Source organism: Piscibacillus salipiscarius (assembly GCF_042685285.1).
Taxonomy (GTDB): Bacteria; Bacillota; Bacilli; order Bacillales; family Alkalibacillaceae; genus Piscibacillus; species Piscibacillus salipiscarius.
Map to the genome: position 1 here is coordinate 1 of NZ_JBHUMZ010000024.1, position 57671 is coordinate 57671.

Here is a 57671-nt window from a genome sequence, read left to right on the forward strand (position 1 = left end):
AACGAATTAAATTAAAATTGGCTGGTTCAAGTCCAGTTCAATACCGAACTCAAACCAGCCAATCAGCTGTATAATTAAAACTCTAACTTTTGGGGGTCACCACCGTTAGGGACTTTTTTTAATTAGTCCACTAACTGGGGTTTAGTTCAATATCAGACTTCAGCATTTTTTGTTTATTCGTTTAATAACTGTTCAAATTCATTTAGTTTTTCTTCAAATACGTCAAGTGCTGCTAAAATAGGGGCTTTAGTTGTCATATCCACTCCAGCTTTTTTAAGAACATCAATTGGATCTTCACTGCTACCCGCTTTTAAGTAGTTCTTATAGCGTTCAACCGCAGAGTCGCCTTCTTCAAGGATTTTATGTGCTAATGCTGTTGCTGCTGAATAGCCCGTAGCATATTGATACACATAATACCCCATGTAGAAGTGAGGGATTCTAGCCCATTCTAATCCAATAGCTTCATCAACTTCGACACCTTCACCGAAGTATTTTTTGTTTAAATCATAATAAATTGATGTTAGTTTATCAGCTGTTAATGCTTCACCATTTTGATCACGTTTATGAATATCATGCTCAAACTCGGCAAACATCGTTTGACGATAAACCGTTGCACGGAAACCTTCTAAGAAATTATTTAAAAGATATAACTTTTTCTTTTTATCATCTAACGTCTTTAGCAAGTAATCATTTAATAATGCCTCATTCGCTGTTGAAGCAACCTCAGCAACAAAAATCGAGTAATCACCATAGCGAGGTGATTGGTTCTCGCGTGTATAATAACTGTGAAGTGAATGGCCTAACTCGTGAGCAAGCGTAAACATGTTATCAACGTTGTCTTGCCAATTCATTAAAATATAAGGATTTGTTAAATAGCTACCTGACGAATACGCGCCACTTCTTTTCCCTTTCGTTTCTAACCAGTCAATCCAACGCTCCTTATAAGCTTTCTGCAAAATGCCTGTGTAATCATCACCTAATGGAGCTAAACCTTTTAATACATAATCTTTAGCTTCATCAATACTTACAGAAATTTTCTCATCTACAAGCGGTGTATAGATATCATACATATGAAGTTCATCTAAGTCTAAAGCTTTCTTTTTAACCTCCATATAGCGATGTAAAACAGGAAGTCGTTCGTTGATTGCTTCAACTAAGTTGTCATAAACCTTTTCAGGAATATTGTTTTGATCTAATGCCGCTTCTCTAGCTGAATTATAATTTCTCGCCTTAGCAACAAAGTTATCTTTCTTTATCTGTCCAGATAGTGTAGCAGCAAATGTATTTCGGAACTGCCCAAACGTGTCATACATGGCATTAAACGCATTTTTACGCACGTTTTGGTCTTTAGAATCTAAGAAATCACGGTACCGACCATGTGACAACTGAACGTCTTTACCATCTTCATCTTTAATAGTTGGAAACTCAATATCCGCATTATTTAGCATACCGAATGCATTTGATGGTGCTGAAGTGACTTCCGAAACCTCCGCTAATAATGCCTCTTCTTTATCACTTAAAACATGTGGTCGAGATTTCATGATGTCACGTAATGTTTTTTCATAATGCGTTAATTCATTGTTTTGATTTAAAAAACCTTCAATTTCATCATCTGTCATTGATAAAATTTCTGGAGTCACAAAGCTAAAGGCGCTCAACATATGTGTTGCCAAACTTTGCGCTCTAGCATTTTGATCTTGATATTTACTGTTTGCCGTATCTTGATCTGAACGCATGTGAGCGTATACAAACAATTTTTCAAGACGAATTCGAATGTCATCCTCGAATTTTAATACGTTTAATAAGTTCTCAGGTGATTCTGCAATCTTCCCTTTATATTGTTCGATTTTAGGAAAATCTAACTTAAGCGCTTCAAATTCTTTCTCCCAATCATCATCCGTAGGGAAAATAGCTTCTAAATCCCAAGTTAATTCTTTAGGTACTTCATCTCTCGTTTTTAAACCTGTAGCCGTTTCTGTCACGGTATGTAACCTCCCCAATTAATTAGTCTTTCATATACATTCTATATAAAAATAACGATTCTGTAAAAATAAATGAAAAATATTATAAAAATTTAAATAACTTGTGTAATAATTCTTTATCACCTTCTAATGCACGATCTAACGATTGATAAAAAGTAAAACCTCTAATCTTTTCATACTTACTAGCTGAGTGTTTCTTCAAATACCCCAATTGACATAATAGGCTTAGATACTCGATTAAAGGATGCATACTTCTGCCTGGATAGATTGAAGTAACTGTGTTACCGAAATAAGGTTTAACTAAACGTAATAAGTGATCAATCAAAACTGTTTGAGTTACTTTTATTTGATTTAAATATAAAATGATTTGAGATTGCCAAACATAATCTGGAAGCAATAAACGATAAGAATTTTGAACTGGTAAATAAACACATGAAGGTAAATTTTGTGGGTGTAAACCTAAAAGATACAGCTGTTTCATAAATGGTTCATCGTATTTAGAAAGATAACGAGTGGGTCCGATTCTAAAATTCCGCTTTTCTTTAATCCATTTTTGAAGATAGTATGACTTTTGTATTTGAACGGGTTCAAATAGCATGTGCCAGGTTAACGAATTAAGCGGTAGATGTTTAAGTGAAGATACTGCTTTTCCTTTGGCATTAAATAAATGCGTTGCTACTGTCATTCGATTAGTTTTTGGGTCAAAGAAGAATAATTGATGTTGATTGGTATTTTGATGATACATAACTGCAGATCTTAAAGTGGTATTCCAATACAGGTCATATTTATGATCACCTAAATATTTTGGCCCAAAAATCCAAAATGGATAAACATTTCTTGAGGCTAAACCTAACGTACGGTCTAATAGATCCGTTGTTGAAATGGGTGAGCATTGAAATTCGATAGCCGCCCATTTGCCTCCTAGCTTAACAAGCACATCAACCCGCTGATCAATTGAAGGTATGATATGTTCTAGTTTTGCATACAGCCCTTGTTTAATACACCAGTTATAAAGTTTTATTTTTCCTTCTAAATGAGTCTGGGATTCTCCCTGATGAGAGCACTGTACTCGCTTGATATGAGCAAAATGAGGAATAACGACTTGCCCTGCTTTAAGTACCACTTTCTGTTGACACTCCGGGCAGTAGTGAGGATGCTGACGTATAACATTCAGTTCCTGTTTACTCTTGTTATACGCCAGTATTTCCTGTCCATTTGAATTTAATGCTTTTAACATAAACTTCGTCCCCTAACTTATTAGAGTAACGGGGAAAGTAATCTAAATAAGGATTCCATCATACGTAAGAAAATGGAGCGCTTTTCGAACTTCTCAGGGTCTAATTCTCTTGATTTCATAAAATCTTCTTTAAAATCAGCCACTAACTTATTTGTACTTTCTGTTCTAAATAGAAATGCGTTGACTTCAAAGTTTAAATGAAAACTTCTCATGTCCATGTTAGACGTTCCAATTGATGCCAACTCATGATCAATCACAACTACTTTACTGTGCATAAAACCTGCTTCATATTCAAAAATTCGAATTCCAGCGTCCATTAATTCGGGAAAATATGAACGAGATGCATGAAACACAATTCGTTTATCGGGTCGTCTTGGCACAAGTAGTCTAACATCTACCCCACTTAAACTTGCGACTTTCATAGCTGTTAAAATATCGTCATCAGGAATAAAGTATGGTGATGCTATCCATATTGATTTTTTAGCAGATATAATCATAGAGAAATATAGCTTTTTTATTGTTTCCCACTGATTATCCGGACCACTCGTAATCATTTGCACACCGCCAAAACGGCCGTCTAATATCTCAGGTGATAAATATTCCGATTTTAGCAAGTGTTCATCCGTTTCGTATTTCCAATCTTGCAAGAAGATTGTTTGTAGGCTTCTAACCGCTTCACCTCGTACGTAAAGGTGTGTATCACGCCAATCACCAAACTGAGGAACTTTACCTAAATATTCATCCCCAATATTTAAACCACCTACAAAACCAACCTTTCCATCGATGACAATGATCTTTCGGTGGTTTCGAAAGTTTATTCGGTTTCCTATAAATGGTAATTTGACAGGAGAAAAGGAACCAATTTGGACACCGGCTTTTCTTAATTCTTCTTTATATGACTCAGATAATTTCCAGCTTCCTACTGCATCATATAAGAACCTAATCTCAACGCCATCTTTTGCTTTTCGAATTAACACATCTTTAATTTGATTACCAATTTCATCGTGCCTTACAATATAATATTCTAAGTGGATATGGTGTTCAGCTTTTTCTAGCTCTTCTAAAATAGCCGGAAAGGTCTCGCGCCCGTTCGTTAATACTTTAGTTTCCGTATTAAACGAAATCGGAGAGTTCCCTAAGTGTTGGGCTAAACGAAACAGCATTTTTTGATGGTCGCCCATTTGATTTAGTTCTTGATCACTAATAACCCGTTGACCTTCTACTCTATTAAAAGCGACTTCATCAGCTGCTTGTTTTTCTTTAAAACGTTTCTTTTTTTGGTAGTTGCGACCAAATAATAAGTAGAAGAAAAACCCTAATACAGGAAATAACGCAAAGACTAAAAGCCAATTTAACGTTTCAGATGGATCGCGATTTTCAATAAAAATAATAAATCCCATTAAAACAGCAGAGATCGTTACAAAAATAGAAAAAGTCGTAATTAAACGACCTTCCCAAATGTTGTAGGACAAATAAAATACTGCTGATACGATGACTAGAAAAATCACGACTTGGATCCATTTCAGCATGCTGTTTCATCCTTTTCTACAATTCGACCTAAAGACCTAAATTAAAGATACAGAATTTTTTACCACTTTGCAACTGAGATTAGCTGATTTCATGCATTAAATATAAAATGAGCACTGCGATGTCACAGTGCTCAATCATTAGTTAAGACTAAATTTAGATTTAAGTTGTTTTAAAGCTTTAGCTTCAAAAACCTCTTGCCCGTATTCGATTAAAAAGTGAACCGACATATTGGACTCTTCACCAAACTCTAAGATGCGACTAATATAGTTTTCTTGTTCATCTTCACTTAGATAACCTTCTGGAAACGCAACATATAGATAATATCGATTCTCATAAGCATATAAACGATCATCGATGAATCGACTGTCAGTTAGTGAATGACTTAATGAAATAACCTCTTCAATATCATTAAAAGTCACCATAAGATCTAACTTGTCATCTTCTTGCTCCTCTGTCGTATTATGCTGCGGTTTATAAGTTTTTTTAGTACGACGTCTTTTGGATGGACTTTGTTCCATTAGCGATTCTAACTTTTCTTCTAAGTTATGCTGAATCGGATTACCTTCTTCGTTTTGAAATTCAAGCTTCTCACCGTCTTTAGAAACTTGAGCTTTCGTGACTACAATTTCTAACCCTTTATCCAGTGCTTGAACTTGAATCCATAATGGGCCATCTATATTAAAATCTTGTTCATCGTTTACTTCATCCATCATTTCCCAGAAAAGTTGTTCACCTTTTTCACGGTTATACCAGATGTCTTCACGATTAAAACCACGTTCTTCAATGTCATTATAAGAAATATAAAATTTTAATGTGTTCTCATTAATACGTTCTATTTCCATTTTCTTTCCTCTCCCTTCATTAAGTAATCGTGCTGGGAAAGATTACAAATTATACATGATTGTTATATAATGTTTACCCGTTTTTAACTTTTATCAATCATTTTCATAAGCTGACCTTCTTAATCATATTTTATGATAGGTAGTCAAAAAATGAAAATGCTTTTGACAACTAAAAAACGAAATCCATATTTGCCCTAATCATGAATATAGTTAGAGTATATTACACGTAAAAATAATGGACAAATTTTCTGCTTTAATTTTGTTTAGTCTATGATTTTAAACTAAAAATTAGAATTTGTCACTACTTATTTTGGAGGTTTTTTATGGAATTATTATTCATTGATCTAAATTGGGATTTATTAAAAGCTGTATTAATCATAATTGGGTTAGATCTTATTCTTGGTGGTGATAATGCTGTAGTCATTGCAATGGCAAGCCGAAATTTACCTAAACATCATCAAAACAAGGCGATTGTACTAGGGACAAGCTTAGCAATTCTAATTAGAGTTTCTTTAGCTGGTATCGCAATTTATTTGTTAACCATCCCCTATGTACAATTAATCGGCGGATTATTATTATTATACATTGCAGTTAAATTATTAACTCAGAATGACGATCATGTTGAAGTGGAATCGTCCAGTACGTTAATAGGTGCGGTTAAAACGATTGTCATAGCCGATTTGATTATGAGCTTTGATAATGTTCTTGCAATTGCAGCAGCATCGAATCAAAATGTCGTGTTAATCATTTTTGGACTTGCTGTATCTGTTCCAATTATTATATTTGGCAGTAAAATCATTTTAATGATAATGAACAAATATCCTGTCATTGTATATGCTGGAGCATCACTCATTGCTTACACAAGTGCTGAATTGATTTTGAAAGAAGAAAGGCTTGAATCTACCTTCAAATTAATTCCTAACGAACACTTCATATTACCATTAGTTTTTGTCATGCTCGTTTGCCTTTTAGGACTTTCGTACAACTTAAATAGACTAAAAAAACCGAACCATTAAGATTCGGTTTTTTTCGTTTATATTAGTTTACTAAACGTTGAGCTTCTTTAAGTTGAAATGAACGCACTTTTCTAGGTAAGAAACGGCGTATTTCATCTTCATTATAGCCTACTTGTAGTCGTTTATCATCTAAGATAATTGGACGTCTAAGCAAGCCAGGATTTTGTTGAATTAGACTAATCAAATCTTTAAGTGGCATTTGATCTAGACTAACGTCTAATGATTGAAAAACTTTAGAACGAGTTGATATAATCTCATCAGTTCCGTCTTCAGTCATTCTTAAGATTTCCTTAATTTCATCTTCTGAAAGACTATCTGAGAAAATATTTCGTTCCTTATAAGGAATTTCATGTTCCTCTAGCCATGCTCGGGCTTTTCTACAAGATGTACAGCTTGGTGATGTAAATAACGTTACCATGCCATTCACCCTCCTTTGGAAAGGTATCTATAATTAAATGATTTTAACTATTATTAATTTATAATAAATCTAAATTACCTTTCATCCTAATTATACATGAATGTCAAGTATTTCGATAGGAGATGAATTTAATTGTAATAAAATATTCACAATTGATTCCTCTCATTAAAATAAGTATATTTATGTTTTACCCTACTTTAAAAATAATAAACCGTTTTAAATGAAAAAACTATAAAAAAATCCAAATTTTTTTATGAATAATGCATTATATTCCGGAAAAAAAGAAATGCCCACATTAATTAGGGCATTTCTTTACATGTCATATATTTCTATACACCTTTTGGCTTTTTCAATTCCTCAAACAAATCAACATCACGACTTTTATCAATAGTTAAAACTTCTTCTACCGGCTGATAAGCTTCACCATAAATCTCTTCATCTTTATAAGTATGAATTTTTTCATACATTTCTTTCATTTTTTCATAAATAATTTCCTCAGATTCTTGATCAGGCGCCCAGTATAAAATTTCAAGCGTGTTTAATTCTTGTGTTGCTATTGACTTTCTAGTATAACCAATCGACTGTGCATGTTTGAAGCCTTCTCTATGATAGAAGTGTAAACGTTTTTCCGTGTCTGTATCATCGTAATCAACAGGCTCTACTTCTAAAATAATCGGCTTGCCTTTCGCTTTCAGTTTTTCCATTAATTTGCTACCAATACCTTGACCCCTTGACTGAGGAGAAACATATACATAATCAATAAAGATAAAGGAATCAAATTCTGCGTACATCATAACATGATATTCACCTTCATCTTTATGATAGACATCACCTTTCTCTTTTAACAAAGTCTCAAAATGTTTCTTCGACTTCATCTCCTCTACAGGAAAATACTGATTCAGCTTCTCATACCAATTCATTGATCTACTCCTTCATGACTAATATTAGTCTTATCGTGCGGCATAAATTTAATTTTATGCCATTTGCTATAACCATTATTAATTATAACGAACTCATACACATGGGTTAAATGTGATATAACAGGTATGCTACGGATAAAGTATCATTATTCATGTTATGTATAACCTCTCACTTAAATCCCTTTTTATTATTCTTACATCCGCATAGATTCTCTAAAATATTCGAAAATAGTTAACACTTTAACAGGTTAAGGAGATAAAGATTTAAATATGGAATTTAGTAACTTGTCAATAATTGTTGAAAAGTATGTAAACTCTCCACAAAATAATCTGATTATTTGTACCTTACTTTTCGTTAACTATTTCATTAAAAAATAAAAGCCGCCATTAAGGCGACTTCTGTTTTTATTAATTACGAGGATCATAGTCAACACCTTCTGTATAGGTATTGCCTGCATCCCATAGTAAAAATTCGTATATACCATTGTCATATAAAGCATCAATTTGATCTTGAACTTGTTTAGGTCCGTAAGTAAATGTGCTACCTCCTGCATATAACCATGACGCGGTGAAGTCTTGAATCCATGGTCTAGATATTGGTGCTTTATCTAATTTAGAAAGAACCTTTTTTTCCTCTTTGGCATACTCATTTACTAATTTGTATGGCTTTTTATCCGGAAAAGGTATGTCAAAGTAACCTGGTCCCCAATGACTTGGATAAATCATAGAAGATATAACATCTACGTTACTAGAAATTTTAGAGAAGTTCTGACCAATACCAGGTGCTTCTTTAATCGTTGCAGAATAACCGAATATATCAACAGATACATCAACCCCAAAAGGTTCTAACTCTTTTTTAGCATAAGCGACAAATTCCGTAACGGCTTTAACACGCTCTTGTACGTTATCTAAACCTGCCTCATCATAGTCCCCACGACTGTATTTTAACTCCACGTCACGTTTTTCGAATCCTTCAGGAAAGCGAACGTAATCAAATTGGATTTCTTGAAATCCTAATTTAGCTGCTTCTTTTGCTATTTCAACATTATACTTCCAGACATCTTTAATAAATGGATTAACGAATGCATCACCTTTACCGTTTTTCCATACTTTTCCGTTTTCTTTAAATGACCACTCCGGTTTTTTCTCAGCTAAATGTGTATCTTTAAAAACAACCACACGAGCAATCGGATAGATTTGTTCTTTTTCTAAGCGCTTTAACATAGCTTTTGGATCACTAATATAATTTTGAGATGCATCGTAGTACGGCGAATCCTTTGGCAACTTATATGTAATATAACCATTATCTTCTTTTATATCGATAACCATTGCATTCAATTCCGTTTGATTAACATGTTTAATTAAGTTTTTAAATCTAAAATTCCCAGCAGAATGACCAGTTAAGTAAATTCCTCTTACTGCATCTGGATATTCAAATTTTAACCCTGAATCATATGTAAAACGTGGTACTGGTTTCGGTAGCTTTTTCTCTGAAAGCTTCGTTTCAAATTTTCCATGAAAAGCTACGTTTTTCACCTGTTCTTTCCCTTTTTCTCCCTCATCTGCTAACACAACACTTGCCAACCCTACACTCATAACTAGTGACAACAATAAAATGAAGCTTCTCCTCAAGTCTTTTTCCCCCAGTTGTTTATCTTTAATTACATTATATTATATTTCTCGAAAAAAAGAGTACCTAAAAATGAATTTATAAAAAAATTTCTTAGATTTTGATTTAAACATATACTTCTATTTGAAAAAGATCATAAAATAGTTTATATTTATTTCTTAGATAAGGTAATAATATATGATAATAACTAAACAGTGATGAAGGTAAGTATGTCTCTACCTCTCTTAACAGTGAGTCTGGATAGTGGAAACAGATAAGTATGTAGAGTCAGAAATTGGGCCTTTGGAGTTTATACGGTTCGCAAACCGATATCCTGCTAAATGAAGTGACCTTTTAATGAGGTAATTAGGGTGGCACCGCGGTTCCATTCGTCCCTAGCATATTTAGGGATGAATGGGACTTTTTTGTACATTAATTGAAAGGGGATTATGACGATGACACAAACTATTTTCTCTGGCATACAGCCTTCAGGGACACTTACAATCGGAAACTATTTAGGGGCTATGAAGCAGTTCCCAGAACTTCAAGATGAATACAACAGTTACTTTTGTATTGTTGATTATCACGCAATAACCGTTCCACAAGATCGTTTAAAGCTTCGTGATCAAACGCGCTCATTAGCTGCTATGTATCTCGCTAGCGGAATTAACCCAGAAAAATCAACACTATTTATCCAATCAGAAGTACCAGCACATGCCGAATTAGCTTGGATGCTACAATGTGTTGCAACGGTTGGAGAATTAGAACGAATGACACAATATAAGGATAAATCTGAAGGGAAGGAATCTGTGACTGCAGGTCTATTAACTTACCCACCACTTATGGCCGCTGATATCTTACTTTATGGAACTGACATCGTACCTGTCGGTGATGACCAAAAACAGCATATTGAGCTGACACGTAACATAGCTGAGCGATTTAACAAGCGTTATAATGATATATTTACGATTCCTGATATAAAAATTCAAAAAGTCGGGGCTCGCATTATGTCATTACAGAATCCAACTAAGAAAATGAGTAAATCAGATGAGAATCATAAAGCAACGATTTTCTTACTAGATGAGCCTAAACAGATTGAGAAGAAAATAAAGAGTGCTGTAACAGACTCTGAAGGTATTATTGAATTTGACAAGGAAAACAAACCTGGTATCTCAAACCTGTTAAATATCTATGCAGGTTTCACTGAAAAATCGGTTGATGAGATTGTTAAAGATTATGCAGGAAAAGGGTACGGGGATTTTAAATCAGACTTAGCTCAAATCGTTTCTGAAAAAATTTCAAAAATCCAAGAGCGTTATTATGAGTTGTATGAGTCAGAGGAGTTAGATGAGATTTTAGATCAAGGACAAGAGAAAGCAGAATTGGCTGCTTCAAAAATGCTTAAGAAGGCTAAAAAAGCAATGGGAATTGGCCGAGTACATTTGAAAAGGTAAAAATCAAAGGACACTTCTTCATATATGAGGAAGTGTCCTTATTAATTACCCTTTTAACACATTCTTCTTTCGTTGTTCCATTTCCCATAACCTCTCAAAGAATGGTTGGCCTTTAGCCATTTTCTCACAGAGATCTTCATGTTTATTACTCCAACCCACTTTGATTTCGGATAAGAGTAAATCGTACCCTTCATTAAATGTCATTCCTTGAATTTTAGGATACCACTCTGGTTTCCACTCGGTTAACCAGTAACGTAACTCATCAATTCGTTGACTTTGATTCAATTGATCAACCATAAGCATCAGAAGGTGTTTCAATTGTCTTTCTTTTCTAGTTAACCCAACCATATAAATGGGTTCTAACGATAATAAATGATGCTCTTTAAGACGTCGTGGTCTCTTAAATGAATAAGTAAATGGCTCTTTTTGTTTCACTAAATCCAATACTAGTCTTTCTTGTCTTGGAATTAATCTGCTTTTACGAACTGGAATATCGTACCCTAACGTATCCACTACAATTGCATGAGCACCATCCGTTACCACAAACGCATAATCTAAGGGGATTCTCTTATGATGTTTTTTCAAATAAGCTCGCTGATATACTTGTTCTAGCAATGGTTTCGGGATGTCCTGCATATTGTTTTCTATGTAGTCATAGAGACTGTCTTCAACTAGGACTACTGGAATCTGGTCTAAAAGTTCAATTGAATCATCTTTACGCCATTCATGAAATTGGCAGACATTATATCCGTTTTCTTCGCCTTCAAACCAATTCACCCAAATATCGTGTACATATAACATCATAATCCCTCACTTTTCATAATCCTCCATTTATGCTCATTATGACCAAGTGACTTATTTTTATTCTTAAATTTTATGAATCAAAAGGCTTAATATACATGGAGAGAAAAATTAAAAAAAGTCCGCCTGGAAGCATATAACATTCTGGACGATGATATATAAATAAAATAAAATCGTATGCATTCATCCCTGCTGGCAAATAATTTAAATAACCAATGATTGAAACACCACCAACACACGTAAAACCAAAACCAATTAGAAATAAAATAAATTGTCCCATTTTTACAACCTCCAGGCTTGTCCAATCGTCTTAATAAATGTATATGTTAAGATGTAAAAAATATTTAATAGAATCTATCTTTACATCTATATTATTTAGGTGTACATTTGAGACTGGTGAACATTGAGAGAGGGGAACATTATGGTAAGCCGAAGACAAGAGAGAAAACGCATAAAACGTAAAAAAAGAAGAAAAACAATATTCTCTATATTCATTCTGTTTTTAATCGGTATCGCTTCATTTTTTATTTATGAATACCAAGCAGGCAAAAATGCTGCTGAGCAAGCTATGGGAGAAAACGGCGGAAATAGTCAGTTTGAAAAAGAGTTTAATGGTGCTGAAGAGCTAGAAGATGACAAAATAAACGTATTATTGCTTGGATCTGACCTTGATTCGAACGGAACATCGAGAACAGATACTATAATGATTGGTCAATATGACGTTGAACATGAGCGGGCTAAATTAGTGTCCATTATGAGAGACACCTATGTTCAAATACCAGGTCACGGGTACAACAAAATCAATGCCGCTTTCGCACTTGGTGGTCCAGAACTACTCAGAAAGACCATTAAACACAACTTCGGCATTGAACTAAATTATTATGCTATTGTAAATTTCAAAGGCTTTGAAAATATTGTTGATACCATTGCACCCGATGGAATTGAAATTGATGTCGAGAAAAGAATGAGATACTCAGCTAAAGATGTTAACATTGATCTATATCCAGGGATTCAAACTTTAAATGGTGAACAATTACTTGATTATGCTCGTTTTAGAAATGATGCAGAGAGTGACTTTGGACGCGTAAGAAGACAGCAACAGGTCATGAGTGCACTAAAAGAAGAAGTCTTATCGTTTACAAGTCTCATGAAATTACCAAGAGCCATCGGTACTTTACAGCCTTATATTGATACAAATATGGAAACGAGTAAGGTATTATCAGTTGCATCAGAGTTCTTCTTAAATACACCTAACAAAATAGAAACCATGAGAATTCCACTAGATGATACTTGGACTGATCCAACTTATTCTGGCGTTGGCACAATTTTAAAAATAAATTTAGAGGAAAATAAAGCAGCATTAAATGAGTTCCTAACTAGTCAACCAAGGTCAGAAGATTATACACAAAGCGAAGAAACAGACGAAGAAACAAATACGAAAACAGATCAACAAAATGATGATTACTAATATAAAAAGGAGGATTGATTTGCTAAACGGCAATCAGTCCTCCTTTTTCATACATATTCAATTCGAAACATTATTGTTTACACAAACTTTTTAAACACTAACGATGCATTATGCCCACCAAAGCCTAATGAATTTGTCATAGCAACGTTTAGTTCTTTCTCGCGTGCCTCATTTACTACGTAATCTAAGTCACATTCTTCATCAGGAGTTTCATAGTTAACCGTTGGAGGCATTACGTTGTGTTTTAAACTGAGTGCAGTAATAATAGCCTCAACACCACCAGCGGCTCCTAATAAGTGACCAGTCATTGATTTAGTTGAACTCATTGCTAAGTTATAAGCGTGATCTTTAAATACTGTTTTGACAGCCGTTGTTTCATATTTATCATTGTATTCAGTACTTGTACCGTGCGCATTTATATAGTCCATTTCTTCCACATTAACCTCAGCATCATCTAATGCTTGTTGCATCGCACGCGCAGCACCTTCGCCTTCTGGAGCTGGTGCAGTAATATGATAAGCATCACCTGTTGAACCATACCCAATAATTTCAGCATATATATTTGCGCCTCGCTTTTGAGCAGATTCTAGTGATTCAATGACAAGTACACCAGATCCTTCACCCATTACAAAGCCATCACGGTTTTTATCAAACGGGCGACTCGCTGATTTAGCATCAGGGTTAGTAGATAAGGCACCCATAGATGAGAACCCAGCAATCGCCATATGGTTAAATGGTGCTTCAGCTCCTCCGGTAATCATAGCGTCTGCGTCACCACGTTCAATAACTTTAAACGCATCACCAATAGAATTCGTGCCTGAAGCACATGCCGTTACAGAGCAAGAGTTAATCCCTTTAGCGCCTAAAATAATCGACACTTGACCAGATGCCATGTCCGGAATAATCATCGGGATGAAGAATGGACTCACTCGGCCTTTATCCAAATATTTACGAAAACTTTCTTCATAAGTGGTCATACCACCAATACCAGAACCAATCCACACGCCAACTCGATCAGCATTCTCTTCAGTAATTTCTAACCCTGAGTCTGCCACAGCTATTTTAGAAGCCGCAACGGCATATTGAGTAAATAAGTCCATTTTACGAGCTTCACGCTTTTCCATATGTTCCTTAGCGTCAAAATCTTTAACTTCTCCAGCTATTTTAACCGAAAAATCTTCTTGATTTAATTTAGTTAACTCACCAATTCCAACATAACCTGACGTAATATGATCCCACATCGTATTGACATCATTTCCGACTGGTGAAACAACACCTAGTCCAGTTATAACGACTCTTCTTTTCGTCATAATTTTTGTAACCTCCTCTTATTTTCCCCAGCGTAAGGCAACAGCACCCCAAGTAAGCCCGCCGCCAAATCCAACTAATATAACTAAGTCATCTTCCTTAATCTTACCTTCTTTAACATCTTCAGACAACGCAATTGGTATCGATGCTGCAGATGTATTTCCATATTTATGAACAGATTTGGACATCTTTTCAACAGGGATCTCTAATTTCTGTCTAGCCGCTTCCATAATACGAATATTGGCTTGATGCGGAATTAAATAATCCACATCATCTTTCGTTAGACCGATCTTTTCAACAACATTTAATGCAGAGTCTCCCATTTGTCTAACTGCAAATTTAAACACTTCTCTGCCGTTCATATGGATGTAATCTCCATCTTGATGTAAGTGCGGAATTCCAGTTCCATCTGCGCCTAATTCGAATGATAAAATTCCTCTATCATCAGAAACAGGTCCAATAATTGCAGCTCCTGCACCATCTCCAAATAGAACACTCGTATTACGGTCTTCCCAATCCGTAATTTTTGATAACTTTTCAACACCTACGACTAAAATATTCTTGTAAGTGTTTGATTCAATAAATTGTTTTGCTGTAACCATTCCATACATAAAACCAGCACATGCCGCACTTAAATCCATAGCAGATGCCTTAAATGCACCTAGCCTTTCCTGAATTTGACACGCTACTGAAGGAAAACCCATATCTGAGGTAACTGTAGCGACTAAAATCATATCAAGATCGTCACTAGTTACCCCTGCTTCTTCCATTGCGTTTACTGCTGCTTCATATGCCATATGTGAAGTATTCATATCATCTGATGCGATTCGACGTTCGGATATTCCCGTGCGAGTTTGAATCCATTCATCTGACGTATCCACCATTTTCTCCAAATCCTTATTTGTTAAAACACGCTCTGGGACATAATGTCCTGTACCTAGAATACCTGCTTTCATTTTGGTCATCTCCTCATTACAAACTATTATAATCATATATTATGACCTGGTTATAATTTTATCAAAAAAAAGACCGAAAGAAAAGACTATTTCTTTAATCTTCCGGTCTCTAAATAACGCTCAATTAACTCGTCCATTTCCCGCTTCACACGATCACTGACGGCTTCTCCATACTTACCAAGATATATGTATTCATCGTCAAATCCGTAATGTATAACCCCAGATGGAAGTTCTCCTTCATCATACTGATTCGCAATATCGACGTAAATTTTTTCAATATCTTGTACAGTACTTGTTAAAACTGTCCCAGGAGCTACTTCGTATTGGTCGCTGACATAACCTATAGCATAAATATCTTGTTTTTTTGCTTCTAATATAATAGGGATATTAAATCCGTCTCCTGCTGGATATACAATATCAATATTTTCTTTAAGTAAATCATTAAATAATAACATCGCACGCTGCTGATCGTACCAATCAAATACAGACCTTATGTGAACTTTAATATTTGAGTTAGTATCTTTGACACCTTCGAAAAAGCCTTGCACTTCAGGTTGACTTTGAAAGGCTGATACGATTCCAATTTCATTCGTTTTTGTGACTTTAGCTGATAGAACACCAGCAAAATATCCCATCTCATAACCGTCAAAATGAATACTTGTAATATTCCGATCAAATGTATTGCCATTAAAGTAAACAAAATGTAATCCAGGGTACGTCTCATTAATATCATTAAAATGGGTCCCGAAATCAGATCCGTGTCCGAATACTAAATTAACACCTTGGCGCTTCATATCTTTCACTTGTTCTTCTGTTTCTCGGCTAGTTGTCACATTTTCTCTCGTTAAAATGCTAACGTTTTGTTCTTCCTTAATTTCCAACGCACCAAGGTAAGCACCTTTTCCCCATGTTTCATCATGAATCGTTCCATCCAAAAGTAGTCCAACATTATTCAATTGTCCTGTATTAAAAACCTGTCCACAACTAACCAATAAAAAACTAGTGGCTAGTAATATGAATATGAGTAGTTTTTTCAAAACGAGCACTCCGATATCTACTTGAACTCTTACTTATATTTTGTAACTTTTCTGAATGTATCGCAACAATAACGTTTAAAAATTTACGTTTTTTTAATAAAATGAATGCTCTCATCTTCTTCACCATTAATATAAATTGCTTTAGGTAACGTAGAGAAATGTTGGAGGCTTGCTAGCCAATCTGCTACTTCTTCAGGTAATAAATCTTCTCGTTGATCTAAGTAAATTTTAGTTTGAATTGAATTTTCTTGATAAGTGCATAACTCGTTTTCGGTTGTAAAATCATATATATTGTTAAAATCATACTGCTTCTCTTTCTCTTTTAGATGAAAAGATGCGTGCCGCCCAATCATGGCATAACGATCCATTTTTTCTTCATCTTCAACATCATCATAGCCGTAAACCTCAAAATCTTGATCAACAAGTTTTTGAATGAGCAAATAGGCGATTTTATGAAAACAGCCATTGATAAATACTTTCATTCTAGACTCCACCTTTTTTGTATTTGCATAAAAACGTCACATATTCTGTATTTATTTTTTTCTTAACCTTTGGTAAACTGTAATTTGGAATGTATAGAAAAATGAGGTGACATACTATGCGTTTAGTTTGGACAGTCATATGGGGTTTCCTTTTAAGCTTAATGGTTGTTTATGTCATTACAAGTATGACAGGAGACACATTTAGCTTCCCACTCGCAATTGTATTAACTGTACTCTTCACTTTATCCTCTGTGGTTCTGGGTGAAGGAGTCATAAGAGACGACTCGACGCAGTAATAGAAGAGGTTGACTCAAAACATGTTGCACCTGAGTCAACCTCTTTTTTTAATACCAAGGTAAAAGGCTTAATGCCGCCACTGCCGTTAATGGTAATATTAGCCTTCTTAAACCGAAATTCTGTGGGTAAGGGTAATAGCCGTAGCCAGGGCCATAGAAAGGATAACCATAACTACTGTACCCATAAGGATTTCGCTGTGGTTCGTGCATAACTGGTGTGATTAAATAAACATTGTCGTCGTCCATATCGACAATGACACCTTGAATTTGTTCACCTTGGTTTGTCTCAATTAACACGTACTGTTTTAAATGACTCTTACATAAATTATAAATATGATCCTTTGAATAAGTATTCACAGAATCTTACCTCCCTTTTCAAGATTAACTTATTCAAATTAACTAGGTTATGTGCACAATTTAGGAGGTTAAATCATGCAAGAAATCTTCGAGTTACTGAAGTATTTATTTTTAGGTGTATTCCAAGGTTTCACAGAACCAATTCCTATTTCATCAAGTGGCCATTTAATGATTGTAAGACACCTGATGGAAATTAAATTACCAATTACTTTTGAAGGATTTATTAATTTTGGTTCGCTTATAGCTGTGCTTATTGTTTTTAGACAAGATATAGCTCGGTTAACAATCAATGGTTTAAAGTTTATTCAAACTAGAAACCACGAATTCCGTTCTGATTTTAATTATATACTGTTATTAGTGATTGCTACTATACCAGCTGGCGTAATTGGTATACTTATAGAAGACTATATTGATAGTATTTTAGGTGAACAAATTAAACTAGTCGGTATTACTCTTTTGTTAACTGGATTGGCTTTATGGATTATCCGAAACCTCAAAGGGTTTAAAACGGATGATGAAATTACGATTAAAGATGCCATTATTGTTGGCCTCGCTCAGGCCATTGCGTTAATTCCTGGCATAAGTCGATCTGGAGCTACGATCGTTGGAGCCATGTTAGTCGGGTTTAATCGTTCAGCAGCTTTAAGATTTTCTTTTCTGATGTACATCCCTGTAAGCTTAGGAACGATGGTTTTCTCTGTTGGTGATGTGGTTGGTAATGAAGCATTTTCAGGTCAGATTATATTATTATTGGTGGCATTCATCGGAGCGATTATTGCAACTTATTTTGCCTTGATTTGGTTCATTGACATTATGAAATCAGGTAACCTTAAATACTTTGCTTTTTATTGCTTTATCGTTGGTGCTGCAGTGTTCTTCTTTCTATAGTAATACAGAAAAAAGATGACCCGTTACAAATATAACGGGTCATCTTTTTCATAAATTAATCAGGTATACCAAGTGCAATTTTCGCATAGCGTGACATGCGCTCTTTTGTCCATGGTGGATTCCATACAATATTAACTTCAGTACGCTCTACTTCAGGAATATCAGAAAGTGCACGTTTGACGTCCTGTTCAATTGTTCCAGCTAATGGGCATCCCATTGCCGTTAACGTCATTGTCACTGTAGCAGTTCCTTCTTCATCTAAGTCAACGCCATATACTAAACCTAAGTTGACGATATCGATCCCAAGCTCAGGGTCAATAACATTCTCAAGCGCCCCCCAAAGGTTTTCCTCTAACGCTTTATCCATTAGTCAGTCCTCCTTAAAGATTCTCTATTCTATTATAAACATGTTTTAGTTAATTTTTAAAGAACAATGACTAGAATGGGGCTACTTTTCATGGCGAACTGATGGAGCGACATAACTTAATGTGTTTCGATTTAAAAAATCTAGTAGTTTCCACTCTAATTCAGCATGTTTATTAAACACGATGGTTAAATGATTTTCTTTAGTTTTAACGACTTCAATTTGTAATAGTCTTTTCTCAAGTTTTTTATACTGTGATTCATAGTAAAAGGGTCTTTTGCCTAAGGTTCCATTCGCTTGTATTAACATAACTGGACAATCTACTTGTTCTGCTAGATGTTCCAAATCAAATTGAAATAAGCTAAGAAAATCTTTTTTTATGATGTTATGATTTGATTTATGTACCCAATAATCGTTTGACTTCTCAATTTCGTAATTAACAATTCGATTCATGTGCTCAGACCATCTAACACCATGTTTTTCATAAGTGTTTCTGATTAGATTAATATAATCGAGCCTAGATAAATACGATTGTTCTAAACGTATTAAAGATGGCAAAATTAATTCCTTTTGCCCTTGATCCACTTCGCCTGCTCCATCTATTAAAATAAGTGCTTCCACATCTATAAGTGTTGCAGCTTTAAGGCATATATTGGCCCCAATTGAATAACCCATTAGTATTGGACGGTCTATTTTTAATACTTTGATTAATTCAATAAGCTCTTGAACATGTTGATCAATATTTGAATTATTATCAGCGTTTGAACTCTTTCCACGACCATTTAGATCATAGGTAATCATGCGATATTGTTTCTCTAGAGCTTTTTGAAAATGACCTAACTGCATATGGTGACCTGTGAGTCCGTGAACACCGATTACCGTACCTTTTTCCCCAGGGGTCTCATGAATAAATAACTGTTTCCCACCTGTAAGTGCTTTTTTACGCCACATTTTTAGCATTGTCCATTCACCAACCGTATTTTAATTGTATAGACTTTAAAAAATTAACCATTTAGAGCTATACTTTAATTCTATGAAGTATACTCCTGTAAATATGATTGTTTAAGAAAGTACAACATGAACTATGACTAAATTTTTATGTCTTTCATAACAAAATTAAACGAAGCCTCTTTAATACCATTTTTATCACTGATTTGTGTGATGAGTGATGACGGGATCCCTTCATACAATCGATTTTTTCTTTCAAAAAACACTTGAGTAATTAATGTTTCATAACCTTTTCGTTTCAGGATGATATTGAGGTGAGCCGGTATAGTGGTGTTCTGTCCCACTGCGTGAAGTAATTCTGCTAAAGGTCCGTTTTCAGAAATGGTATATGGTGACGGGACAATGGTCTCAACTTCAAAAAAGCCATTCTCATCCGTATAAAATCGACCTCTAAGATTATATGGAGGCGCGGCAGATTCATGGGAAGAATAATGTCCATCTGCATCCACGTGCCACATGTCTATTAATGCACGTTTTAAAGGATTACCATTTAGATCTCTTACATAGCCAGAAAATTTGAACTTCTCACCTATTTCTTTTACTCTCATAGGTAACTTATATGGCTTAGCAAGTATAGGGGCTCCCTCCACATAATGAACATCCAAAAATGTAGATGGTGTTTGAGCATCCCCGGTAATCTGATGGTCTATTAAAACTGGAGAAACAAAGGCATTTATAAAAGTAGAGATTTCTCTGTCATGTCCAATCTGATCTGCCCACCGAATAAATCCATTAAACTCAGCATTGCTTGGCTGGGCTTCTATCAAAAAATTTTTTACATGTTTCTGAAATAATTGTAGGACTTCTTGAACGCGCTCTTCACTCTCAATTGAACTCACCATTTCACCCTCCTCAAAACTTAGATTAGTCAGCAATTTCATCTTCTGATACTATGTTTATTAATAGATTCTAGTAATATGATGAATTTCATAAGACACATTTTGATGAGGTGATTAAATGAAATCGATAAATCCAAAAGAGCTTAGTAAGAAAGATAATTATAAGTTATTAAGTGGAAGTGTAATCCCCAGACCTATCGCATTTGTAACATCAATGAATGAACACGGAACTTTAAATGCCGCACCATTTAGCTTTTTTAACATGGTTGCCGGGACTCCGCCTTTAATTGTATTATCAGTTGGTCGAATTCGAGGTGAGATAGCCAAACATACAGGAAAGAATATTCTACAAAATAAAGAATTCGTTGTTCATATTTTGGATATGGACTTACTTAAAAAAATGAACCAAACATCTGCACCTTATGAAGAAAATATAAGTGAGATTGACAGAGTTGGGTTCAGCCCTATTGAAAGCTCAGACATAAAAGTGCCAGGTGTAAAAGAAGCAAAAATCAGATTAGAATGTAAACTCTTCCAGCACGTTCCTTTAGAGGAAGAAGGTAAATGTTATAATGACCTTTTCATTGGGAAAGTGGTTCGATATCACATAGATGAATCAATCTACGATGATGGCAGGGTTCTCGCGGAACAACTGAATCCAATTGCTCGATTAGCAGGGCCAAATTATGCAGGATTAAGTGAAAACATTTATCTAGAACGTCCGACAGATACTGAATAATATAAAAAGGGCTGAGGAAAAATCAATACCATTTTCCCCAGCCTTATATTTTAATCCTGTACAATTTTTGAGAACTTACCGCCATAATACCCTAAAGGTTCTCCATTTTCATAATTAAAATTGATTACTTTCCCTAGGAATAAGACATGATCTCCTCCATCGTATTCAGCCCAAGGCTCACATTCTATATATGCTAGTGAATGTTTAATACGATGACCATAGTCCGTTTTTTCCCAGTTAAACGGTAACGTCTCATAAGGTTTCCCTGCAAAATGAAGTGCTATGTCTTCTTGATTAGCCGCTAATATATTAACGATAAACCGATTATCTTTTAATTTATGATAAGCTTTTGTATTTCGATCTATTGATACTAATACTAATGGTGGTTCTAGAGAGACAGATGTAAAGGAATTAGCTGTTAAGCCATGGCAGTCATCCCCTTCATTACACGTAACAACCGTTACACCTGTTGCAAACCGACCCATACAGTTTCGAAATTCTTTTAAGTCCAAAAATCTTCCCCCTCACCTCTTTTATTACATATTTTATCGTATAACAATCTGTACCATTACTAAAACATATGAAAATCACTACTAGATTGTGTGAGAAATTTTCTAGTTTAATAGTTTTTAAACTTACAGATGTTTGACAAAAAATTCTGTTAATGCGTATTTTGCTTCCCTGCTCACTTTATGATCACGATTTGGTTCTGATATAAACTGAAAACGATCTTTAGGATAACCACTAGTTTTGAGTTGTTCAACAAACGACATAGAATGTTGGTATGGTACAACCTGGTCGTGCTCACCATGCCATATAAAAATTGGTCGATCTGCCAATTTATCCAATTGGCGCGATAAATCAATAGGTTCTAAAGAAGTTAGCTGCTGATTAATCTCTTGTTGGGTAAGTGGCAAATCAACCCCTTGTTTTCTAATAGACTCCAATAAGTAACTTGCCATATCACTAATTCTTGCAGACCCCATCATGATTCCCGCAGCCTTAATCCAAGGATAGCGAGTTAAAGCAGCAGATACTGTAATTCCGCCCATACTCGTTCCGGCGATACCAATTCGGTCATCCTTTGCTAATTCATGTTGTTTAATATATAAATATAATTCATTTAAGTCTTCTAAATTTTTAATCACAATTTTCCAGAAATCACTTTGAATTTTATTTGGATCTGACTCTTTTTGTCTATCTCCGTGGTGCATACTGTCAGGAAGTAACACTCGGTAACCTCTTTCAGCCATCAAATATGCTTGAGGCAAATCTTGTTCTTTAGAACTAGTAAAACCGTGAAAATAAATCATAACTGGGAGTGATTGGTTAATCTTTTCATGATCTACAACTTCAAGTACAGGTATATCTCTAACATCATATTGATCGATGACAATCATGTATGGTCTCCTCTCAAATCACTTTATTACTATAATAATAAATGATACTAGAGTGCCTTTCAATCGTTACAAACATTCACATTACGCAGGAAATGTGATAAAATATTTTAATTAGATATTTACAGGGGAGAATATGGGGTGACATGATGGAAAAACATCTAATAGCATTGGACTTAGATGGCACACTATTAAATGACGATAAAATTATTTCTGCAAGAACCATTCAAACATTAAAAACAGCTAAAGAGCAAGGTCATGTTGTCATGATTGCAACTGGTAGACCTTATCGTGTGAGTAAACAATTTTATCAACAATTAGGTTTAGATACACCTATTGTCAATATGAACGGGGCATATGTTCACCATCCGCTAAATAAAAATTGGGATCATATGCATTCGCCTTTACCTAAAAATGTTGCACTAGATATTGTGGATACATCTACTCAATATGGCGTACAAAATATTATGGCTGAAATTATGGACCAAGTATTTATTAATCAAGAATCTGAACATATTTTTAATCAATTTTTCTTAGAAGGATTAGAAAAACCAGCTAAAATTGGGCATTTGCGAGAAACGCTTGACGGAGACCCGTCTTCATTATTAGTACACCCAAATGAAGATAGTGTTAAGCCGATTAGACAAATTTTAGATGATCAGCACGCATCAGTAATTGATCACCGTAAATGGGGAGCACCTTTTCATGTCATTGAAATTATTCGTTCAGGCCTTCATAAAGCTATTGGCGTTAAAAAGGTAGCTGAAGAATATGGTATTCCTCAAAATCGAATTATCGCATTCGGCGATGAAGATAATGATTTAGAAATGATTGATTATGCTGGCGTCGGTGTAGCTATGAATAACGGCATTTATGAGCTTAAAAATATAGCTAAAGAAATAACCTTAACTAATCATGAAGATGGCGTAGCTCAATTCATTGAAGAATATTTAAATATTACTACACCAATTATAACCCAAGATTAACTATTTATATTTTCCTTCATATTGCACAAAATATACCTGAACACAGTTAAAGCTGTGTTCAGGTTTTTCTTTTAGTTAGAGATGGGAGGATTTTAATTGAAATCGCAACCGATCTACAAACGAAAAAGAAAAAATAAAACAGCTTCAATCAAACAGGAAAGATTTACAGATAAAGCACGTAAAAAAGCAGAAGCCGACCGACACACTCGAGGAGGATTCTAAATGGAAAATAACTTTATGAAACAGGCAAAACAAACTATGCAAAATTTGACAAATAAAGCCAAAAATGGCCGTCAAAATCTCCAAAAATCAGAAGAATCCATTCAAAGTGTTCAACAAAGCATTCAATCAGCTTATGAACAAGGAGCACCAGATCAAAAAGAGCAGCAAGAATTAAAACAATTCGAACAAAAAATTAACAATAAACTAAAATAACATTTTTTGCGACACAGGTCGACCCTGTGTCGCTTTTTTTGTAAAAAACAGTGTAAAAGTATGTATTTTTTCGAAAATTATGTTGTACTAATGGACTACATTCATTTATAATTAAATTGTTTTAATCAATACTAAGGGGGAGTTAAAGTGAAAAAGGTTTTAACACTTATTTTTGCTGCTTCATTACTATTTTTAGCAGCTTGTGGTTCTAGTAGTGGCAAAGAACCGAATCCAGACAAGCTTGTAATGGGATTTGTTCCATCACAAGACTCTGACAAAATTGCGGAAACTGCTGATCCACTTGCAGAAGAACTTGGAAATATTTTAGACAAAGAAGTAGAAGCTGAGACAATGACAAGTTATAGTGCTCTTGTTGAAGCATTAGGTTCTGGAACCGTACATATCGGTTTCATCCCTGCTTTCGGTTTCGTATTAGCTGATAGTCAGTATGATGTTGAACCTATTCTAAAGTCTGAGCGTCATGGTAGCGCAACTTATGTTGCTCAGTATCTTGTGCGTGCAGATTCACCTGTTAATAGTTTAGAAGATTTAGAGGAACATGCTGGTGAAATGACTTGGGCTTACGGTGATGCGTCATCAACTTCAGGTTACTTATTCCCAGCGGCTCAAATGATGGAAATGTTCGATATTGAATCAACGACTCAATTACAAGAAGAATTCTTCGGTGCAACAACAAGCACAGGTGGCCACGATGCTTCTGCAGTTGCTGTATTAGAAGGACAAGCAGATATCGCAACAACATTTGATGATGTTCGTGACACAATGGAAGAAGATTACCCTAACATAAAAGATGATCTTAAGAAGATCGGAGAAACTAAGCCTATCCCGAACGACACAATTACTGTTCCTAGCTTCTTAGATGATGAATTAACTAAAGAAATTAAAGAAGCATTCCTAAGCTTCAACGAAAATGAAGAAATGATTAAAATCATGAATGAAGTATATAACTGGGATGCAATTATTGAAGCTGACAAATCAGACTTCGATGTTGTAAAAGAAACTTACGAGAAATTAGAACTTGATGAAAGTGTACTTGACGAAGAATAAATAAATTTCATATTTTAGATTAAATTTTAATAGGGGGAGAATAACCACTCTCCCTATTTTTTAAGTAAAGAAAGGAAGTCCTCGATGATTACTTTTAAAGATCTTTCATTAGTATATCCAAACGGAACACCTGGGTTAAAAAATGTTAATGTGACGATTAACGAAGGTGAATTCGTTGTAATTGTAGGTTTGTCAGGAGCAGGTAAATCTACTTTTATTAGAAGTATTAATAGAATGGTTACACCAACAGATGGTGAACTTTATGTTGAAGATGAAAACATTCTAAATTTAAAAGGTAAAGACCTTAGAAGATTACGGACAAAAGTCGGTATGATCTTTCAAAACTATAATCTAGTTAACCGTTCTAGCGTTTTTAAGAACACAATAAGTGGTCGTTTAGGTCATACAGGTACATTTAGAAGTATTTTCAACTTATATCCTAAAGAAGATAAACTAAAAGCATATGAAAATTTAAAACGTGTCAATATCGAAAAATACATATACCAGCGTGCCGACCAACTAAGTGGTGGGCAGCAGCAACGTGTTAGTATCGCTCGTGTTTTAACACAAGACCCTAAACTTATTTTAGCTGACGAACCTGTAGCAAGCCTTGACCCGCCTACTTCTCATCAGGTTATGCAGTACTTAAAACGTATTAATAAAGAAGATAATATTACAACGATCGTTAATCTACACTTTATTGATATGGCTATGGAATATGCTGATCGAATTATTGGTATGCGAGATGGAGAGGTCGTTTTTGATGGTCCAGTGAGTGAAGTTTCAGAGAAAACATTTGAAGAAATCTATAATCGTCCGATTCGCGAAGATGATTTAAGAGGAAGTGACTCTGATGACGGAGAAGAATAATAAGCAAAACTCAAATGTTTACTCACTCTACCCTCGAAAACTTAAGATGCAAATTTCTGCCATCTTTATCTTAATTATATTATTCTACTTCTATAGTTTAAGTAAAACCGGATCAGATTTTCTATTATTGTTACTAGATTTCCCAACCATTTTTAATAAACTAGTATCCATGTTCCCTCCAAATTGGGATTATATACCATTGGCTATTGATCCGTTAATTGAAACAATTCAAGTCGCTGTCGTCGCAACGACTTTTTCTATTTTAATTTGTATTCCAGCAAGTCTTTTAGCTGCGAATACTGTTACGACAAATAAATTTGTCTATCAAGCAACTCGTACAATTCTTAACATTTTACGTACTATTCCAGATATTTTACTTGCGACCATTTTCGTTAGTTTATTTGGTATTGGTATTATTCCAGGTATTTTAGCATTAACAATTTTCTCATTAGGATTACTAGCAAAATTATTAAGTGAGTCTATTGAGACAATTGATTCAAAACAGTTAGATGCTATTAGTTCAACTGGTGCTAATAAGATTCAGGTTATTTGGTATGGAGTGGTACCACAAGTGTTACCTCAGTTTATTTCTTATGGTTTATATGTATTTGAACTAAACGTAAGAGCTTCATTAGTATTAGGTTTCGTTGGTGCTGGTGGTATTGGAACGATTATCGATACACAATTAAACTTCTTAAAGTATCAAAACGTCATGGCCATACTAATTGTTTTACTTGTTGCTGTGATCATCATTGAAACAATTAGTAACATGCTGAGAAGGAGAGTTGTATAATGAGTCAAATACTACCACCAAAACCACACCAGAAGAAGAAAAGATTACGAAATTGGTTAATTTTCATCATATTAGGTATCATTTATGTATGGGCCTTTAAAGGGATTTATGAACGTGCAGATTGGTCTGTATTTGACAACCTAGGCGAAAAGTTCAATCGTGTTATTCCAAAACTCTTTAACCCAGATTGGGCTGAAACTGAAAAAGTTTGGGAATATTTAGTTGAAACAGTATTTATCGCTTATGCAGGTACATTAATTGCAGCAATTTTAGCAGTACCATTTGGTTTCTGGGCTGCCAAAAATATGGTTAAATCACCAATTTGGAACACATTAGGTAAATGGATTTTAATTTTAGATCGTACATTCCCTGAGCTAATTTTAGCTATCTTATTTGTGATTACCGTAGGTCCAGGACCATTCGCAGGTGTTCTAACAATTGGCTTAACAGCTTTTGGTATGTTAGGTAAACTATACGCTGAGATTATTGAGAGTATTGATATGAAAGTTGTAGAGGCAATGGAAGCAAATGGCGCTAATAAAATGCAAATCTTGTTTTACGCCATCTTCCCTCAAGTGTTACCAGAATTTTTATCGTTTGCCCTTTACCGCTTCGAAATAGACATACGTGCATCCACTATTTTAGGTTTAGTTGGTGCAGGTGGTATTGGTACATTAATCGTCATTGCAGCAGCTAACCGTAACTGGGAGCAATTAGGTTTAATTCTATTAGGAATTATCATAGTTGTGTCACTGATTGATTTTGTCTCAACTAAAATTAGAAAACGTTTAGTATAATTAATGAGAGTTGTCTCTTTTTAGAGCAACTCTTTTTTTATTTACATATTCTTTAATTAAGTATACTATTTGTAATAACAGCTATTGAGAGGGTGACTGAATTGTTTGTTTTATTAAATAATGATTTTGTGAACCGAAATGAGTGTTTAATTGATATTGAGGACCGCGCTAATCAATTTGGTGACGGAGTTTATGAGGTAATTCGAATTTATGACGGAGAATTTTTCTTACTGGAAGACCACCTAAAACGCTTAATTTACAGCTTAAATGAAGCGAAAATAAATTATGATATTCACAAACATAAATTAGCGGATCAATTACAAAAATTAGTTGAGAAGAATGCATTTCAAGATGGAGGTATTTACTTACAAATATCACGCGGAGCTTCACCGAGATCTCATCCATTTCCGAAAAATACAGAACCTACTTTAATTGCTTACCCAATTCCTGTATCAAAACCAGCCGAATCACAAGAACATGGCATAAAAGTTATTTTACAAAATGATTTTCGCTGGCTTAGATGTGACATTAAAAGTCTAAATTTGCTTGGAAATGTGATGGCTAAGCAAAGTGCACTTGACGCTGGCGCTAAAGAAGCAATTCTTTATAGAGATGAGGAACATGTCACCGAAGGTAGTTCGACAAATGTTTTTATTATAAAGGATGGTGTTATTAAAACTCATCCAGCTAATAACTATATTCTGAACGGTATTACAAGGCTTTATATTTTCTTTTTAGCTAAACAGCTAGACCTTACGATTAAAGAGGAAGTATTTTCAGTCAAAGAACTTAAACAGGCAGATGAGGTATTTATTTCTTCCACGACTTCAGAAGTGATTCCTGTCGTTCAAATTGATGAAGATCAAGTTAATGATGGTAAACCTGGGCCCATAGCTAAGCAACTACTAAATGCATTTTCTGAACATAAACATATTAAACAAATACAATAATTGACTGATTTCAACACTTTTCTTTTTTAAAGAGAAAATTCGTGCTAATATTAGTAGAGAATATACTAGGGAGGGATTTTGAATGAGCGTCATTGCAGAAGCGACTCCTAACCCAAATGCAATGAAATTCACCGTTGATAAAGTAATTTTTGAAGGTGACGACAGCATCTCAGTTATGCAAGGTGAAACTAGTGAACATGACATTTTAAATGATTTAATGAAATTAGAAGGTGTTGATAACGTTTTTGGATACCATAATTTCATAACCGTAAACAAAACATTTGATGCCGAATGGGATCAACTCATCCCAAAAGTAGAAAGTGTATTTGAGGGTTACGGTTACTAAATCAAAAAAAGAGCATTCCTGACCAGCCACTTTAAGGCTGATTGGGAATGCTTCTTTTTCATGGATTGAAATTTTCTAAAGTCACAAAGTGTTGCCCTTTTGGCTCACCAGTTTTCGGCCCATCTACATACAAAATCAAAGTTAGCACACCTGATTTAGGCAAATCCTCTTCTTTTACACTTACATCGAAACTAAATGGCCCCCACCCTGGTTCGCCGTTCGTATTTACAGTCTCTTCTTTTATTAAGATGTTATGACCATCCTCTACATTGTAACGAAAAGAGCCATTGAATACTCTGGCTTCACCTTTTACTTGATACTGCCCACCTTCTCCTTCAACTTGAACTTTACGAAAATGAAAATTTTCATCTTTTTGAGCCTGCTCACCATTATTGCTTGGAACCGTAATTGTTTGCTCTTGAGTAAACAGTCCTGCTTTAGGCTTCTCATTATCAATAGTCATTGGTAGTAATTCTATAGTTACCTGATACTCTTTCGCTTCCACTCGCTTACCATTTTGTTTATAATCCCACGTTTGTTCCCAAGTTAAAGATTCGCCAGGTTCAAGTTCTTTTTCTTCAATGGCTTGAGTGAACATCATTCCTTCTGAAAATTTATATACCTGTTCTCCTGATTCAGGGTCAGACACCACAATTTCATATTTTTGTCCTGAGCTAAAGGATAATTTAACAGTATTCTCTGTATGGTTTGTTAATTCCATTTTAAAGAGTACCTCATTGGACTTTGGCTCAACTTCTGATGTGAATTCTAACTCATCATGTACCATTTCTGAGTCATTTGAATTTGATCCATCATTCATCTGCTCTTCCTCCTCATTTGGTTCTCCTCCTGATTCTGGATTACCTTGAGTTGTCCCACAAGCCATTAGCACCATTAATAATACAAAAGGTAGTAACCTTTTCATCTTTGCGCCTCCCTAAGAACATCATTTATGACTTAGTCGTATCCATTTTCAGAAAGTTACAATTTTTCGTCATCTTTTCTAAAGAAGCCAAAGATTCCTGTAGTTTGAACGATATTTGTAAATGCATTCGGGTCAACCTCTTTAACAATCTGCTGTAAATCATATAATTCATATCTCGTAATAACCATCATCAACATCTCACGAGGTTCATTAGTGAAAGCCCCTTTCGCAGGTACACTTGTAATGCCTCGAACCATTTTAGAGTGTATGGCTTTCGTTAATTGATTTCCTCTGCCTGTAATTATCATAGCTGTCAGCTTTTCATGTCTTGTATGAATAGCATCAATCACACGTGTCGTCACATATAGAGTGACTAGTGTATACAATGCTTTCTCTGGTTCATATAACCAGCCTGCTAAAAAGATAATGATACTATTTAGAATTAAGAAATAAATACCGATGGGACGATCTTTAATACGAGATAACACCATTGCGACGATATCCATTCCGCCAGTTGAAGCACCCCATTTCAATGTTATACCGACACCAAAACCTGCTAGGATTCCTCCAAAAACTGCGTTTAATAGAATATCTTCCGCCAAATTCATTAATGGAATCGTCTCTAAGAAAAACGTCGTTACAGCTACAGAAATTGCGCTATAAACAGTAAACCCTTTTCCTACTTTTAACCAGCCTAAAATAGCTACTGGTATATTTAATAGGAATAATAAAATACCTGTACTAATATCGATATTAAGAAAATCCTGAAATATACTTGATGTCATCTGAGCCACACCTGTAAAACCACTTGCATAAACATTGGCTTCAATTAAAAATAAGTTTAATGAAATCGCGTTAAAAATTGCTCCAATGATGACAATGACAAATCTTTTTAATTCAAATATAAACATGTTAACCCCCATTAATTAAATCTCATTGACGTTTTGTTCATTCACATTTAAACTAATATAAAGAAAAGCGTTAAAATTATTACAACTATAAACATATAACAACTATAATACATTATTTTAGGAGGAAATCCATGAATGTTCAAATTGTAATTGACTCAGCCTCAGATTTACCTAAAGACATCCAAGAACAATATCATATAGAATCGGTTCCTCTCATCGTTCACTTGGATGATGAAGATTATTTAGATGGTGAAACGATTGAGTCGAAAACGGTTTATCAAGCTATGCGGGACGGCAAAAGTCCAAAAACAGCTCAAGCAACACCTGACTCCTTCCAAAAAGTTTTTAGTAAACATGTAAAAGAAGAAAAAACGATTATTTATCTAGCTTTCTCTTCTGAATTATCTGGTACATACCAAAGTGCTGTCATTGCCAAAGAAGAAGTCTTAGAAGAGCATCCAGATGCAGACATATACGTGATTGATACTAAAGCCGCTTCTATGGGTTGTGGACTTATCGCATATGAAGCAGCAGAACTTGCAAAGCAAGGAGCTGACGTACAAGATATACTAGATCATGCTAACCATTATGTAAATAACATTGAACATATCTTTACTGTTGATGATCTAGAATATTTATACCGCGGCGGCCGAGTCAGTCGAACTCAAGCCTTTGTTGGTAGTTTATTAAAAATCAAACCCCTTTTACATGTTGAAGAAGGAAAACTCGTTCCTTTAGAGAAAATTCGAGGTTCTAAAAAGGTTTTACGCCGTATGGTTGACCTGATGAAAGATCGAGGTCAAGAGTTTGATCAGCAAACTGTTGCCATTACTCATGGTGATGATGATGAAAATGCCCAAAAACTGAAAGAACTCATTGAAGATGAATTAAATCCTAAAAAAGTTATCGTTCACCAGATTGGAGCTGCCATCGGTGCTCATGCTGGCCCAGGGACGATTGCTCTTTTCTTCCTTAATGAAGTGAAAAAATAGAGCTGTATAAAAGGGATACCCTTTTATACAGCTTTTTAGTCTTGTTAAGCTTTATTTTTTCGGTACATCAGTATTGCAAAGATAATAAATATAGCCATTACACCTGCAAATATAAAGATCAATGGCCAATATAAACCAGAATCTTCTCTAACGTTAAATATATTGGAAGACTCTCGATCCACTGCAACAGTATATGTCCCATTATCATTTTGACGCGCTAAGTCATCCTTTAATAAACCTCTTAGTTCTAAACCTTCTTCTAATTCAATATCAACTTTTTGCTGTGTTTGACTCGTATTGATTGCCACAATTGTAGAGTCATTTTGGAAAGTCCTTTTAAATACTAAGTAACTATCGTCTGCGTGTAAGATACTTATTTTCCCTTTTGATAATGATGGAAGATCATCATAAGCATTCGATATTTTTTCCATATGTCTTATTAGTTGATCTTCACCTGCCAAGAAATTCATAAGCTGATGATGACTTAAATCGTCTTTCACACCATCAAGAGGAATTTCAGAACCTTGAAATACCAAAGTGTCATTAGGAATTGTTAATAAATATGTTAGCGCTAACTTCCAATAAGTTATTGGATGGCTCCCCGTTTCCGCAAATTGATGGGTAAATCGATCTGTATCATAAAAATCCATTGATTGAATAATTTGTTCGTTTCGAATGTTTGAAGCATCTAACAAATCTTGTATGGACTTACCAGGCTGTTTGAAATAAGTAGTTAGTTCGTCCTGCGTTGAACGATCGTGGACAAGGTCGAATCCGTTTTCTAAATACTGATCAGCATTTTTATCTGATTCAGCAATTAAAGTGCCTTCAAGTTCGTCACCTGACTTTTTCCAGAAATCATTTGTTTTAGCCTCAGGATTTGAAATGTAATACCCTTCTATTTTTAATTCTTCAGACCAAGTTTGCATATGCTCGAGTAACTTATCATCATTTACATCTTGATCAATTGGAAAATGAAGCGTGACGCTCATTCCTTTTTCATTCAAAGTTTCAATTAATTTCTTAAGGTTTTCCTTTGTTCCAAACGTTTTTTGAATCTGATCGTACGATTCCACTTCTAAACCTGTATAATCCTGAGTGCTAAATATCGGTGACAATATGACATCTGTAACTCCTAATGTATTTAAGTGATCGACACGGTTAAGAATTCCCTGAAAATCACCACCATGGAAGGCTGAAGGATTATCAACGTCTACAAGCTCACCATTTTTTTCACCACTTTCAAAACGATCAATCATAAGATAATAATAAACAGAGTGCCCTTCTTCAGCTTGACTAATCACAGGCAAAAGTCCAACCAATAATAGCATTAAAAGAGATATCTTTAACTTCATATTTGACTCACTCTCTTCCTAAATCTGAGAAAACATGGTTCACAGCCAATTAGTTTCTGTAGTGTTCCATGTTCTCATTTAAACTTATTAATATACAAATAAAAAGCCCCACTAATGGGGACTTTTCAATCCTTATGGTAAAATTCCAAGTGGTAAACGCCCAAAACCGAGCGCTAATACTAAAATGATCGCCAGTGCGAACTGTAGCCAGCCAGCAAAGGTTGACTTGCCTTTTTTAGTAAAACCAATGACCATTTCCATAGCTCCAATTAACCAAATACCAGCTACTGACTTAACAACCGATTCGGTGAATGTTCCTCCACCTGTTCCCATATAGTTGTTAAACCACAATAATGCACCTGTAACGAGAATGAAAATGTAAAAAAGACGTAATACCATTTGAGTTATTTTAGCTGCTTTTTCGTTAGATTTTTTCACAAAATTTAATACGACAAAAAATAGAATAATGCCTATTACCCAAGTGGTAATATGTAAATGAGTATTATAAAACAAAACATCACCCATCATTCATTCCTCCTTTACTTCATATACTACCATTTTTAAACAAGCTTGTGCGAATAAATTGTTGACAACTTTGAAACAAAACATACAAAAGGTTATAATGAATGTTAGCGATTACATATTTATGGAGGGATTTCATGACAACTAAAACTAGTCAATCTATTATTGAACAAACTGATCACTATGGTGCTAGAAATTATAAGCCATTACCAATTGTCGTTTCAAAAGCTGAAGGAATATGGGTTGAGGACCCAGAAGGTAACCGCTATTTAGATATGTTAAGTGCATATTCAGCTGTTAACCAAGGTCACCGTCACCCTAGAATTATTCAAGCTCTTAAAGACCAAGCAGATCGGGTAACGCTAACATCCAGGGCATTTCACAACGACCAATTAGGTCCTTGGTATGAAAAGATATGTAAGTTAACAAATAAAGAAATGGCTCTTCCGATGAATACAGGGGCTGAAGCTGTTGAAACAGCTATTAAAGCAGCTCGTCGTTGGGCTTATGATGTTAAGGGTATTGAAGATGGCAAAGCTGAAATCATTGCATGTGAAGGGAATTTCCACGGCCGTACAATGACAGCAGTTTCTCTTTCATCTGAAGCAGACAACCAACGAGGGTTTGGTCCATTGCTACCAGGAATTAAAGTCATTCCTTACGGTGATGTTGATGCACTTAAAGAAGCCATTACTGAAAACACTGCAGCTTTCTTATTTGAACCTATTCAAGGTGAGGCAGGCATTGTCATGCCACCTGAAGGATTCTTAAAAGAGGCTTATGATGTATGTAAAGAAAATAATGTATTATATATTGCCGATGAGATACAGGCAGGCCTAGCACGTACAGGTAAGATGTTCGCTTGTGATTGGGAAAATGTTGATCCAGATGTATTAATTCTAGGAAAGGCACTCGGAGGCGGAGTCTTCCCTATTTCTTGTGTAGTAGCTAATGAAGATATATTAGGCGTCTTCAATCCAGGATCTCACGGTTCAACGTTCGGTGGTAACCCGTTAGCATGTGCCGTTTCTGTTGCAGCTCTTGAAGTATTAGAAGATGAAAAATTAGCTGAGCGTTCTAAGGAATTAGGCGACTACATGTTAAACGAGTTAAGATCCATTGATAGTGATAAGATTAAAGAAGTTCGTGGAAAAGGTTTATTTATCGGGGTTGAATTAACCGAGCCTGCTCGAAAATATTGTGAAGCACTAAAAGAAAAAGGCTTGCTATGTAAAGAAACGCATGAAAATGTAATTCGTTTCGCCCCTCCACTTGTCATTGAGAAGAACGATTTAGAGTGGGCAATTGAGAAAATTAAAGAAGTCTTATAAAGATTATAAAAATAGAGACAGGGACAAAACATTTGTTAACCTAGAAAAAGACGAATATTAGAGAGCGAGTGACTCCTAATATTCGTCTTCATTTTTTTGCTACGTCAAAATGCTTCGCTTTCCGCAGGCACGGCTTCAACTTCTCCATACGTACTCNAACTATTTTTATTCTGTCCCAGCCTCTATTTATTCATTTCCTCAACTTTTAAAATCTTCTTCTGCCCCCATGGTGATAGCGCCACCGTAACAAGCATCTCATCCATAGAATTGTATTTTTCACCAGTTCCGTTTTCAATATAATAACGGTCAATACCATAAGTAACGTGCCTTATATTCTCGTGATCCTTATACAAGTAGCGAGCTGTCATAACGACTTCACTTCCTTGAGGGTCAAGATTTTTATCCGATGCGGCCTTCACGATGTAAATTCCTCGTTCGTCTGGTTTTAACAATACATTTATGACTTTATTTTGTTTTACATCTTCACTTCCAAACCAATATGGTGGATGAATAGTTTCGATGTCATAATTTAAACGAACATAATCACCATAAAACACATCCCTCGGATCATAGGGTTCAGTTTCTAAATAAATGACATAACCAAATTCTTGTGCAACATAATTTAGCCCAGCCATGACCGCTAAAAACAAGACTTGTAGCAAAATAACTATGATAAACAAATTCTTCTTAATCAACTTCAGAAGACGCCTCATTCTACACACCACCTTCTCGTTTCTGTCCGGCCATGACTTTTCGTTTTCTTTCTAATAGGAAACCGATTATAAATAAGATGATTCCGCCGACGAAGAAAAATAACGATTGATTGAGAAAACCCCAAGCGACTTGCATGTAAACTAGGAATGTTGTAATTAGGAAAGTTGCTGTACCGATATGGAACTTCCGATCATCGTGTTTCTGATAGCCATCAAGTAGGGTTGTGATGGAAAATATAAATAAGACTATATAAGCACTTAATTGCGCCCCATCATTTAGCGCAAAAACTGGCAAAAAGATAACCAACTGTAACGATTTTAAGAGATCATAACGGTGATAACTAATAATAGCACCAAAAATAATCAGTAAAAGCAACACAATATAATATACAGTGTGATGCTCCGGGTTAAACGAAAGTTCCATTAACATTGTCTGAATCAGCACAAAAATAAACATTGCTAATAATGACACTCGCTGAAACGGTTGGCTAATTGGGTGAGTTTTAATGATTAACCCAACTACATATAGTAATAAAATAAAGAGTCCAAACCAATAAAATTCATTAAGCTGATCAAGCGTAAAGCCTAATAACTGAATTAAATAAGCAATAGAAAATATATAAGAAATCATAAGTCGTTTTTGAGTCCAAACAACACTTCCGTATGCGACGATGAATAACGCAAATAGCCACCAATCAAACGCATGCATATTTGACAAGCCATAAATCGTTCCAGTAGTCACAATGGCTAGACCTGTTAAATAAATCATGATATTTGGGCGACTCGTATAAAGTAAAAATGCAGCTAGCCCCCATACAATAAAAGCAAACACATTATTCATGGTATAATGATACATCTGTCCCGTTAGGAAAATCCCCGCACCAAAGACCATTAGAGCAACAATATAGCAAAAGACTCCATAATTGAGTTTGCCTTTCTGTTCAAACACATGACCTAACATATAAAAGGCAAATAAAAATAAGATGATGACCAGCATGCGTATTAATTCAGGGATCACCTGCCAATTTGCGGCCACTAAACTTAAACAAGCTAAGCCAATAAATAATGCTGATAGAAAAAACATTAGTGGTAAACGATCTTGTTGTTGATACCTATTCATGATAGCTGTCCGTTGTTCAGGTCTAATGATTCCTTCATTAACCCACTTCTCCGACTCACCTAATAACCATTTACGTTTCATTTAATCACCCTTTTTAATAAACCGCTGGCGCTGACCATAGGTTAATGAACGATACAGCCACTCGAACGGCCCGTAATGAAACCTTTTAATATACCAACTGCTAAATAACAATTGAAAACTATAAATAACCAAAGCGATGATTACAAGAGTAAATGCATGAAGTTTTCCATACAAATTAAGTCCTATTCCATAAAATATGAAAATACTAAATAAGGATTGCATTAAATAATTGGATAGAGATAATCTACCAACATTGGATAGTATTCTTTTAATCATTTGAGCATTCCTGCTATTAAAAAATAATAATGCAGTTAAGAGGTACACCACACTTAACGCCGAACCACCAATGGTATCCTGTACACTCTCGAACCAAAGCGGGTTGCCAAATAGATACGGGCTGACTTTAATCGTAATAAATAATAGAAATGAAAACATCAACCACTGTTTAATACTAGAAGAATGATCATCCGGTGACTGAAGCCATCCCCTTTTTTGTAAAAACATACCTAATAGAAACAGCGGTAGAATATTAAAAAGTGAAAAGACCCACATAAAAGGATCATTCGAATACTTCCAGTCTGCTAAATTTTGTTTCATCACGTCTTGTAAATTCCCTGTATAGTGATCATAAGACACTTGAATGCCAGCTTCACTTACACTCATTTGTTCTAATTGTTCTCGAACTGGAAATGATATAAGCACCAAAATGGTAGCGCCAATTAATAATAGTGATAAAGACCATTTCAGAAGGCTTAGACTAGGTTTCTTAATAAATAGTAAACTCAACAAACCGATTACCCCGTATGTAAGTAAAATATCACCGTACCAAATAAATAAACCATGAATAAGACCTAAGCTTGCTAAAATTAGCATTCTTCGTTTTAAAACTGTCATTGCATTATTTCCTTGAGCATGAAGGCGTTCATACATCATATAAATACCGATTCCAAACAGCATTGAAAACAATGGGTAAAAACTCGCCTGTGCAAATATGTCAATAAAACCTAGCGTAATTGCATCAAAACCGTTACTATAAAAATCCCTTAAACCTCCATACATAAAATGCGGTGAATGAAAGCTAAGTAAATTTACTAATAAAATCCCAAATAACGAAAATCCCCTTATAGCATCAATTGACTCATTTCGTTTTCTAGTTGGACTAACTGGTTCCATTAAACGTCACCTCTTTCCAAATATTATAACAAATGATTCAACTAGTTCCTTATAACAATTCTCTTTTTCCATTCATATATTAAGTTGAAAGGGGTTAACACAATGACTGCATTCGTTGGAGCTGTTAAAGTAAATTCTGTTTCATCTTCTGGCGTTTTTCATATCGGTGATGCTTATTACCTTCAACCAATAAGTTCAGCAAAAACGTATGCTGGTGGTGGCTCATTTAATACTGGCGATGGCATTCGTGTTCAATTAGGGCAATCAGATACGATTGTTTATGATCAAGATCAAATCGATTAATGAGGTGTCAGAAATGGGGTTAACGATACACCAACAAATCTATATTCAATTTTTAAAAGTTGGGTCCATTACTAATTCTTCTGTTCTTCAAGTGGGTAGTTCTGGTTCGATTCAAGCAGTAGCCAATGCTTATAATACTGGTGAATTCACAGGGCCTGCAGAAGAAGCTGAGCCTGAAGGTGAAAGTTCGACGATAGAAATGCCCTTCATACCTTTCACTAATTAGGCGTTAGCACATAAATTATTAGTAAAGCGTAAGGAGGAGTTAGTATGGAGCAAATACAGTCACTTTGGCAACAATTAGCTTACTTAGAGCAAAAAATCAATCAACAATCTGCATTAATTAACCAGTTAAATGAAAAAATAGATCAATTAATTGAACAGCAAAATAAATCAAATAGAGTAGCTGAAACGATCGAATATAATTTTGAACAGCTTAAAATTGAAACGCTTGAAGGCACTCTAAATATTGGTCTAACTCCTCACGAAGACTTACCTTTTGAACAACTCGATTTACCAACAGAAACATCTGAGGAAACTTTAACCCCTATGGAACAGCAGGTTTACAATCAGCTAATTCCTTTTATTAGAAAGGACCTTCCAGAATCTCTAAGTCAATTTGCCAACGAAAATGAGATTGAACTCGATCAAAAACAAAAGCTTTTTATTATTCAAGATATAATAAAACAACTGCCTAAACGCATTAAAGAGCACACAGCTAGCATGGAACAAAATGGAAGAATGATTATTGATCGTGAAAAAATACCTGCTCTAATTAAGCATATTCAAAAAGAAGTCACTCAAGGAGTCGATCTCTTTTTAAAACAATTAAAGGAGAATGACGAAGATGAACGTTAATATATATAATGATGAACTTAGCGTGCAGCATATTGATGTGGACGGTGTCTCAACCTCATCCTTATTTATCATAGGAGACATCGAACATCTTCAATTAGCATCACGCTTTGACACACCACCTGAATCCTATGTTTTTGAGAATGTATTTCCGTTTGGACCTGTCAGTGGTGGAACCTAAATGAGAGATTCAAAAGTTGGCAGCCTATATTGTAATTCGATTGAATTTAGCGCCACACTTCAGATTGGTGATAGCACGGGGGTTTATCCATTCTCGATTGCGAGAGCTGTACAAAAGGAGAACCCTATATTCATAAAAGATTATATTACAGATGACGAAACCATTATTAAAGAACCACTTCCAAAGTTCTTAAAACCCGTAAAGATAAACGTGAATAGAACGGGCAATCATCCAATTCGAGTGAAAACGATTCAAACGATTGGGATTACGGGATCATCTGTTCTTCATGTAGGCTCTTTCGATCACGGAAAAGCTATTAGTATTGTCAGGCACAAACGAATTTTACAGAACGACTAAAAGGCTTTATATAACTAAACTGTTAAGTAGGTGAAAACATGCCTTCTATTGTAGGGCCATTAAAAATAAACAGTGTCGGCGGTGGGACTGTAAACTTTGGCGATGCATTCTATATAGCACCCAAAAGTTCAGGAAAAACGAATGCCGGCTCTGGTTCATTAAATACAGGTGATTTTATATGCACCAATAATTTATTAAGTTCAACCAATCCATTTGACCCCGATGTCAATGACCAAAATGTCGCAGGCAATGCGTAAAGTTGCACGCTCATGTGAGAAATGAGCGTGCTTCATTTTTTAAAAGGAAATTAGGGGTTAAGCTCGAATTAAGTAATAAAGGAGATGATCAATTATGCGCACTATTCAGGATATAAAACCTTACTTTAGACAACTTAATCGGGAATTAAGCAATAAAGTTAAGATTGACACAGATGAGAAGACTTTGAATTTAGTCTTACAATTAATATAAAAAACAGTTCAATTTTGGTAAATCCAAAATTGAACTGTTTTATTAATGTTCTAGAAGTAGCCCTCTTTCAAAGAAGTAAAGATAAACATGCTGTAGTTCAACCCCCCAAATGGTTTCAACTGCACGTTTGTATAGATCGACTTGAACAGCGTAACGTTCTTCTAATTCCGAAACCTTTTGATCAGTCAATTCGCCAAAAATAGAATCTGTTTTGTAATCTAATAAATACCAACCGTCCTCGTTTTCAAAGAGGCAGTCGATCACACCTTGTATAATAACCGATTCTTCTCCGGGATCATTCCAATCCGGATAAACCTCTGAGGCCGGGAGTTCCATCGTAAACGGTAGCTCTCGTTTAATATTTTTTGATAAAGTTAGCTTTTGTCCAATTGGATGTTTCAAGAAAGAAAGGATCGCATCATAGTCAATAACTTCTGCCTCTTCCTCTCGTAAGATTTCTTTTAAAACTAAACCGTCTACAAATTCAATTAAACTTACTTTCGTCCATTCTCTTCTGAACGGTAAATGCTGCATTACGGTATGCATGGCACTACCAATTTCAGTAGCTGTAAGTTTTTTAGAATCCTTCTGCATAAAACGTGGTCGTTGGAACCTCATTTTTGGCTGATTCTTAACTAATTCTGTACTACTATAATCATCTGGAACTTGCCTTAAACGTTTTAACTCCGTAACAGTTTGTTTTGCCCGGCGATAGGCTGCTCCCTGATGCTGGTACACATAGTTTAAACGGCGGTCCACTTCTTCGTAATGATTTGATTTAGTTTGAATATGTGAAGTGTTCCACTCTTCAATAACCTGTTGTAATTCATCATTACGTTTTACCGTAATCCATTCGGGTTCCATATAATGACTCGCATGCTGCACGTGAATCTTCCACTTTGAATCATCTTGCCTAATAGTAGAAGGTACAGTTGAGTGAACTGGATTTATTTGAATTGGTTCAGCCAGCTCATGCCTTACCAGAGCGGTGCCAATCCAGTTTAAATACGTCGCTTGATCTGTTCGAATGTGTGGTGGTAACACCCACTCTAAATGGGATGACACTTCATTCCACTTGGCTAAACGTTTATCAAAATCTTTTACCGTGCCGACAATGGTTAGTTTTTCTTTCGCACGCGTTAAGGCAACATAAAGAATACGCATTTCTTCAGCTAACATTTCGCGTTTTAATGCTACTTTAATCGCTTCAAAAGGAAACGATGTAAACATTAAACGTTTATCAACATCCATATACTTGGGCCCAAAACCATGGTCTTTATGAAGCAAGTACTGAGACTTAAAATCCATTTCATTAAATCCTTTGTCGGCAGCACCTAAGATCACAACAGGAAACTCAAGACCTTTACTTTTATGAATTGTCATCATTCGTACGACATCTTCCTGCTCACCTAGTGCACGAGCTGATGCTAAATCCTCTCCCCGTTCTTCCATTCGTTCTATAAATCTTAAAAATCGATATAAACCTCGATATGACGTACTTTCATACGAACGGGCGCGATCGTACAAAGCTCTTAGGTTTGCTTGTCGCTGCTTGCCGCCAGGTGTTCCCCCAACAAACTCAAAGTAACCAGTATCACGGTAAATCCGCCAAATAAGTTTGGATAAGGCGCCATACCGTGCTTCTTCACGCCATGATTCAAACATATGCATAAAGGCTTCGAGTTTACGTATCACGAGTTCGTTTTCACCAATACGGATATAATTTTTCATCGCCACGTAATAAGGCTGGTTCTTACCGTGAAGGCGTATATTAGCTAAATCATCTTCAGATAAACCAACTATAGGCGATTTAAGCACACTTGCAAGTGGAATGTCTTGCTGAGGATTATCAATTGTTTTCAAGACATTTAGCATAATCTGTACTTCCATCGCCTCAAGGTAACCTGATGAAATATCCGCATAAACAGGAATACCCAATTGTTTTAACTCTTCAACAATAACACTTGCCCACGTCATGGACCGCATTAAGATGACAATGTCTCGGTATTGAAGATTTCGGATTTGTTCAGTTTCTTTGTCGATGACTTGCATAGGGTTGTCGTCTTTAGTTCCAATCCACCTCTGAATCTTTTCAGCATATGCTCGTGCTTCGAGCTGAGCTTTCTCAATATACTTCCATTCATCTGAAACGGCGTCATCTTCTAACTCATCTTGCGTAATAATGTGAAGCTCCGTATCAACATCACTCGTGGTTAGTTGTTCATAAACCTGATTACTATAAATGAGTTCTGCATCCTTGTCATAAACCATTTCCCCTACTTGCTCATCAAGTAACTGCCGAAAAATATAGTTCGTGGAATCTAATACTTCTTTACGGCTACGGAAATTTCTTGCAAGGTCAATTCTTAGAGATGGATCCTCTTCTAATTTAAAATGACGATACTTGTTCATAAATAACGTAGGTTCGGCGTGTCTAAAGCGATAAATACTTTGCTTTACATCACCCACCATGAACAAGTTTCCTGCTTGTTCACCTTGTGTGACCAATTGCAAAATGGTTTCTTGCACTAAATTGGTATCTTGATATTCATCTATTAGCACTTCTTTAAATTGATGTTGGAACTGCTTGGCAACTGCCGACCCTGTTAAATGTTCAGGTGTTGCTTTATCATCTAGTAAAATTTCTAAGCAGTAATGCTCTAAGTCGGAGAAGTCAACCATCGCCTGATTCTTCTTAGCCTGCTGGAATTGTTTATGAAACTGTTTAACCAATACAACTAATTGATCGATTAGTGGCTTAAGTTGGTGTAAATCAGTCATTAACGAACTAGATTGACGATTAAACCAACGTTCGTTTAATTTCTTCACGCGTTCCTTATAACGGTTTCGAATGTCTTTGACTGCTTCTTTTAACGTTTCGTCGCATTCTACTTTCTTCCTAGAGAGAGCTCCGAATTTCTCATTCCGTTTTGCGACCCCGCGCAGATCGTCCCAAGGTGCACCTACATATTCCATAACCTGTTCTATCTGCTCTTTATCTTCTAAAATAGTTGGCACGTAATGCTCAGGTCCCCCAACATCTTGCGCTAGATCAAGAGCTTGATTGACATCAAATAACATTGCCTGTAGATTTTCTTTAATATCTTCACGTACAATTGGCATCCATGGCAAATCATCTAACGTCGCATCTTCATTTAAGTTATATGTTTGTTGGACTTGCTCTAGCCATTCATAAGGCCAAGGATTTTGCATCGCAAACTCATACATTTTCAAAACGAGTGTTTCAACTTTTGCATCATCTCGGTCATTTGAAAAACTGTCGACAAAGCGAAAGAATGCTTCTTGCTCTTCTCCTTCTTTTCCATACCACTCTTCAAAAACCTCTTGAATAATATCATTTCTTAAAAGTTCTGCTTCGGTGTCATCTAAAATGCGAAAACTTGGATCTAAATCCAATTGATAGCTATATTTTCTAACGACATCCATACAAAACGAGTGAAGAGTTGAAATGTTCGCACGTTGCAGCAAAGACAATTGTTTTTTGAGATGGAGCGAATTAGGGTTGCTTTGCAGTGCTTTTTCAATCGCCGCACCAACGCGAGTTCTCATCTCCTGTGCTGCTGCATTCGTAAAGGTTACCACTAACATTTCATCAATATTATAAGGTTCCTCCTCGCGTAACATTTTCTGAATGATTCGTTCTACTAAGACAGCCGTTTTTCCGGAACCAGCAGCTGCTGCAACTAGTATATCCTTTCCATCTTCATAAATCGCAAGTTCCTGCTCCTGAGTCCACTTCATTTACAACTCCTCCTCTCGTTTTAGAATTCTCTCTAACATGGCTGGATCAGAATCCTCTTTTAGCCGGCGATATTCGTGTTCATCTAACGTAGGATCAAATTGACATACCGATTGAAACGGACAATACGTACAAGCAACCGAATCTTTCTTTTGATACGGATTGAGCTTTACTTCTCCATTTACAATTTCATTACCGGCATTCATCATCACATGTCTGACGTATTTGTTCATTCTTTGGAAAACTTCTTGGTCAACCGTTTTCGATCCACTTCTAAATGAACCGTCCTTCTTAACACCAAAAGGCGCAATTTTACTCATTCCCGACTCAAGCGATTGATCCATCGCCTTTGCAACATCTTCATCTTCTAAGAGTAAGCCTTTCATCTTAAAAGCTTTAATCATCTCTTCCTCAAGCGCTTCATCATCTGCCTCCTTAGGGTCAGATATCGTAGGGTTATGCACATGAAAGTATAAAACGCCCGCAGGCTCTGCTTGTTTTCCAACCCATTTGGTTGAATGGGTTAACACAACGTCAAGATACGTCAACATCTGTAAAGCCAATCCATAATATACATCGACTAAGCTTAAATCCTTTTGGCTAGATTTATAGTCTACGATTCTTAAATATAGCTGATCATCAATTTCAGCTTGATCAACTCGGTCAATACGCCCACTAAGCTCTAGCTGGTAACCCTTTGGTAAATTGAGCTGAAGTGGCGGTAATTTATGCCTCCGTCCAAACCCAATCTCTATTCCAGTAGGCGCAAACTCAGAATGTCTTGCTTGATAAGCTAGTACATTTGTAGCTCGTATGATGACTTGTTCAAGCTTTCTTAAAATATACTTATAACGATTCGAGCTAAATAAAATTTGATGATTGAGCACGGGTGCTAACTTCTCTACAGCTCTGCGTGCATAAGCCCTAATATCTTCATCAGTTAATTCAAAAAATGCTTTCCCTTCCTGATACACCCATTCCGTAATGGCTCGTAACGATTCATGAAATAGCTGCCCAATATCCGGTGCTGCGAGTTGGAATGTGCTTCGTTCATTTAAACCAAGCGTATATTGCGCAAAATATCGGTAAGAACACTGGTGATATGTCTCAAGCCTTGAGACGCTTGACCGAATCGTTTGATCGTACAACTGTTCAACCGTTTTTTCATTAAGCTGTTCAGGTTTAGGTCTATAAAATAAACTTTGGAGTACACGGTTCGTAATACCATTCTTAATTTCATGCTCCACATACCAATGAAGCGTATCCCAATAAACATCATGAACCGGATAACCTCTTAAAAACTTCGATAGCTCCGCTGTTAAAATAGCGCGAGACTTTTCCTGATTCGTAATAAAACGCATTGGATCCTCTTCATCTTCATCATCCATAATAAACTTGCGCTCTGCTTGAGGAAACATCGTCTGAAGGCGTTTCACAATTGGAGCTGGAACTTTAGAACGACCTTCTTCATCACTTAAGGGATAACTAATCCAAAGTTTTTCAGACGCAAGCGTAAAGGCAATATACATATAAAAACGATCATCAAGCAAGACCCGGTCAGCTCGATCTGCTAACGATATGCCATGTTCCTCTAACACAAGTCGTTCATCATCCGTTACCATGCCTTCACCAGGTGGCTTAAGCGGATAAACCCCTTCAATCGCCCCGAGAACAAATCCAACTTTCACATCAGACAGACGCGAACGTTCTACACTCCCAATAATCACGTGATCGATCGTTGGTGGAACCTGAGCGAAAGTTAACGTGTCAAATCCCGCTTCAACAATTGATAAAAATGATTCATTAGAAACTTGATCTTCACCAATTATTTCAACCATCTCATCAAACAGTTCCATTACAGCCTGCCAGACCTGTTCTTGTTCTCTTGCCGTCTCAACACGTCCAGCATCATCATATTGATCGCGTAATTTTTCTAAAGACCTAGGAGCATCTAAATGTTCTAACCATTGGAAAATAATTTGGCATTTTTCTGAGACAGTGTTAGCCCCGCGGATGTTTTGGTCAAAATCTTTTAACGCATGAACAACTTGATTCCGGTAAGCGTTAATTTGATCCTCTATTTCTTTCTCATCATCCGTCTGACCACGCAAGTCAAGACCTGTAAAACGTTGATATGGCCACCTTTCCTTCGTTAACCAGTGATCACTTCTTCTGATCCCATATTCAAGAACGTAGTTCTCTAACGTATCAATCGCTTCTTCATTCAGGGGGTGCTCGTCATCAGTTGGCAAAACAAAACCCGTTTTTAATAATCGAAAGACTGCATCGTATCGCCAGTTACTTTCAACCACTTCTAACCCTGTTCGAATCAGCTCAACAAATGGATGGTTCAGCATCGTTTTCTTTTCATCAACAAAAACAGGAATTTGGTAATCTTCAAAAATGGTTTCAATCAGATCATGATAGACTTCAGGCTGCCTAATAAGCAAAGCTAAATCTCGGTAGCGATAGCCTTCATCACGAACTAATCTCGAAATCTCTTGAGCTACCCCTTCCACCTCTGCACGTGGGTGAACCGCCTCAACAAGTTTAACAGGAGCTTCTTCGCCATCAAAAGGCGGAACCGGCTGCGTCTCAAAATATCTCTCTAAATGTTCGAGACCTCGATTTCCTTTAAACCTTAACTGAGGAGATAAATAGTATGGTTCTTCTACTTCAATGCTTTCATTTTCAGCAATTTCTATAATCGTGTCATAGGTTGTCTTCGTTTGATAGAATAAGTCTAATTCACTGCCATCAGACACTCCAGGGTTAAGCACTAATGTAATTTTGATGTCTTTGGCATACTTCATTAAAGCTTCAAGCACATAATATTCTTGCGGAGTGAATCGATGAAATCCGTCTATATAAATCGTAGACTGACTCAATATTCCTGTTTCACGAATTTTTTCTACCATCAACTCGAGCTGATCTTCATGATCGATATAATGCCCTCTTAATTGCTGATCTAGTTCATAATAAATTAACGCAAGGTCATTTAATTTATTCTTAAGCGCCACTTCATTTGGATGAGTGTGCTGAAACTTGGACATTTCCATTAGTACGCTATGTAATGTTTGAGGCGTAATTCGGTAACGTTTAAGCTCTGTAATCATCTTCTCTAAATGGTCAATAAAGCCTTGTTTATCTGTCGCTTCCTGAAAAGCCATGAGTTCTTCCTTATGCTCATCAGCAAGCTTTCTTAACATCATTTGAATACCTGTTGAAGAAATAAACGGTTTAGTTGCTCCGCCTACTTCGTTAAAAATGTACCAAGCAAGACGTGAAAAACTAAACACTTGAGCTCTAATAGAACCTTTCACACCTGGTTGCCTAATGAGATCGTACTCTTGCTGGAAAGCCATTTGGTCTGGCACCAAATAAAAAATAGGATCACCTTGTGGATCTTGCTTAATCTCCTCGGTGATCTCATTTAAAATATAATGACCAAATTCCGACCCTGAACGTCCTAAAATAAATTCTAAAGCCATGCCAATCCCCCTTAATCATCTTCATTCACTTCTTCACGTCTTGCTCGATCAGCAGATGCTTGAATGCGCTTTTCTATATACTTACCTATCAGCCAAAACAGTCCAATCGCAACCCCTACGATAATAGTCCTCATTGGGTTTTGGGCAAATGATGCAATACTGTCACCAACGAATGAAACTGAAAAGATCATCGCCGCTTTACCTAATAAGACTGCAAGAATAAACTGCTGAATGGAAATGCTCGTAAAAGCTGCTACCACGTTTATAATGGCTGATGGTGAAAATGGAAAACATAATAATAAGAATATCGGTCCAAATCCATGACGGTCAAAAAATGAGATCACTCGATTAACTTGTTTCTGTTCTTTTAAACGTTCAACCCAGTGGAATTTCTTTTCTAACTTACGAATTAAGATAAAAACTAAAATGGCACCAGCTGACGCACTCACCCAAGAAAACAAGAAGCCAAAAATTAAACCATATACGATTGAGTTAGCTAGTATAAACACAATCACAGGTAAAAAAGGTAAAAACGCTTCTATAAACGGCAGGAGCAGGCCTGGTATCGGCCCAAAACTTCCATAAAATTCGAGTAATTGTATAATAAAGTTTCCGACAACGGAATCGGACATCATTTCTTTAAGTTCATCAAGATTAGAATATTCCTTATTCATGAGTTTAGCCCCTATCTCTGCTACGTCTAACTCCTATTTTATATCAATTTCACACACTTTGCATAGCACAGTTATGTTGAATATTTTAACACAATTGCATATAATAGAACATACGTTCGATTATATTGTGGAGGGATGAACACCATGCGTTATTTAACTGAAGAAGAATTTAACATAACTTCACGCTTTTTATTTTTATCCATGGCTATTGTTGTACTCGAAAAAGACATAACACATATAGAAAACGGAGCATTTAAAATAAAGGAACCCTATTTAAAATTATTAAGACATATGGAACAAATCGCAAAGAATGAGCGAAGACGATTAAGAGAAAAAATGAGGAAAGGCAAAATGGATGTCGTTTATATTCAAAAGAACGACACCTTTTCAACGTACTTATTTATCGTAAGAGGTTATGAAGAAGAACGACGGTATTTCAACCCCGCCGTCCGAAAGAAGGTTGAAAACATCTATCAGGAGCTTATGATTGAAGCTCTAAAAGGTCATGCTCAATTTCTTTCTGAAGCTTATTAATCCGTTGCTCAAGTAAGTTTCGAAACTGCGCTGTTTTTTGGATCTGGTTATTGAGAGACAAATAAGAAATATTAACCAGTAGGCTTTGGCCATTGCTGAAGTGAACACGCGTTAGTTTTGTTTTAACTTTTTCAATGTACAAAATATGATTATAACAAATCCACACACATTCATTAGAGTTTGGCGAAGAAGTTGGAAAAAAATAAAGTTTATTATACGTGTCAATCGCTATTGGAGTTTTGCGGCTAAATCCGGTCACGTATTGTGCACCACTTAGTCGTCCTCTAAGATCTGACCCGTGTGCTTTGCATCCTAAATCTACAACATTTTTCGGACTTAAATGAGTATGGTACTCTCGGTCCTTTTCCATTACTCGAGACCCCAATGTATCATCATTCATATAGTAAGGTAAAACCGCTAACGTCTTACCAGTGATTTGTGGTGTATCGTTAAACTTCATCCAATATTTCTCCTTTCTACAAATGTCTAGAAAAAATATATAAAAATCGACTAAAAAAGTTAAATGACCTAATATTAGATTTTTCACCCAAAAACCGCTTAATAATTCAAAAAATGATTACTTAAAAGCCAAATAAATGTAAAAAACAGATAGAAATCACTTTTTATAGTTGTGAGCAACAAAAAAGCTCAACCAAAAAGTTGAGCCGTAAATTATTTCATCAGCAATGCCTTATCACTTGTCATTCGCTTACCACGAACTTTTTCAAATTCATTCAGTAGATCTGGCACGGTGAGATCTTGTTTTTGTTCTTCATTCGCTTCAAAAATAATGCTTCCTTCGTCCATCATCCACAAGCGGTTTCCGAGTTCAATGGCTTGTTCCATTTGATGAGTCACCATCACCGTTGTTAGTTGTTGTTTTTCAACCAAATCTTTTGTCAACTTAATAATGAGTTCTTGTTTGGACGGATCAAGAGCGGCCGTGTGTTCATCTAGTAACAAAATTTTAGGTTCCGTAAAAGTTGCCATTAACAGCGATAATGCTTGACGTTCACCGCCTGATAGTAGACCGACCTTAGAGTTTAACCGGTTTTCTAATCCAATTTCTAACGTCTGCAAATGTTCACGAAATTGATGACGTGTTTTTTTCGTAATACCAGAGAATAAGCTGCGGTTTTGGGTTCGGCCGAGAGAGATCATCATATTTTCTTCAATGGTCATGCCGGGTGCCGTTCCCATCAGCGGGTTTTGAAATACGCGTCCGATGAGTTTAGCACGTTTTTCTTCTGGCCATGACGTAACGTCTTTCCCATCAATCCAGACATTCCCTTCATCAGGTAGGAGAGTGCCAGCTAACATGTTAAGTAAAGTCGACTTCCCTGCTCCATTACTTCCAATAATTGTAACAAAGTCACCAGGACTAAGCTTCTGTGATATATTGTTTAACGCTCGACGTTCATCGGGAGTATTAGGATAGAAAGTTTTATAAATGTTATTTAGCTGAAGCATGCTGGACCCCTCCTTCCTGATTGTGATTTAATGCGCGTCTTTGCGATTTTTTAAACTCGCGTTTGGCTTTTGATTTCTCTAAGGTGTTCGGTAACACTAAAGCTGAAATAACAATCAGTGCTGTGATCAGCTTCATATCACTAGCCTCTAGAAAATCCACACGTAGTGCCAGTGCGTAAATCGCGCGGTAAACAATTGAACCTAAAATAACCGCTAGAGTCATCCGAACGATTTTATCTTTTCCAAATAAGACTTCACCGATAATAACCGAAGCTAGCCCTATAATAATCATCCCTACACCTAAGTTCACATCTGCAAAGCCGTTGAACTGAACAATTAGTGCGCCGCTTAAAGCAACGAGAGCATTGGAAAGCCCCATACCTAACGTAATATATAAATTCGTATTGGTTGAAAAGCTTTTTACCATACTTTGATTATCACCCGTTGCTCTAAGCGTAATCCCCGCTTCAGTACGCAGAAAGAAATCTAGTAACTTTTTAACCGTTAAAACGATGATCATCATAGAGACAATGACGTAAAACGTACTTGGTGCATAGCTAGCAATTCCTAACCATTTAAATGGGACTATTAACACCTGGTCTAGAGCCAAATTAGTCCACGTTTGTGAAATCATCGTAAAGAGCGTTGTCTCATTTAACATCGGGATATTCGGCTGACCCATTATACGTAAGTTGATAGAATACAAGGCGATCATCATCAGAATCCCTGCAAGTAGTGGATTAATATTACCTTTCGTATGCAAGAGTCCTGTGATGATTCCTGCTAACAGCCCGGCAAACGCCCCTGCTAATGTCGCAACGATTGGACTGGATCCGCCTACAATCATGACTGATGTGACAGCACCACCTGTTACAAAACTGCCATCTACGGTTAAGTCCGGAAAATCTAGTATTCTAAAAGAAATGTATACACCTAAAGCCATAATCGCGTAGATTAATCCTGATTCTACTGCGCCGTATAATGCACTAACCATATGAATTCTCCTCTACTCTTTCTCAGTTGTCACAATTTCTGCTTTCTCTTTCACCTTATCTGTTAATTCAACGCCCATTTTTTCAGCCGCTTCTTTATTAATCATCAGTTTTAAGTTCTGTGGATGTTCAGCTGGAATTTCACCTGGAGCTTTACCTTCTTTTAAAATTTGAACAGCTTTTTGACCAGCTTCGAGTCCAATGTCAAAGTAATCAAATCCGTATGCTGCAAAGCCGCCACGCTTAACTGAATCATGTTCACTGACCACAACTGGAATGTCTTGTTCTTGTCCGACCATTAACACTGACTCTAATGCGCTAACCACTGTGTTATCTGTAATAATTAAGAACGAATCAGCCTTTCCTACTAACGATTCAGCTGCTTGTTTAACTTCAGAAGAGGAAGAAACGGTTGCTTCTGCTGTGTCTAACCCTTTTTCTTTTGCCAACTTCTTAACAGATTCAACTTGAGAAACTGAGTTCTGTTCAGAAGCATTATAGATCAGACCAACTGTTTTCTTATCTAAATCTTTTATTAAACCTAGAGTCTTTGATAATGTTTCAGGATGCATATCAGCTGTTCCTGTTACATTTCCGCCCGGTTGTTTCATGGATTCAACAAGTCCTGCACCAACTGGGTCTGTTACAGATGTAAAAACAATTGGAATGTCCTTCGTTTCATTTAATGCGCTTTGAGCACTTGGAGTTGAGTTCGCAAATATTAAATCCACTTCATCTCCAACAAACTTTTGCGCAATCATTTGATTATTGTTGTTATCTCCTTGTGCAATTTCTTCAACGAAATTGACGTTTAACCCCGCTTCATTTAAAGCCTTTTTAAATCCTTCGGTAGCTCTATTTAATGCAGGGTGTTCAACAATTTGTGTGATCCCAACGGTTAATGCTTCACCTTCACCACTTTTACGATCCTCACTGCTTTCTGCATCTGAAGAAGTCCCACATGCTGCAAGCATCACAGTAATACCAATCATTAAAATCCATGTCCCTATTTTTTTCATAAATAAAATCTCCCCTCTTTTAACGCTTTTATGCTTGTGTGCTTTTATGTAATAAAGCATTTTTGGAATATTGTTTTCAAGTATAGAGATTTCAATTAATGAAATCAACCCTTTTTTCATAAAAAAATTCCCCAGTCAATTTGACTAGGGAATTTTGAAAGCGATTACGTTGTTATTGTGTCGCGAGTTGTTCCTTCAAGCTTCTTCTTAAAATTTTTCCGGTTGTATTTTTTGGAAGTTCATCTAAGAATCTAATTTCGCTAGGAACTTTATATTTTGCTAATTTTTCTTTTGATAGTTTAAATAAATCTTCTTCGCTAACAGATTCATCTGTTGCGACAACAAAGGCAACAACTGCCTCACCTAAGTTAGGGTCTGGAACACCTATGACTGCCACTTCACTAATCTTCTCATGGCTATACAATACCTCTTCTACTTCACGAGGATAAACATTATAACCGCCAACCAGAATTAAGTCTTTTTTACGATCCACAATGTAAAAATATCCATCTTCATCTTGGCGTGCCATATCACCCGTATATAACCAACCATCTTTAATAGATGCATTCGTTTCTTCTGGCATCTTATAATAACCTTTCATCACATTTGGTCCTCGAACAATTAGCTCTCCAACTTCACCTCTTGGTAGTTCCTGTCCATTTTCATCAACTACTTTGTTTTCCACGTTGACAATATTTGTACCAATAGAACCAGCCTTGCGCGGGCGATCTAATGGGTTGAATGCAGTAACAGGTGATGCTTCTGATAAGCCATAACCTTCTGATACACGAACATCAAAGTGCTCTTCAAATTTCTCAAGTAAAGCAACGGGCATCGAAGCTCCACCAGAGATGCACAATCGAATGGAGGAGAAATTTTTTTCCTCTTCATTAGGATACTGTAATAGATAATTGTACATAGTTGGCACTCCAGCAAATACCGTTGCATGATGCTCTTTTGTAATTTCAAATACTGCTTCTGGCGAGAACTTCGGAACGACAAGTACCGTTGCACCGCTAACTAATGGAGCATTGAGTGCGACGGTTAAGCAGAATACGTGAAACATCGGTAGAGCCGCAATAACACGATCATTAGCTCCAATTTGTAGATACTCTGCAACGTCTTTTGCATTAGAGTAAAGATTCTTATGAGTTAACATGGCCCCTTTTGGTTTGCCAGTTGTTCCTGATGTATATAAAATAACTGCCGTTTCATCATCGTTTAATGTTGGGCGTTCAAGCTCTAAACTACCTGCGTGAACAAGTTTAGTAAATGAAAATGCGCGTTCATTAAGCTCTGATTGGTTTACGTCGTAATCAGGACTTGTTTCACCCACAATATAATGCTTCACATTTGGAATCAGCTTGTCCATCTTTTCAAACTTCTCCATCAAGACATCTAGTGTGATAACACCTTTTACATCCCCATTGTTAATGATATATGCGATTTCATCTGCAGTATAAATAGGATTAACTGGAATAACCTTTAAACCTAAACGTAAGGCACCGTACATTCCTATGATGAAATGAGGTGTGTTACCTACCACTAATGCGATATGGTCTCCCTTTTGGTAACCAAGCTCCTTTAGACTTGAAGCAAATTTTGTTACTGAACCTTCTAATGTTTGATAATTTGTTTCCTCTCCGTTAAACACATAGGCTGTTTTGGACAAATTATCTTTTGCCGTAAGCGACAGCTGATCACTAAGATTCATATGTATAATCCCCCTCGAAGATTGCAAGTATGAATGAATAATCATTCATTATTTTCTGAATTCATTATAATTTATTAGACTTGATACATCAAGTGAAAGGGCTTTCTAAATTCAAAATTGTAAGATATTTATTATTATATCAATTAGCATGTTTTCAAATATAACAAAACCACAGCCAAACAACCTGGCTGTGGTTCATACCTTAATAAATCAACGATAAGAAGTCTTCTTCTTCTATTTTTCCTAAATAAAACTGAATATCTAAATCTTTAGTCGCTTCTTGAATAGCGGATCGCTCATATTTGACTCCTTTTAGAGCATCTTCTAGTTCAGAAACCTCGCCGATTCCGAAGAAGTCACCAAAAATGTTTGCATCTTCAATAACTCCTTTTTTAACATCTAAACGAACATCGTATGATCCGACGCCTTCAATTCGTTTCGAATGCTGGATGTTAAACTTAGGCGAACGGCCATAGTTCCACTCCCATTTTTGATAGCGATTTTCTGATATCTCGTTAATTTTTTTCCAGTCCTCTTCTTTAAGCTCATAGCGAGGTACGTCTTTAACATCTTCCACATCAAAGATATATTTTAATAATACTTCTTTAAACTGGTCCATGGTCAATTTGTCATCTAGAAACTCAGAAATATTCGCTACACGGCTGCGTATTGATTTAATCCCTTTAGAACGAATTTTCTCCGACTTAACTTTAAGGGATGATACAACATTCTCAACTTCAGAATCAAACATTAACGTTCCATGACTGAACATACGGCCTTTTGTCGTGAACTGTGCATTACCTGAAATTTTACGCCCGTAAGCAGTTAAGTCATTACGGCCTGATAGTTCTGCGTCCACCCCTAATTTTTGAAGCGCATCGACAACAGGCTGAGTAAACTTTGCGAAATTACTAAAACTATCACCTTCATCTTTTGCCAGGAAGCTAAAGTTTAAATTCCCTAAATCATGATAAACTGCTCCCCCACCGGATAGACGACGAACGACCTTGATATTATTCGCATCAACAAAATCAGTATTTATTTCCTCCACCGTATTCTGGTTACGACCGATGATAATCGATGGGCCATTAACATAGAACAATAGATATTGCTGGTCATCACTAATATTTAAGTGATTTAAAACATACTCTTCTATTGCAAGATTAATATATGGATCTGTGATATTTTCGTTATCAATAAAATAGAGCATTTATGTATCCTCCTTTATAGTCTCCTCTTTCATTTTAAATAACTCTACGATTAACTTCAATTGTTACGCCACGTCAAGCCTTCTTGAGCTAGTTTAATCGTTCCCGAGAATTGTTCAGCAGCTTCTAGGTATAGCTGATTCAAATCGCCAAAGTGAGGCAAGTGCGTCAGCCACAATTCTTTGACTCCAGCCGCATGCGCTAGCTTTCCTACTTCTTCACTTGTCATGTGACCCGCTTTTTGACCATTCATGCCTTTATAAAAACTAGTTTCTGCAATTAGCAGATCAGCTCCACGAGAAAAGTCTTCTAATTCTTTAAAATAAGCAGTATCAGCTGTATAGATAATAGATTTAAATTCACATTCTATTCTCATGGCATAGCAAGGTTTGGGATGTTTCGTTTTTAAAAAATTAAACGTAAAGGGACCAATTGACTGACCATTATAGTAAGCTGTTCCGACTGTTGCTTGGTGATTCAGCGTTTGAAATGCTTGCTTGTCATCTTGATGCGCATAAATCGGTAACTTACGAGTTCGCTTGCCTAGCTGCTTCTGAACTAAACTTGCGTACTGAAGTGACCCTACGTCTGCAATATGATCATGATGAAAGTGTGATAGAACAACACCATCTATCTCATCTAACGAGATATAGTTTTGCAATCGAGATAATGCTCCGCTACCCAAGTCAATTATTAATGAGTAGTCGTCATGTTTCAACAAATAGCATGACGTTGCTTCATTTTTTTCTGGATAAGCACCCCAAAAACCAACAATTTTCATTTCCATATAGGTCTAACCTCCTATTTTTGTACTAAAACAGAAAAAGGTGTTAACAAATCTGTATTAATACAGTATAGTATTATTAAAAGGACACGAGGAGGAATCTCATGTTAATCTCACCAATGCAGTTCTTTAGAAATTTACCTAAGAAAAAATGTGCCGCTTGTAAAAAGGAAATGGAAGAGCAAGCCGATTGCTACACAAACAAATGTGAGAAATGCTCAACTATTATTTAATAATTACCTGAATCAACAAGATTTAACCAATCCCTCAACATAGAAAAAGCACTTAGATGATTTTACTGAACTATACTCTAAAAAGTGGACAGTTTAAAAAAGCTAGACAGCTAAAAGATGATCTCGATACTGATTCGGGATCATTTTTTTGGCTCTTCAAATTTTTCGTGTCTAGGTTCTTTACTAAAACTTTTTAATGACACTTGGGGCTAACCTTTCAGGTTTGGCCTTCCCTTTCCGCGGGCGATCCGCGAGCCTTCTCGAACGCCACTACGTATCGTTCTGTGGGGTCTCGCCTGGCTCGCTTTCCCGCAGGAGTGTCAGGCCAAGCTGAAATACAAAAAAAGTAATCAAAATAATAACACGACAATCAATGAATAGTCCGCAACATTTGAGTTTGATCGAGTAGGTCCGTTTGGTTAGCATTATAATTTGTTTTACTCAATGTTAAACTCCCTCTATCGTTAATTTTAACCAGCAGTGGAAATACACTTCGCTTTCCACTGCGATATACGAACTACTTCCTTGATAAAGCGTCCTAGTTACGATTAAATTCATTATAACAGTGATAGTTAAATAACATAGTAAACCCCAGTTAGGGACTTTTTTTAACCAGTCCACTAACTGGGGTATAGTTCATACATCAAGAAGCTTTTTCTAGTTAATTCATCTTCTGTTTAATTTGTTGTACAACAGACTTTGCTTGTTTGATGCAATCTGGTAACCCGACACCTCTATATGAAGCACCAGCAACATAGACATTTGGAAGGTGTTCGGCAAGTTTATTTTCAAGTGTTTCTAAGCGATCTAAGTGACCAACAGTATACTGTGGCATTGCGTTATGCCATCTCGAGACCACTTTAAACAAAGGTGGTTTATTAATCTCCATTATCGTTTGCAGATCTTTAAGTACAATTTGTTCAATCTCTTCATTCGATTTTTCAAGAACTTCTTCGTCACCAGGTTTTCCTACATACGCTCGAACTAGAATGTGTCCTTCTGGTGTTGTATGAGGCCATTTTTTATGAGTCCAAGTACAAGCTGTAATTCGATATTGCTCTTTTCGAGATACCACAAACCCTGTCCCATGAGGAAGATTATCAATGGCATCCTTTTCAAATGCTAGAGCAACATTTGCAACAGATGTACTTTTAGCATCGGAAAAGTCATGAATAAAATCATACTGACTAAAGATTTTCTCAGTTACACGGTGCGGAGTTGTCATAATGATGTCATCTGCTTCAATTGGTTCATTCTGATGTTCAATATGCACCGTATAAGAATCATTCTTTTTCTCAATGTGAGTGACACG

The 57671-nt window shown here is 36.0% G+C and carries 62 protein-coding genes (1 of these 62 running past the window's edge); 25 read left to right on the forward strand and 37 right to left on the reverse strand.

The genetic code is table 11. The annotated features are described in order from the left end of the window. Positions 1–173 precede the first annotated feature (173 nt). The 4 genes from pepF to mecA form a co-directional block, all read right to left on the reverse strand. A complete protein-coding gene (gene pepF / locus ACFSW4_RS10895) occupies positions 174–1982 on the reverse strand; it encodes an oligoendopeptidase F (protein WP_377329252.1) in 1809 nt (602 codons plus the stop codon). Positions 1983–2064: 82 nt separating this feature from the next. Beyond that, positions 2065–3219, reverse strand: a complete 1155-nt coding sequence (locus ACFSW4_RS10900; protein ID WP_377329254.1) for a competence protein CoiA — start codon at positions 3217–3219, stop codon at positions 2065–2067. 20 nt (positions 3220–3239) lie between these two features. Then, positions 3240–4748 carry a cardiolipin synthase gene (gene cls / locus ACFSW4_RS10905; protein WP_377329256.1) on the reverse strand — a complete coding sequence of 503 codons (1509 nt, stop codon included), beginning with the start codon at positions 4746–4748 and terminating at the stop codon, positions 3240–3242. Positions 4749–4886: 138 nt separating this feature from the next. Further along, positions 4887–5591 (reverse strand): adaptor protein MecA, encoded by a 705-nt coding sequence (mecA, locus tag ACFSW4_RS10910; RefSeq protein WP_377329258.1) that lies wholly within the window; start codon positions 5589–5591, stop codon positions 4887–4889. A gap of 323 nt (positions 5592–5914) precedes the next feature. On the opposite strand from mecA, the gene ACFSW4_RS10915 reads away from it, so the two are divergent. After that, positions 5915–6607: a TerC family protein gene (locus tag ACFSW4_RS10915; RefSeq protein ID WP_377329260.1), complete on the forward strand. Its 693-nt coding sequence runs from the start codon at positions 5915–5917 to the stop codon at positions 6605–6607. Between the two features lie 22 nt (positions 6608–6629). Here ACFSW4_RS10915 and spxA read toward each other — a convergent pair whose 3' ends face one another. The 3 genes from spxA to ACFSW4_RS10930 form a co-directional block, all read right to left on the reverse strand. After that, a complete protein-coding gene (gene spxA / locus ACFSW4_RS10920) occupies positions 6630–7025 on the reverse strand; it encodes a transcriptional regulator SpxA (protein ID WP_054754830.1) in 396 nt (131 codons plus the stop codon). Between the two features lie 329 nt (positions 7026–7354). Further along, positions 7355–7945 (reverse strand): GNAT family N-acetyltransferase, encoded by a 591-nt coding sequence (locus ACFSW4_RS10925; protein ID WP_054754831.1) that lies wholly within the window; start codon positions 7943–7945, stop codon positions 7355–7357. A 408-nt stretch (positions 7946–8353) separates the two neighbouring features. After that, on the reverse strand, positions 8354–9541 hold the full coding sequence (locus tag ACFSW4_RS10930) for a putative glycoside hydrolase (RefSeq protein WP_377329358.1): 1188 nt from the start codon (positions 9539–9541) through the stop codon (positions 8354–8356). A gap of 468 nt (positions 9542–10009) precedes the next feature. Between ACFSW4_RS10930 and trpS the strand changes: the two genes are divergently transcribed. After that, positions 10010–11008, forward strand: a complete 999-nt coding sequence (gene trpS, locus ACFSW4_RS10935) for a tryptophan--tRNA ligase (protein ID WP_377329262.1) — start codon at positions 10010–10012, stop codon at positions 11006–11008. Between the two features lie 45 nt (positions 11009–11053). On the opposite strand, the gene ACFSW4_RS10940 is transcribed toward trpS, so the two are convergent. Both ACFSW4_RS10940 and ACFSW4_RS10945 read right to left on the reverse strand, forming a co-directional pair. Then, the gene (locus tag ACFSW4_RS10940; protein ID WP_054754855.1) at positions 11054–11809 is read right to left on the reverse strand and encodes a DUF3603 family protein; all 756 of its coding nucleotides are present in this window, start codon (positions 11807–11809) and stop codon (positions 11054–11056) included. A 73-nt stretch (positions 11810–11882) separates the two neighbouring features. After that, positions 11883–12089 carry a hypothetical protein gene (locus tag ACFSW4_RS10945; protein WP_377329264.1) on the reverse strand — a complete coding sequence of 69 codons (207 nt, stop codon included), beginning with the start codon at positions 12087–12089 and terminating at the stop codon, positions 11883–11885. A gap of 288 nt (positions 12090–12377) precedes the next feature. On the opposite strand from ACFSW4_RS10945, the gene ACFSW4_RS10950 reads away from it, so the two are divergent. Continuing rightward, positions 12378–13277, forward strand: a complete 900-nt coding sequence (locus ACFSW4_RS10950) for an LCP family protein (RefSeq protein WP_377329360.1) — start codon at positions 12378–12380, stop codon at positions 13275–13277. A gap of 77 nt (positions 13278–13354) precedes the next feature. Here the strand turns inward: ACFSW4_RS10950 and fabF are convergent, their stop codons facing one another. From fabF to ACFSW4_RS10970, 4 genes are all read right to left on the reverse strand, one after another. Then, positions 13355–14587 (reverse strand): beta-ketoacyl-ACP synthase II, encoded by a 1233-nt coding sequence (gene fabF / locus ACFSW4_RS10955; protein WP_377329266.1) that lies wholly within the window; start codon positions 14585–14587, stop codon positions 13355–13357. Between the two features lie 18 nt (positions 14588–14605). After that, complete coding sequence (locus ACFSW4_RS10960) at positions 14606–15541, reverse strand: beta-ketoacyl-ACP synthase III (RefSeq protein ID WP_377329268.1); 936 nt, start codon at positions 15539–15541, stop codon at positions 14606–14608. Between the two features lie 86 nt (positions 15542–15627). Then, a complete protein-coding gene (locus tag ACFSW4_RS10965; RefSeq protein ID WP_377329270.1) occupies positions 15628–16578 on the reverse strand; it encodes a BMP family ABC transporter substrate-binding protein in 951 nt (316 codons plus the stop codon). A gap of 83 nt (positions 16579–16661) precedes the next feature. After that, positions 16662–17060: a hypothetical protein gene (locus ACFSW4_RS10970; protein ID WP_377329272.1), complete on the reverse strand. Its 399-nt coding sequence runs from the start codon at positions 17058–17060 to the stop codon at positions 16662–16664. A 116-nt stretch (positions 17061–17176) separates the two neighbouring features. On the opposite strand from ACFSW4_RS10970, the gene ACFSW4_RS10975 reads away from it, so the two are divergent. Next, on the forward strand, positions 17177–17356 hold the full coding sequence (locus ACFSW4_RS10975) for a DUF2929 family protein (protein ID WP_054754837.1): 180 nt from the start codon (positions 17177–17179) through the stop codon (positions 17354–17356). A 48-nt stretch (positions 17357–17404) separates the two neighbouring features. On the opposite strand, the gene ACFSW4_RS10980 is transcribed toward ACFSW4_RS10975, so the two are convergent. Next, complete coding sequence (locus ACFSW4_RS10980) at positions 17405–17713, reverse strand: hypothetical protein (protein WP_054754838.1); 309 nt, start codon at positions 17711–17713, stop codon at positions 17405–17407. 75 nt (positions 17714–17788) lie between these two features. On the opposite strand from ACFSW4_RS10980, the gene ACFSW4_RS10985 reads away from it, so the two are divergent. Further along, on the forward strand, positions 17789–18601 hold the full coding sequence (locus ACFSW4_RS10985) for an undecaprenyl-diphosphate phosphatase (protein ID WP_377329274.1): 813 nt from the start codon (positions 17789–17791) through the stop codon (positions 18599–18601). A gap of 55 nt (positions 18602–18656) precedes the next feature. Here the strand turns inward: ACFSW4_RS10985 and ACFSW4_RS10990 are convergent, their stop codons facing one another. From ACFSW4_RS10990 to ACFSW4_RS11000, 3 genes are all read right to left on the reverse strand, one after another. Continuing rightward, a complete protein-coding gene (locus ACFSW4_RS10990) occupies positions 18657–18968 on the reverse strand; it encodes a metal-sulfur cluster assembly factor (RefSeq protein ID WP_377329276.1) in 312 nt (103 codons plus the stop codon). Between the two features lie 81 nt (positions 18969–19049). Further along, on the reverse strand, positions 19050–19925 hold the full coding sequence (locus tag ACFSW4_RS10995; RefSeq protein WP_377329278.1) for an alpha/beta fold hydrolase: 876 nt from the start codon (positions 19923–19925) through the stop codon (positions 19050–19052). A gap of 128 nt (positions 19926–20053) precedes the next feature. Next, positions 20054–20812 carry a dioxygenase family protein gene (locus tag ACFSW4_RS11000; RefSeq protein WP_377329280.1) on the reverse strand — a complete coding sequence of 253 codons (759 nt, stop codon included), beginning with the start codon at positions 20810–20812 and terminating at the stop codon, positions 20054–20056. A gap of 118 nt (positions 20813–20930) precedes the next feature. Between ACFSW4_RS11000 and ACFSW4_RS11005 the strand changes: the two genes are divergently transcribed. Next, positions 20931–21551, forward strand: coding sequence for a flavin reductase family protein (locus ACFSW4_RS11005; RefSeq protein WP_377329282.1), 621 nt, complete (start codon positions 20931–20933; stop codon positions 21549–21551). Between the two features lie 50 nt (positions 21552–21601). Here ACFSW4_RS11005 and ACFSW4_RS11010 read toward each other — a convergent pair whose 3' ends face one another. Together ACFSW4_RS11010 and yjfP are read right to left on the reverse strand one after the other, a co-directional pair. Further along, complete coding sequence (locus tag ACFSW4_RS11010; RefSeq protein ID WP_377329284.1) at positions 21602–22063, reverse strand: flavin reductase family protein; 462 nt, start codon at positions 22061–22063, stop codon at positions 21602–21604. 123 nt (positions 22064–22186) lie between these two features. Continuing rightward, positions 22187–22951: an esterase gene (gene yjfP, locus ACFSW4_RS11015; protein ID WP_377329286.1), complete on the reverse strand. Its 765-nt coding sequence runs from the start codon at positions 22949–22951 to the stop codon at positions 22187–22189. Between the two features lie 146 nt (positions 22952–23097). Between yjfP and ACFSW4_RS11020 the strand changes: the two genes are divergently transcribed. From ACFSW4_RS11020 to ACFSW4_RS11060, 9 genes are all read left to right on the forward strand, one after another. Continuing rightward, positions 23098–23934, forward strand: a complete 837-nt coding sequence (locus ACFSW4_RS11020) for a Cof-type HAD-IIB family hydrolase (RefSeq protein WP_054754845.1) — start codon at positions 23098–23100, stop codon at positions 23932–23934. A gap of 96 nt (positions 23935–24030) precedes the next feature. After that, the gene (locus ACFSW4_RS11025; RefSeq protein ID WP_377329288.1) at positions 24031–24156 is read left to right on the forward strand and encodes a hypothetical protein; all 126 of its coding nucleotides are present in this window, start codon (positions 24031–24033) and stop codon (positions 24154–24156) included. Continuing rightward, positions 24157–24369: a hypothetical protein gene (locus ACFSW4_RS11030; protein ID WP_377329290.1), complete on the forward strand. Its 213-nt coding sequence runs from the start codon at positions 24157–24159 to the stop codon at positions 24367–24369. It begins immediately after the preceding gene. Between the two features lie 147 nt (positions 24370–24516). Then, positions 24517–25437: a phosphate/phosphite/phosphonate ABC transporter substrate-binding protein gene (phnD, locus tag ACFSW4_RS11035; protein ID WP_377329292.1), complete on the forward strand. Its 921-nt coding sequence runs from the start codon at positions 24517–24519 to the stop codon at positions 25435–25437. An 84-nt stretch (positions 25438–25521) separates the two neighbouring features. Then, entirely contained in the window at positions 25522–26307 is a 786-nt protein-coding gene (gene phnC / locus ACFSW4_RS11040) for a phosphonate ABC transporter ATP-binding protein (protein ID WP_377329294.1), read from the forward strand. Then, positions 26291–27100: a phosphonate ABC transporter, permease protein PhnE gene (gene phnE, locus ACFSW4_RS11045; protein ID WP_054754847.1), complete on the forward strand. Its 810-nt coding sequence runs from the start codon at positions 26291–26293 to the stop codon at positions 27098–27100. The genes phnC and phnE (ACFSW4_RS11045) overlap by 17 nt, the downstream gene beginning before the upstream one ends. Further along, positions 27100–27897, forward strand: a complete 798-nt coding sequence (gene phnE / locus ACFSW4_RS11050) for a phosphonate ABC transporter, permease protein PhnE (protein WP_377329296.1) — start codon at positions 27100–27102, stop codon at positions 27895–27897. The genes phnE (ACFSW4_RS11045) and phnE (ACFSW4_RS11050) overlap by 1 nt, the downstream gene beginning before the upstream one ends. Before the next feature lie 101 nt (positions 27898–27998). Beyond that, positions 27999–28847: a D-amino-acid transaminase gene (gene dat / locus ACFSW4_RS11055; protein ID WP_377329298.1), complete on the forward strand. Its 849-nt coding sequence runs from the start codon at positions 27999–28001 to the stop codon at positions 28845–28847. A gap of 82 nt (positions 28848–28929) precedes the next feature. Beyond that, positions 28930–29193 (forward strand): NifU N-terminal domain-containing protein, encoded by a 264-nt coding sequence (locus tag ACFSW4_RS11060; RefSeq protein WP_054754849.1) that lies wholly within the window; start codon positions 28930–28932, stop codon positions 29191–29193. A gap of 58 nt (positions 29194–29251) precedes the next feature. Here the strand turns inward: ACFSW4_RS11060 and ACFSW4_RS11065 are convergent, their stop codons facing one another. Both ACFSW4_RS11065 and ACFSW4_RS11070 read right to left on the reverse strand, forming a co-directional pair. Next, entirely contained in the window at positions 29252–30118 is an 867-nt protein-coding gene (locus tag ACFSW4_RS11065; RefSeq protein WP_377329300.1) for a BsuPI-related putative proteinase inhibitor, read from the reverse strand. 56 nt (positions 30119–30174) lie between these two features. Beyond that, a complete protein-coding gene (locus ACFSW4_RS11070) occupies positions 30175–31029 on the reverse strand; it encodes a YitT family protein (RefSeq protein WP_377329302.1) in 855 nt (284 codons plus the stop codon). Between the two features lie 131 nt (positions 31030–31160). Here ACFSW4_RS11070 and ACFSW4_RS11075 point away from each other — a divergent pair, with 131 nt between their 5' ends. Then, positions 31161–32021 (forward strand): DegV family protein, encoded by an 861-nt coding sequence (locus tag ACFSW4_RS11075; protein WP_377329304.1) that lies wholly within the window; start codon positions 31161–31163, stop codon positions 32019–32021. A gap of 44 nt (positions 32022–32065) precedes the next feature. On the opposite strand, the gene ACFSW4_RS11080 is transcribed toward ACFSW4_RS11075, so the two are convergent. Further along, on the reverse strand, positions 32066–33376 hold the full coding sequence (locus ACFSW4_RS11080; protein WP_377329306.1) for an alpha-amylase family protein: 1311 nt from the start codon (positions 33374–33376) through the stop codon (positions 32066–32068). 132 nt (positions 33377–33508) lie between these two features. Continuing rightward, the gene (locus ACFSW4_RS11085; protein ID WP_377329308.1) at positions 33509–33901 is read right to left on the reverse strand and encodes a YisL family protein; all 393 of its coding nucleotides are present in this window, start codon (positions 33899–33901) and stop codon (positions 33509–33511) included. Between the two features lie 134 nt (positions 33902–34035). On the opposite strand from ACFSW4_RS11085, the gene ACFSW4_RS11090 reads away from it, so the two are divergent. After that, positions 34036–35229 (forward strand): ornithine--oxo-acid transaminase, encoded by a 1194-nt coding sequence (locus ACFSW4_RS11090; protein WP_054754854.1) that lies wholly within the window; start codon positions 34036–34038, stop codon positions 35227–35229. 182 nt (positions 35230–35411) lie between these two features. Here ACFSW4_RS11090 and ACFSW4_RS11095 read toward each other — a convergent pair whose 3' ends face one another. The 3 genes from ACFSW4_RS11095 to ACFSW4_RS11105 are packed head-to-tail and all read right to left on the reverse strand — an operon-like array spanning position 35412 to position 38316. Continuing rightward, positions 35412–35942, reverse strand: coding sequence for a GDYXXLXY domain-containing protein (locus ACFSW4_RS11095; RefSeq protein ID WP_377329310.1), 531 nt, complete (start codon positions 35940–35942; stop codon positions 35412–35414). Between the two features lies 1 nt (position 35943). Further along, positions 35944–37143 carry a DUF2157 domain-containing protein gene (locus ACFSW4_RS11100; RefSeq protein ID WP_377329312.1) on the reverse strand — a complete coding sequence of 400 codons (1200 nt, stop codon included), beginning with the start codon at positions 37141–37143 and terminating at the stop codon, positions 35944–35946. Continuing rightward, on the reverse strand, positions 37144–38316 hold the full coding sequence (locus ACFSW4_RS11105) for a DUF418 domain-containing protein (protein ID WP_054754690.1): 1173 nt from the start codon (positions 38314–38316) through the stop codon (positions 37144–37146). A 102-nt stretch (positions 38317–38418) separates the two neighbouring features. Between ACFSW4_RS11105 and ACFSW4_RS11110 the strand changes: the two genes are divergently transcribed. Genes ACFSW4_RS11110 through ACFSW4_RS11135 form a run of 6 tightly spaced genes read left to right on the forward strand, consistent with a single transcriptional unit; the run spans position 38419 to position 40269 of the window. Continuing rightward, entirely contained in the window at positions 38419–38619 is a 201-nt protein-coding gene (locus ACFSW4_RS11110; RefSeq protein ID WP_054754691.1) for a spore germination protein, read from the forward strand. A gap of 13 nt (positions 38620–38632) precedes the next feature. After that, positions 38633–38845, forward strand: a complete 213-nt coding sequence (locus ACFSW4_RS11115) for a spore germination protein GerPB (protein WP_377329314.1) — start codon at positions 38633–38635, stop codon at positions 38843–38845. Between the two features lie 44 nt (positions 38846–38889). Continuing rightward, the gene (gene gerPC / locus ACFSW4_RS11120; RefSeq protein WP_377329316.1) at positions 38890–39477 is read left to right on the forward strand and encodes a spore germination protein GerPC; all 588 of its coding nucleotides are present in this window, start codon (positions 38890–38892) and stop codon (positions 39475–39477) included. Next, on the forward strand, positions 39467–39655 hold the full coding sequence (locus ACFSW4_RS11125; protein ID WP_054754693.1) for a hypothetical protein: 189 nt from the start codon (positions 39467–39469) through the stop codon (positions 39653–39655). Before gerPC ends, ACFSW4_RS11125 begins: the two co-directional genes overlap by 11 nt. Further along, the gene (locus tag ACFSW4_RS11130) at positions 39656–40012 is read left to right on the forward strand and encodes a spore germination protein GerPE (protein WP_054754694.1); all 357 of its coding nucleotides are present in this window, start codon (positions 39656–39658) and stop codon (positions 40010–40012) included. Between the two features lie 38 nt (positions 40013–40050). Continuing rightward, the gene (locus ACFSW4_RS11135; protein WP_054754695.1) at positions 40051–40269 is read left to right on the forward strand and encodes a spore germination protein; all 219 of its coding nucleotides are present in this window, start codon (positions 40051–40053) and stop codon (positions 40267–40269) included. 253 nt (positions 40270–40522) lie between these two features. On the opposite strand, the gene addA is transcribed toward ACFSW4_RS11135, so the two are convergent. The 3 genes from addA to ACFSW4_RS11150 are packed head-to-tail and all read right to left on the reverse strand — an operon-like array spanning position 40523 to position 48405. Continuing rightward, positions 40523–44242: a helicase-exonuclease AddAB subunit AddA gene (addA, locus tag ACFSW4_RS11140; protein WP_377329318.1), complete on the reverse strand. Its 3720-nt coding sequence runs from the start codon at positions 44240–44242 to the stop codon at positions 40523–40525. Then, positions 44243–47731 (reverse strand): helicase-exonuclease AddAB subunit AddB, encoded by a 3489-nt coding sequence (gene addB / locus ACFSW4_RS11145; protein WP_377329320.1) that lies wholly within the window; start codon positions 47729–47731, stop codon positions 44243–44245. Between the two features lie 11 nt (positions 47732–47742). Beyond that, positions 47743–48405 (reverse strand): TVP38/TMEM64 family protein, encoded by a 663-nt coding sequence (locus ACFSW4_RS11150; RefSeq protein WP_054754696.1) that lies wholly within the window; start codon positions 48403–48405, stop codon positions 47743–47745. A gap of 144 nt (positions 48406–48549) precedes the next feature. Between ACFSW4_RS11150 and ACFSW4_RS11155 the strand changes: the two genes are divergently transcribed. Further along, complete coding sequence (locus tag ACFSW4_RS11155; protein WP_377329322.1) at positions 48550–48939, forward strand: hypothetical protein; 390 nt, start codon at positions 48550–48552, stop codon at positions 48937–48939. On the opposite strand, the gene ACFSW4_RS11160 is transcribed toward ACFSW4_RS11155, so the two are convergent. From ACFSW4_RS11160 to ACFSW4_RS11190, 7 genes are all read right to left on the reverse strand, one after another. Continuing rightward, positions 48887–49399, reverse strand: coding sequence for a competence protein ComK (locus ACFSW4_RS11160; protein WP_377329324.1), 513 nt, complete (start codon positions 49397–49399; stop codon positions 48887–48889). The two genes, ACFSW4_RS11155 and ACFSW4_RS11160, sit on opposite strands and share 53 nt — an antisense overlap. A gap of 212 nt (positions 49400–49611) precedes the next feature. Further along, positions 49612–50409 carry an ABC transporter ATP-binding protein gene (locus tag ACFSW4_RS11165; protein WP_054754698.1) on the reverse strand — a complete coding sequence of 266 codons (798 nt, stop codon included), beginning with the start codon at positions 50407–50409 and terminating at the stop codon, positions 49612–49614. Next, positions 50393–51403 carry an ABC transporter permease gene (locus tag ACFSW4_RS11170; RefSeq protein ID WP_054754699.1) on the reverse strand — a complete coding sequence of 337 codons (1011 nt, stop codon included), beginning with the start codon at positions 51401–51403 and terminating at the stop codon, positions 50393–50395. Before ACFSW4_RS11170 ends, ACFSW4_RS11165 begins: the two co-directional genes overlap by 17 nt. A gap of 12 nt (positions 51404–51415) precedes the next feature. Then, entirely contained in the window at positions 51416–52420 is a 1005-nt protein-coding gene (locus ACFSW4_RS11175) for an ABC transporter substrate-binding protein (protein WP_377329326.1), read from the reverse strand. 172 nt (positions 52421–52592) lie between these two features. Next, entirely contained in the window at positions 52593–54134 is a 1542-nt protein-coding gene (locus ACFSW4_RS11180; RefSeq protein ID WP_377329328.1) for a fatty acid--CoA ligase family protein, read from the reverse strand. 202 nt (positions 54135–54336) lie between these two features. Beyond that, positions 54337–55344, reverse strand: a complete 1008-nt coding sequence (locus ACFSW4_RS11185) for a lipoate--protein ligase (protein ID WP_377329330.1) — start codon at positions 55342–55344, stop codon at positions 54337–54339. Between the two features lie 56 nt (positions 55345–55400). Further along, positions 55401–56129: an MBL fold metallo-hydrolase gene (locus ACFSW4_RS11190; protein WP_377329332.1), complete on the reverse strand. Its 729-nt coding sequence runs from the start codon at positions 56127–56129 to the stop codon at positions 55401–55403. A gap of 101 nt (positions 56130–56230) precedes the next feature. Between ACFSW4_RS11190 and yhfH the strand changes: the two genes are divergently transcribed. After that, complete coding sequence (gene yhfH / locus ACFSW4_RS11195; RefSeq protein WP_279401914.1) at positions 56231–56359, forward strand: protein YhfH; 129 nt, start codon at positions 56231–56233, stop codon at positions 56357–56359. Positions 56360–57020: 661 nt separating this feature from the next. Here yhfH and hemY read toward each other — a convergent pair. Continuing rightward, positions 57021–57671 carry the final stretch of a protoporphyrinogen oxidase gene (gene hemY / locus ACFSW4_RS11200; RefSeq protein ID WP_377329334.1) on the reverse strand. It continues 735 nt past the right edge of the window, so the window shows 651 of its 1386 coding nt (coding positions 736–1386); the start codon falls outside the window, past its right edge; its stop codon occupies positions 57021–57023.

Coding starts and splice junctions, on each gene's coding strand:
- ACFSW4_RS10900 (WP_377329254.1), bottom strand. CDS start 3,219: ATGTTAAAAGCATTAAATTCAAATGGACAGGAAATACTGGCGTATAAC.
- cls (WP_377329256.1), bottom strand. CDS start 4,748: ATGCTGAAATGGATCCAAGTCGTGATTTTTCTAGTCATCGTATCAGCA.
- mecA (WP_377329258.1), bottom strand. CDS start 5,591: ATGGAAATAGAACGTATTAATGAGAACACATTAAAATTTTATATTTCT.
- ACFSW4_RS10915 (WP_377329260.1), top strand. CDS start 5,915: ATGGAATTATTATTCATTGATCTAAATTGGGATTTATTAAAAGCTGTA.
- spxA (WP_054754830.1), bottom strand. CDS start 7,025: ATGGTAACGTTATTTACATCACCAAGCTGTACATCTTGTAGAAAAGCC.
- ACFSW4_RS10925 (WP_054754831.1), bottom strand. CDS start 7,945: ATGAATTGGTATGAGAAGCTGAATCAGTATTTTCCTGTAGAGGAGATG.
- ACFSW4_RS10930 (WP_377329358.1), bottom strand. CDS start 9,541: ATGAGTGTAGGGTTGGCAAGTGTTGTGTTAGCAGATGAGGGAGAAAAA.
- trpS (WP_377329262.1), top strand. CDS start 10,010: ATGACACAAACTATTTTCTCTGGCATACAGCCTTCAGGGACACTTACA.
- ACFSW4_RS10940 (WP_054754855.1), bottom strand. CDS start 11,809: ATGTTATATGTACACGATATTTGGGTGAATTGGTTTGAAGGCGAAGAA.
- ACFSW4_RS10945 (WP_377329264.1), bottom strand. CDS start 12,089: ATGGGACAATTTATTTTATTTCTAATTGGTTTTGGTTTTACGTGTGTT.
- ACFSW4_RS10950 (WP_377329360.1), top strand. CDS start 12,378: ATGGGAGAAAACGGCGGAAATAGTCAGTTTGAAAAAGAGTTTAATGGT.
- fabF (WP_377329266.1), bottom strand. CDS start 14,587: ATGACGAAAAGAAGAGTCGTTATAACTGGACTAGGTGTTGTTTCACCA.
- ACFSW4_RS10960 (WP_377329268.1), bottom strand. CDS start 15,541: ATGAAAGCAGGTATTCTAGGTACAGGACATTATGTCCCAGAGCGTGTT.
- ACFSW4_RS10970 (WP_377329272.1), bottom strand. CDS start 17,060: ATGAAAGTATTTATCAATGGCTGTTTTCATAAAATCGCCTATTTGCTC.
- ACFSW4_RS10975 (WP_054754837.1), top strand. CDS start 17,177: ATGCGTTTAGTTTGGACAGTCATATGGGGTTTCCTTTTAAGCTTAATG.
- ACFSW4_RS10985 (WP_377329274.1), top strand. CDS start 17,789: ATGCAAGAAATCTTCGAGTTACTGAAGTATTTATTTTTAGGTGTATTC.
- ACFSW4_RS10990 (WP_377329276.1), bottom strand. CDS start 18,968: ATGGATAAAGCGTTAGAGGAAAACCTTTGGGGGGCGCTTGAGAATGTT.
- ACFSW4_RS10995 (WP_377329278.1), bottom strand. CDS start 19,925: ATGCTAAAAATGTGGCGTAAAAAAGCACTTACAGGTGGGAAACAGTTA.
- ACFSW4_RS11005 (WP_377329282.1), top strand. CDS start 20,931: ATGAAATCGATAAATCCAAAAGAGCTTAGTAAGAAAGATAATTATAAG.
- yjfP (WP_377329286.1), bottom strand. CDS start 22,951: ATGATTGTCATCGATCAATATGATGTTAGAGATATACCTGTACTTGAA.
- ACFSW4_RS11020 (WP_054754845.1), top strand. CDS start 23,098: ATGGAAAAACATCTAATAGCATTGGACTTAGATGGCACACTATTAAAT.
- ACFSW4_RS11030 (WP_377329290.1), top strand. CDS start 24,157: ATGGAAAATAACTTTATGAAACAGGCAAAACAAACTATGCAAAATTTG.
- phnC (WP_377329294.1), top strand. CDS start 25,522: ATGATTACTTTTAAAGATCTTTCATTAGTATATCCAAACGGAACACCT.
- phnE (WP_054754847.1), top strand. CDS start 26,291: ATGACGGAGAAGAATAATAAGCAAAACTCAAATGTTTACTCACTCTAC.
- phnE (WP_377329296.1), top strand. CDS start 27,100: ATGAGTCAAATACTACCACCAAAACCACACCAGAAGAAGAAAAGATTA.
- ACFSW4_RS11060 (WP_054754849.1), top strand. CDS start 28,930: ATGAGCGTCATTGCAGAAGCGACTCCTAACCCAAATGCAATGAAATTC.
- ACFSW4_RS11065 (WP_377329300.1), bottom strand. CDS start 30,118: ATGAAAAGGTTACTACCTTTTGTATTATTAATGGTGCTAATGGCTTGT.
- ACFSW4_RS11070 (WP_377329302.1), bottom strand. CDS start 31,029: ATGTTTATATTTGAATTAAAAAGATTTGTCATTGTCATCATTGGAGCA.
- ACFSW4_RS11075 (WP_377329304.1), top strand. CDS start 31,161: ATGAATGTTCAAATTGTAATTGACTCAGCCTCAGATTTACCTAAAGAC.
- ACFSW4_RS11080 (WP_377329306.1), bottom strand. CDS start 33,376: ATGAAGTTAAAGATATCTCTTTTAATGCTATTATTGGTTGGACTTTTG.
- ACFSW4_RS11085 (WP_377329308.1), bottom strand. CDS start 33,901: ATGGGTGATGTTTTGTTTTATAATACTCATTTACATATTACCACTTGG.
- ACFSW4_RS11090 (WP_054754854.1), top strand. CDS start 34,036: ATGACAACTAAAACTAGTCAATCTATTATTGAACAAACTGATCACTAT.
- ACFSW4_RS11095 (WP_377329310.1), bottom strand. CDS start 35,942: ATGAGGCGTCTTCTGAAGTTGATTAAGAAGAATTTGTTTATCATAGTT.
- ACFSW4_RS11100 (WP_377329312.1), bottom strand. CDS start 37,143: ATGAAACGTAAATGGTTATTAGGTGAGTCGGAGAAGTGGGTTAATGAA.
- ACFSW4_RS11105 (WP_054754690.1), bottom strand. CDS start 38,316: ATGGAACCAGTTAGTCCAACTAGAAAACGAAATGAGTCAATTGATGCT.
- ACFSW4_RS11110 (WP_054754691.1), top strand. CDS start 38,419: ATGACTGCATTCGTTGGAGCTGTTAAAGTAAATTCTGTTTCATCTTCT.
- ACFSW4_RS11115 (WP_377329314.1), top strand. CDS start 38,633: ATGGGGTTAACGATACACCAACAAATCTATATTCAATTTTTAAAAGTT.
- gerPC (WP_377329316.1), top strand. CDS start 38,890: ATGGAGCAAATACAGTCACTTTGGCAACAATTAGCTTACTTAGAGCAA.
- ACFSW4_RS11125 (WP_054754693.1), top strand. CDS start 39,467: ATGAACGTTAATATATATAATGATGAACTTAGCGTGCAGCATATTGAT.
- ACFSW4_RS11130 (WP_054754694.1), top strand. CDS start 39,656: ATGAGAGATTCAAAAGTTGGCAGCCTATATTGTAATTCGATTGAATTT.
- ACFSW4_RS11135 (WP_054754695.1), top strand. CDS start 40,051: ATGCCTTCTATTGTAGGGCCATTAAAAATAAACAGTGTCGGCGGTGGG.
- addA (WP_377329318.1), bottom strand. CDS start 44,242: ATGAAGTGGACTCAGGAGCAGGAACTTGCGATTTATGAAGATGGAAAG.
- addB (WP_377329320.1), bottom strand. CDS start 47,731: ATGGCTTTAGAATTTATTTTAGGACGTTCAGGGTCGGAATTTGGTCAT.
- ACFSW4_RS11150 (WP_054754696.1), bottom strand. CDS start 48,405: ATGAATAAGGAATATTCTAATCTTGATGAACTTAAAGAAATGATGTCC.
- ACFSW4_RS11155 (WP_377329322.1), top strand. CDS start 48,550: ATGCGTTATTTAACTGAAGAAGAATTTAACATAACTTCACGCTTTTTA.
- ACFSW4_RS11160 (WP_377329324.1), bottom strand. CDS start 49,399: ATGAAGTTTAACGATACACCACAAATCACTGGTAAGACGTTAGCGGTT.
- ACFSW4_RS11165 (WP_054754698.1), bottom strand. CDS start 50,409: ATGCTTCAGCTAAATAACATTTATAAAACTTTCTATCCTAATACTCCC.
- ACFSW4_RS11170 (WP_054754699.1), bottom strand. CDS start 51,403: ATGGTTAGTGCATTATACGGCGCAGTAGAATCAGGATTAATCTACGCG.
- ACFSW4_RS11175 (WP_377329326.1), bottom strand. CDS start 52,420: ATGAAAAAAATAGGGACATGGATTTTAATGATTGGTATTACTGTGATG.
- ACFSW4_RS11180 (WP_377329328.1), bottom strand. CDS start 54,134: ATGAATCTTAGTGATCAGCTGTCGCTTACGGCAAAAGATAATTTGTCC.
- ACFSW4_RS11185 (WP_377329330.1), bottom strand. CDS start 55,344: ATGCTCTATTTTATTGATAACGAAAATATCACAGATCCATATATTAAT.
- ACFSW4_RS11190 (WP_377329332.1), bottom strand. CDS start 56,129: ATGGAAATGAAAATTGTTGGTTTTTGGGGTGCTTATCCAGAAAAAAAT.
- yhfH (WP_279401914.1), top strand. CDS start 56,231: ATGTTAATCTCACCAATGCAGTTCTTTAGAAATTTACCTAAGAAAAAA.